The sequence below is a fragment of the Pseudomonas sp. FEMGT703P genome (assembly GCF_002786345.1).
Taxonomy (GTDB): Bacteria; Pseudomonadota; Gammaproteobacteria; order Pseudomonadales; family Pseudomonadaceae; genus Aquipseudomonas; species Aquipseudomonas peli.
Genome location: NZ_PGCM01000010.1, coordinates 278,029 through 335,699, shown reverse-complemented (window position 1 = coordinate 335,699; position 57,671 = coordinate 278,029). Strand labels below are relative to the sequence as shown.

Genomic DNA, 57,671 nt, shown 5'->3' with positions numbered 1-57,671 from the left:
CGGCTGATAAGTCTTCAGCCCCTGATAATCATCCACGCCCTGACCGTGGGGCCGACTGCCCTCCTCGTCCTGATCCTCACTGGCGCCGGCGGACAGCGGCAGATCACCGGGCAAGGGACGCGGATAAACCAGTACGCGCTGATCCAGATCGACCCAGCTCCAGGCCACCAGAATCCCCAGTGGGAAACGGCTCTCGACCCGCAGTCGACCGGGCCGTAGCCAACCGCGCTGCAACGCTGGCAGGTTTAGCTGGCTTTCACTTACGCCTTCGGCTGGCACATCCAGCGTCTGCAATTCGGCCGGTGGCCAACCCAGGCTGACGGCATGATGAGGCCGCTGACTGCTTGCCAGGCGCACGCGAAAACCGGCAGGCTCGCCAACAAATACTGCCGGCGCACTGCCAGCCTTGAGGATCAGCCCGGCCAGGTTGCGGTAGGTGTGCAGAATGGCGACTACAAACACCGAGGCCAGCAGGAAGGTCAGGCCATAGGCCAAGCTGTTCTGATAGTTGATCGCCGCCAGCAACATCAACAGCAGCGCCAGCATAAAGGCCGCGCCAACCCGGCTGGGGATGATAAAGATCCGCCGCTGGTTCAGGCGTACGCTGCTGGCTGCCGGAATGCGCCGAGCCAGCCAGCGGTTCCAGCGCGGTCGGAGCTGGGCGATCAAAGCGCCGGCACCTCTCGCAGCAACCACTGCACCAGGCTACCGGCACCATGCCCGGCCGGGTCCGCGCGCTCACGCAGGCGATGGCCGACCACTGACGGCAGCACGGCCTGCACATCTTCTGGAATCACGTAATCTCGCCCGGCGAGGAAGGCCCAGGCTTTCGCAGCCGCAAGCAGCGCCAGGCTGGCCCGAGGCGACAGGCCCCAGGCGAATTGCGGCTGGGTGCGGGTGGCATCGACCAGGCGCAACACGTAGTCGATCAATGCATCGCTGGCGCGCACTTTCGGTACTTCGGCCTGCAGCAGAGCCAGTTCAGCGTGATCCAGCAGTGCCGGCAGCGTCGGCAACAGCGAACGCCGTGAGTCGCCAAGCAGCAGGGCCTTTTCCGCCGCCTTGCCTGGGTAGCCAAGCGATAGACGCATCAAAAAGCGATCCAGCTGCGACTCAGGCAAGGCGAAAGTGCCACCCTGACTGACAGGGTTCTGCGTGGCAATTACAAAGAACGGCTCCGGCAGCGGCCGAGTCGCACCTTCGATAGTCACCTGACCCTCCTCCATGGCTTCAAGCAGCGCACTCTGGCTTTTCGGCGTGGCGCGGTTGATCTCATCGGCCAGCACCAGCTCGGCGAAAATCGGCCCCGGGTGGAAGATAAATTGCCCGGTGTCCTTGTCGAAAACTGAGGTGCCGAGGATGTCACCTGGCAGCAGGTCGGAGGTGAACTGTATGCGCTGAAAACTCAAGCCCAGTACCTTGGCCAGGGCATGGCTGAGGGTGGTTTTGCCCATGCCGGGCAAGTCCTCGATCAGCAGATGGCCCTGGGCCAACAGGCAGGTCAGCGCCAGACGCACCTGCGGTTCCTTGCCCAGAAGCACGTGATTGACCGTCTGCAGCACAGTTTCCAGTTTGGCGCGCATGTATCACTCCTTTAAGACCGGTTGACGATGCTACTGCGCCGCGTTGCCACGGCATAGCGGCTGGAAATCTTTACTGACGAACTTGTGAGCCATTCAATTGATCCAAGCTAACACCCACCTCGTTTGTGGTGTTTAGGCTAAAGACCCGAACAGCGCTGGAGCACATTGAATGCAAGCGCCATCAGGTCATGACTGGCACGCCCAGCCAGGGCAACAAAGCCTGCAGAACCTCAACAGCAGTGCCCAAGGTCTGGACAGTTCCGACGCCGCCCAACGCCTCAGCGAGCATGGTCCCAACCTGCTGACACAGCCACAGGCCAACGGGCCGTTTAAGCGCTTTGCGCTGCAGTTTCACAACCTGCTGATCTACGTCCTGCTCGGCGCTTGCCTGCTTACTCTCTTGCTGGGCGAATGGCTCGACAGTGCGGTGATCTTTGCCGTGGTGCTGATCAACGCCCTGGTCGGTTTTGTCCAGGAAGGCAAAGCCCAGCACGCCATGCTGGCGATTCAGCAGATGCTCAGCCTGGAAAGCCGGGTACGCCGTAACGGCCAGGTGCACAGCATTGCCGCCGAACAACTGGTGCCCGGCGACTGGGTGCTGCTGGAGGCCGGCGACCGCGTGCCTGCTGACCTGCGCCTGCTGGAGACCCGTGATCTGCGCATTGACGAGGCCGCGCTGACCGGTGAATCCCTACCCGTGGATAAACACCACGACGCCGTAGCCGCCTCGGCCAGCCTGGCCGACCGCCGCAGCATGGCCTATTCCGGCACACTGGTGAATGCCGGCAGCGCTGCGGGCGTGGTGGTGGCCACGGCCAAGCAGACCGAGCTGGGCAAGATCAGCCACATGCTGGAAAACGTGGTTAGCCTGCAAACTCCGCTGCTGGTCGATATGGCTAAGTTTGCTCGCCACCTGACCCTGGGCATTCTTGCCCTGGCGCTGCTGACCTTTGCCTTTGGCGTGCTGCTGCGGGGGTACAGCGCAGAGGACATGCTGCTGGCCGCAGTCAGCCTGGCGGTGGCTGCCATTCCGGAAGGCCTGCCGGCGGTGCTGACGATCATCCTCGCCCTCGGCGTGCAGCGCATGGCCAAGCGCCGGGCGATCATTCGCCATCTGCCAGCGGTGGAAAGCCTCGGTGCGGTCACGGTGATCTGCTCAGACAAAACCGGCACCCTGACGCGCAACGAGATGACCGTGCAGCAAGTATTTACCGCCGCACATCATTACCGCGTCGAGGGCGTCGGCTATGCCCCGCAGGGCAGCATTCACTGCGATGACGGCCAGCTGTGCCAACTGGACGCCGCTGACGACCTGCGCGAGCTGGCCCGTGCCGGCCTGCTGGCCAATAACGCCAGCCTGCGCAGCGGCGAGAACGGCTGGTGCATCACCGGCGACCCCACCGAAGCCGCCCTGCTGACCCTGGCCGGCAAAGTCGGCCTAGAGCTGCAGCATGAAGCGCGTAATCTGCCGCAGGTCGATGCCATCCCCTTCAGCTCCGAGCAACGCTGCACCGCCAGCCTGCACCATGATCATGCCCACCATGGCCTGATCTATATGATCGGCGCCCCGGAACGCCTGCTCGAAGCCTGCAACCGCCAATGGCGCGACGGCCATCCCGAACCGCTCGACCCACGCCACTGGCACCAGGCCCTAGACAGCGGCGCCCGCCAGGGGCTGCGCATGCTCGGCCTGGCCATTCGGCCGCTCGGCGAACCGCAGCAGAGTCTCGACTATCAGGACCTGGACGGCGATTACGTGCTGCTCGGTCTGGTCGGTATGCTCGATCCACCGCGCGAGGAAGCCATTGCTGCCATCGCCGACTGCCACAGCGCAGGTATCGCGGTAAAGATGATCACCGGCGACCATGCCGGCACCGCCAGCGCCATTGCCCAGCGCCTTGGCCTGGAGGATGGCAAACCGCTGACCGGGGCCGATCTCGACAGCCTCAGCGACAGCCAACTCGATCAGTTGCTACCCGCCACCAGCGTGTTCGCCCGCACCAACCCAGCGCACAAACTGCGCCTGGTTGAACGCCTGCAAGCCTGCGGTGCGCGGGTGGCCATGACCGGCGACGGGGTCAACGACGCGCCGGCCCTGAAACGCGCAGACATCGGCATCGCCATGGGCATCAAGGGCACTGAGGCGGCCAAGGAAGCCGCGCAAATGGTATTGGCCGACGACAACTTCGCCACCATCGCCCATGCGGTCGAGGAAGGCCGCACGGTCTATGACAACCTGAAGAAAACCATCCTGTTTATCCTGCCCACCAATGGCGGCGAAGCGATGATCCTGCTGGCGGCCATCGCCCTGGGCCTGACCTTGCCGATCACTCCGCTGCAGATTCTCTGGATCAATATGATCACCGCCGTGACCCTGGCGCTGGCCCTGGCGTTTGAGCCGGCAGAAGCCGACCTGATGCGCCGCCCGCCACGCGATCCCAAGGTCAATCTGCTCAGCCGCCATCTGCTCTGGCGCGTGCTGTTTATCGGAGCGTTGATGACCCTGGCCAGCCTGGGCCTATTCCTCTACACCCAGACTCTTGGCTGGAGCCTTGAAAGCAGCCGCACCCTGGCGGTCAACGCAGTGGTTGCCTGCGAAATCGGCTACCTATTCAGCAGCCGTCGCCTAGAAGGGTCGGCGAACTTCGGCCTACGCGATAATCCGATGATCTGGAGCATGGCCGGCCTGTTGCTCAGCCTGCAACTGCTGCTCACCTACTGGCCGGCGATGCAGCAGGTCTTCGCCACTGCTGCCCTGCCAGCATATGCCTGGGGTTGGTGCCTGCTGGTAGCGCTGGGGATATGCGTCTGTGTTGAAGCGGAGAAGTGGCTGTTGCGGCGGCAACGCCCCTAGGGGCGTTGCAACTCAAAGCGCTGCAAGGTGCGGGTATAACCACTACCGCCGAGACGTCCAATCAGGTCGAGCTGACTGCTGTCGATACGGCCCTGCTCGTTGAGCACCGCATCGTCGATATGCGCCAACAGCACTTCGGCGAAGATCAGATGGCAATTGGGCTTATCTGCTGGGTAGGCTTGGATCTGCGCCACCCGGCATTCAAAGGCCACTGCCGCGCCGGCTACCCGAGGCGGCGCCACCCGCTGCGAGGGCAGGCTGGCGATACCGCACTGCTCGAACTCGCTGATGCCATAGGGCAGCACCGCCGCACTGGCATTCATCGCCTCGGCCTGGGCGAAGGACACCAGCTGAATCACCAGCTCGCCGCTGGCCTGCACATTCAGCAGCGTGTCCTTGAGGCCGCCATCGGCGCGGTGATTAACGTTGACCATCAGGGTTGGCGGGTCATCGCTGATCACCTGAAAGAAGCTAAACGGCGCCAGGTTGCTGACCCCGTCGGCCGATACGCTGGAAACCCAGGCAATCGGTCGAGGCGTGATAGTCGAGGCCAACCAGCGGTAGCGTTCGAGCGGTTCAAGCGCGTTGAAATCCAGTTGCATCAGCGGCCAGCTCGCGACTCACGGATATAGAAACGGGCGCGCTCGGACTTCGCCGTACAGCCCTTGTAGCCCTCGAACTGCTGCTGAGTTTTCGCCGCAGTCAGCAGCGACACCGCCTTGGAATAACTCACCGTACCGGCAAACCCTTCGGCCTTGGCCAGATCCAACTCGCGCCAGGCGGCGTCCAGCTGATTGGCGCAGCTGGTGCGATAGGCCGTTTTTCCCGCACAACCGCTTAGCACCAACAGCAACATGGGCAACACGATCAACAGTTTCATCTGGTAACTCCTGCAAAGAGACATACGTTTCACCCGGTATAAAGACACATCGCCCGACTCATTGCGATGCATCAATACAGGCAGTAAGACGTGCAAAACAGACAAAAGTGCCAACGCCTCCAATTGCCGTCGCACTTAGGTCCGAATGCCGTGGATACTAGCAAATCACGCCTTGGCGGCGTGCGGCACGGCGCGTATGTTCGCTGCATTAATAGTTACGAGGAACATCAGGATGAGTAAGCGCATTGCGCTGGTACTGGGCTCCGGTGGTGCGCGTGGTTATGCGCACATCGGCGTGATCGAGGAGCTGGAAGCCCGTGGCTATGAAATCGCCTGTATCGCTGGTTGCTCCATGGGCGCGGTGGTGGGCGGCATCTACGCCGCCGGCAAACTCAATGAGTACCGCGAATGGACGCAGAGCCTGGATTATCTGGACGTGCTGCGCCTGCTCGATGTGAGCTTTCGTTTGGGGGCGATTCGCGGTGAAAAGGTCTTCGGCAAGATTCGCGAAATAGTCGGCGAGATCAATATCGAAGAGCTACCCATCCCCTTTACAGCCGTGGCCACCGACCTGACCAACCAACAGGAAATCTGGTTCCAGGAAGGCTGCCTGCACCAGGCCATGCGCGCCTCAGCGGCGATTCCTAGCCTGTTCACCCCAGTGGTACAGGGCAAGCGCATGCTGGTCGATGGCGGCCTGCTCAACCCGCTGCCCATCGTACCGGTGGTGTCCAGCCACTGCGATCTGATCATTGCGGTCAACCTCAACTCGACCAACCAGCAGCACTACGAACTGCCGATCATCGAACGCGCGCCGGCGCTCAAGGGCCGCTTTGATCTATTGATGAGCTCGCTCGGCTCACGCCTGCCCTCGTTCAAACGCAAACCCGGCGAAGACGATGAGCTGCTTCTGCTGGAGGACAACAGCAAACCGCTGCAGCCCGAAGCCATCAACCCCTGGCAGCAGAATGCCCGTGGCAACCTGGACAAACCCGCCGCACCGAAATCCGCCAGCGGCTCGCGGGTGGCCGACCTCAGCGGCCCGGCCTCACTGCTGGAACTGATCAACCAGAGCTTTGAGGTGATGCAGACATCCTTGGCCCAGTACAAGATCGCCGGCTACCCGCCGGACATCCTGATCAACGTGCCCAAGCGGGTATGCCGCTTCTTCGAATTCTACAAGGCGCCGGAGCTGATCATGCTTGGCCGGCAGATCGCCCGCGATACGCTGGATAAGTACGAACGCGGGGATAACTGAGGTCCAGGGTCAGAAGCGATAGGACAGGCTCAACGAGGTGCTCTCGTTGTTCTTGTCCTTGTCGACCTGGTTGGAGTCCTTTTCCTTGTGCTCATAACTGACGGCAACCAGCAGGTCCTTGGTCAGTTTATGGCCCAGTGTAAGGGCGTACTTGTCTTCATCCTCTTCTTTACCCTTGGGGTCATTGCCATAGTCGGTATGCCGACGGGTATAGGCGATGCCGGCAAAACTGTCCCAGGGTAATTTGCGTGCATACGCCACTTTCCAGCCGCCCTGATCCTTGTCTTTCTTTCGCTGGTCATTGTCCTCGACCTTGGGGGAATAACTTAGGTCGAAGCTGTCATGGCTTGTGGGTTTGAACTTGACGGAAAACTTGAGCGTATCGACTTCAACGTCTGGCGTGTTCTCGCTGTTGAGGTCACGGTTTTCGTAGTTGTAGCGCACCCCTAGCTCCAGCACGCGATTGAGCTTGTGGCTGACGCCCAATGACCAGATGGTACTGGAAACGTCATAGCGGTGATCTTTGTACAGCTGCAGGTAAGTAACCGATGGATTGACCTTCAAACGCCAGTCTGGCACCAGAAGAACTGGGCCAGTGGAAAGCGCAATCGTCTCTCGGTTCAGGGTGTCCTGGTCGTCCTGGCGGGCATGACTGAAATTGCCAGCCAGATTCCAGCGATCGCCGCGCTCATTCAGGCCATAGGAGTAACGTAACGCAGCAGACGCTTGACGACGATTGTCATGCACAGAACGCTTGGGTTTGGCAGTTACTTCAGTATCACCTGCGTCGTCATCCTCGTCGTCCAGATCCTCATCATCGTCGAGGTCGTCTTCGTCCAGGTCCACGTCTTCGAGCAGATCATCGTCAAAGTCGGCATCAGCAAAGTCGTCATCTTCGTCAAAATCGCCGTCTTCGTCGTCGAGGTCTTCATCGTCATCATCATTAAATGACGGTTCACTGACCGGGCTGCCGGCAGAGGCATTGGCCGTATCGGTGTCATGGACCAAGGCAAACTGCACTTTGCCACCGTAACTGTGCGCTTTGGTCTTGCTCGCTGCTTTGCGCTGCAGCTTGCGCGCCTGCTTGGCCTCTTCACTGTCAGGCGCGGTCGCGATCAGTTGCGCCAGTTCACTGCGGGCTGCGGGGTAATCAAAGCTGTCGAGATACAGGCGCGCCAGACGCAGGCGGGCCTGATTGTGCGATGCCTGTAGATCAGCGTTGGCCAGTACCTGGCGATACGCAGAGATGGCTGCAGCCAGCGAGCCCCAACGCGCTTTTTGCTCGGCCTGCCGACTGATTTCGGCATAATCGGACGCCTGTCCATACAGCGGCAAGCCCAAGGTTCCCAACAATGCGGCAACAGCGACACCCTTGCGATTCATGACAGCTCCTGAGACGCGTGCAGATCAATTTGCGGCGCAGTCTATGCAGGCTCCAGAAGGCCGTCTAGCGCGACGCCAGAATGCGAATGGCCGTTCACAATGCCTCACGCAGGCGATAGCCGACACCCGCCTCGGTAACGATAAAACGCGGCGCGGTGGGGTCGTCGCCGAGTTTCTGCCGTAGGTGGCCGACCACCACGCGCAGGTAGTGGCTGTCCTCGCCATGGGTCGGGCCCCAGATGTCTTTGAGCAGTTGCTGCTGAGTCACCACCCGGCCGATATGCCGCGCCAGTTGCGCCAGCACCGCGTATTCCTTACGGGTCAGGCTGACCTCGACGCCATCGAGGCTGACCCGGCGGTAGGCAAAATCCACCTGTAACGGGCCGCTGCTGACCGCCGCGCTGGCCTGCTCCACACCGCCGGCCAGGCGCAGCAACACGCGCACACGAGCGAGGAATTCCTGAATGCCAAAGGGTTTGGTCACGTAATCATTGGCGCCGCCATCCAGCGCGAGGACCTTTTCGCCCTCGCTGGCGCGCACCGACAACACCAGTACCGGCACATGCGACCACGCGCGCAGCTCACGCAGCACCTGTTGGCCGTCCATATCCGGCAGGCCGAGGTCGAGCACCACCAGGTCCGGTTTACCCAGCGCGGCCTGGGCCAGACCTTCCTGCCCCGTAGCGCCTTCCAGCACCTTGTAGCCCTGGGCCGTAAGGCTGATGCGCAGGAATTTGCGAATCTGCGCTTCGTCATCGATAACCAGAATGGTCGCGGGGTTTTGGCTCATCGGCTATCCATCACTGTTCTTCTTCCATCTGCGGCTGCGTGTGCAACGGCAGGTGCAGGGTCAGGCTTGCGCCCAGGCCATCCAGCCCTTCGCCCACAGTCACCCGACCGCCATGGGCGCCGAGCATGCCCTGACAGATCGCCAGGCCCAGACCAGTACCCTGCCCGCCGCGATCTCCCCGGGCGGCGGTGTAGAACATATCGAAAATTTTCGTGCGCTCATGCTCGGGAATACCCGGCCCCTGGTCACTGACACTAAAGCGCAGTTCTTCGGCATCCGCCTCGATTGCAACGCGCAAACGCCCCTGGGGCGGGGAAAAACGCGCGGCATTCTCCAGCACATTGACCAACGCCTGTTCGATCAGCGCGGCATGCACATAGAGCAGCGGCAGCTGTTGCGGCACCTGTATCTCCAGCTGCAAGGCGGACAACACCGGGCGCAGACGCTGGGTCGCACTGGCGACAATATCCGCCGGCGCCACCCAGTCACGCGCCAGTTTCAGCCCGCCGTGGCCCAGTCGGGTCATGTCCAGCAGGTTCTGGATATAGCGGTCGAGGCGCTCGGCCTCATCGCGGGTGCCTTCCAACAGCTCGCGGCGATCAGCCAGGGGAATCTGCTCGCCAAGCGCCAGCAGGCTGTCGATCGAGCCGCGCATGGCGGTCAGCGGCGTGCGCAGGTCATGGGAGACCGAGGCCAGAAGCGCGCTGCGCAGTTCCTCGGTCTGCCCGTGCAAACGCGCGGCCTCCAGATCCTCCGCCAATTGCGCGCGTTCAAGAGCCTGGGCCAAGGGCTGGCCCAACGCCGTAAGCAGACGCCGTCGCTCGGCAGGTAAGCTTCTGCCGTCCTTGGGGCTGATACCGAGCAACAACAACGGCCCCTCTTCGCCCGACAAAGGCAACCACCACCAGCGCCCGTCCGGCAAAGTACCGGTGCCCAGTCCGGCGGGCTGATCGTGCTGCCAGGACCAGTCCGCCGCCGCGCGTTCCAGATCAGTGAGCAGGCGCTGCGCCCCCGCCTCAACCTTCCAGAGTGCATCCGGGCTACGCGACAGCAAGCTAACCTCGACGTCCTGCCACAGCCCCAGCTGCTGCATGGCGGCCGCTAATACCGCCTGGCGGTCGGTGGCCGCCGTCAGCTTGCGTGACAACTCCAGCAGGGCGCTGGTTTCTCGCTGCGTCTCACGCAGGGCCTGCAATTGCTGACGCTGGCGGCTTGCCAGGTTACCGGTGAGGCCAGCCATCAGCAGAAAGAACAGCAGGGTCAGCACGTCTTGCTGACGGTCGATGGTCAGGGTCAGGGTCGGCGGAATAAACAGAAAGTTGTACGCCAGAAACGACAGCCCCGCGCATGCCATGGCCGGGCCCAGGCTGCTGCGCACCGCCACCACCAATACCGCCGCCAGCAGAATCAGCGAGATATTCGGCAACTCCAGTACACGGGATAAACCCAGCGCCACGGCAGAGGCCAGCAGCGTCGCCAGCAAGGCCAGCAGGTAGTCACGCCAGACTACAGGCTGGCGGCGCCGCGACAGGGCCGGGGCATTGCTCGCCTCGGTATCCAGCACGCTGATTTCCAGGCCCTGCCCCAGTTGCAGCAAACGCTCAGCCAGACCCCGGCCGAGGTGCCAGATACGTCGTAGACGTTGCCGACTGCGGCCGACCAGAATAAGGCTGGCGCGGCGCTCGCGGGCATGCTCGATCAGGGTTTTCGCCACCTCGCTGCCGCGCAGGCTGACCACCTCGCCGCCCAGGCGCTCGGCCAATTGCTGCGCACCCTGCAGGTAACTCAAACGGGTTTCATCACGCTCACCGCCGGTGTCCACATAGACCACCGACCAGGGCAGATGACGGCGCTCGGCCACCCGGCAGGCATGCCGCACCAGGCGCTCGGCCTGAGCATCGCCGTCAATGCCGACCAGCAAGCGGCCACGCAGCGCAGGCGCTTGCTGACCTTGCTGGCGGTAGCGTCGACTCAGGTCCGCATCGACCCGCGCAGCAGCCGTCTGCATCGCCAGTTCACGCAACGCGGTGAGGTTGGTCTGGCTGAAAAATGCATCGATGGCGGCGCGCGCCTGTTCCGGCACATACACCTTGCCTTCACGCAGGCGCTCCAGCAGCTCGCGCGGAGGCAGGTCGATCAGCAGAATTTCGTCGGCTTCCTGCAACACCCAATCCGGCAGGGTTTCACGCACTTGCACGCCGGTGATATCGCGCACCTGATCATTCAGTGCTTCGAGGTGCTGCACGTTGACCGTGGTGTACACGTCGATGCCGGCATCCAGCAGTTCCTGCACATCCTGCCAACGTTTGCTGTGGCGGCTACCGGGGGCATTGCTATGCGCCAGCTCATCGACAAGCAGCAGCTTTGGCGGCTTGGCCAGAATGCCGTCGAGGTCCATCTCGCTCAGCGCCACGCCACGGTATTCCAGACGCTGCTGCGGCTGTTGCGGCAAGCCGGTGAGCATGGCCTCGGTTTCCGCGCGGCCGTGGGTTTCCACCACGCCCACGCGCAGGTCGACGCCCTGGCGCAGTTGCGCCTGCGCCGCCTGCAGCATGGCGTAGGTCTTACCCACGCCGGGTGCCGCACCGAGAAAGACCTTTAGCCGGCCACGACCCTCTCGCGGCATCTCATCGAGCAGGGCATCGGCGCGTACGGCATCACTCATGCAAGTTACTCAGCTTTTGCGGGAGGCGAATTGTCGGCCAGCGCCAGGTTCAGCGCCAGCACATTGACCACTGCCGGCCCTACCAGTGGCTTTTCCACGTACTGTTCGATCAGTCGTTCCAGGCTGGCCGCTGGGATGCCACGTGCTGCGGCGATTCGGGCGATCTGAAACTGCGCCGCTACCGGCGACAGATGCGGATCGAGGCCACTGGCCGAGGTGGTCACCAGCTGCATGGGTACTGCGCCCTGACCTTCTGCCTGCAAGCGCTGGGCATCTGCGGCGATACGCTCGGCCAACGCCGGGTTGCTCGGTGCCAGGTTGCTCGCTCCACTGGCCACGGTGGCATAACCACCGGCTGAAAGGCGCGGCTGAAACCACTGCGCGCCCTCGAAGGGTTGCGCCAATAACGCACTGCCGAGCACGTCGCCTTGTTGATTGTGCAACAGGCTGCCATTGGCCTGCGCCGGGAACGCCAGTTGCGCCACACCGGTAACGGTCAGCGGATAAACCACACCGGTGACCAGGGTCATAAACGCCAGCACGCTAATGGCTGGGCGGATTTGTTTGAGCATGATGAATCTCCAGATTCTGTGTAGCCGGATGCAATCCGGGCCCGGAGTTCATCCGGGCTACGGATCGCAGTTGGTTAAACGAGGCCGACGGCCACCAACAGCAGATCAATCAGCTTGATCCCGACAAAGGGCGCCACCAGGCCGCCCAGGCCGTAGATCAACAGGTTGCGGCGCAGCAGGCTGGCAGCATCGGCGGCCTGCACGCGCACCCCACGCAGGGCCAGCGGAATCAACGCGACGATGATCAGCGCGTTGAACACAATCGCCGAGAGAATCGCGCTCTGCGGGCTGTGCAGCTGCATCAGGTTGAGCGCGCCAAGCTGCGGGTAGATGCCGGTAAACAGCGCCGGGAGGATGGCGAAGTACTTGGCCACATCGTTGGCCACCGAGAAGGTGGTCAGCGCGCCGCGGGTCACCAGCAACTCCTTGCCCACCTGCACAACGTCGAGCAGCTTGGTCGGGTCACTGTCGAGGTCAACCAGGTTGGCCGCCTCACGCGCCGCCTGAGTACCATCGTTCATCGCCAGGCCAACGTCAGCCTGGGCCAGCGCCGGTGCGTCGTTGGCACCGTCGCCGCACATCGCGACCATCTTGCCTTCGGCCTGCTCACTGCGGATGCGTTGCAGCTTCTTCTCCGGGGTGGCTTCGGCGATCACGTCATCGACACCCGCTTCTGCGGCGATGGCGGCTGCGGTCAACGGGTTGTCGCCGGTCACCATCACGGTGCGGATGCCCATGGCGCGCAGCTCGGCAAAGCGTTCACGAATACCCGGCTTGACCACGTCCTTGAGATGAATGGCGCCGAGCAACTGACCGTCACCGGCTACCAGCAAGGGAGTACCGCCACTCTGGGCGATTTTTTCGATTTCACGGGCCAATACCGGCGGCACGTCGCTGCGCTGGATGCCCAGATAAAGCAGCACCGCATCCACTGCACCCTTGCGGTAGCTGTGGCCGTTGTAGTCGGCGCCGGACAGGCGCGTCTCGGCACTGAAGGCAATCGATTTGATCGCACTGCGCTCAGGCTCAACCATGGTATTCAGCGCACGCAGGTATTCGACAATCGACTTGCCTTCTGCGGTGTCATCCGCCAGCGAAGCCAGCAACGCCGCATCGCTAAGCTGCTTGCCGGATACCCCCGGCGCTTTGTACAGCGCGCTGCAACGGCGGTTACCGAAGGTGATGGTGCCAGTCTTGTCGAGCAGCAGCACATGCACGTCCCCCGCCGCTTCCACCGCGCGGCCGGACTTAGCGATCACATTCAGACGCACCAGGCGGTCCATGCCAGCGATACCAATGGCCGAGAGCAGGCCGCCGATGGTGGTGGGAATCAGCGTCACCAGCAGCGCCACCAGGTACACCAGCGGCAGGTCGCCGTCGGCAAAACGAGCGAACGGCTGCAGCGTCGCCACCACCAGCAGGAAGATCAGGGTCAGGCCGATCAGCAGGATATCCAGCGCCACTTCGTTGGGCGTTTTCTGACGTTTTGCACCTTCGACCAGGGCGATCATCCGGTCAAGGGTCGACTCGCCTGGATTGGCAGTGATCTGCACCAGCAACCAGTCGGAGACCACTCGCGTGTTGCCGGTCACGGCCGAACGGTCGCCGCCGGACTCACGGATCACCGGCGCGGATTCGCCGGTAATCGCCGCTTCGTTGACTGCGGCGATGCCTTCGACGACTTCGCCGTCACCAGGGATCAATTCGCCGGCCTCGACGCGTACGATATCGCCACGGCGCAGGCTGCTGGCCGCCACGGTTTCAAACTTCTGACCATTCTTGCGCCGCGCATTCAGCCCCTGGCTGCCAGCCTTGAGGCTGTCGGCACGGGCCTTGCCACGACCCTCGGCGAGGGCCTCTGCAAAGTTGGCAAACAGCACGGTAAACCACAGCCACAAAGCAATCTGCACGGCCAGGCCGGTGGAGACCTGAGGGTTGGGTATAAAGCACAGCACGGTGGTGACCACAGCCGTCAGTTCAACCACCAGCATCACTGGCGAGCGCACCAACTGGCGTGGGTCTAGCTTGACGAAGGCCTGGCGCAGCGCCGGTTTCCACAACGCGGCGATCGAGGTTTTCGGGTGTTGCTGGGCGCTGTTCAGCGCCGGTTCAATACGGGCATTCATCATGGTTCTCCCTTAGAAGCCCTGGAACATGGTCATGTGCTCGGCAATCGGGCCCAAGGCCAGTGCCGGCAGGAAAGTCAGGCCACCGACCAACAGAATGGTCAGGGTTAGCAGGGTGACGAACAGCGGGCCGTGGGTCGGGAAGCTGTTGCTGCCCACCGGCGCGCGCTTCTTCGCCGCCAGGCTGCCGGCAATCGCCAGGATCGGCAGGATGTAGCCGAAGCGACCGAGCAGCATGGCCAGACCAATCATCAGGTTGTGGTACGGCGTATTGGCACCGAAGCCGCCAAAGGCCGAGCCGTTGTTGGCCGCACCGGAGGTGTAGTTGTAAAGAATCTGACTGAAGCCGTGGGCGCCTGGGTTACTTACAGAGGACGCTGGGCCCGGCAGGCTGGCCGCCAGGGCGCCGAGTACCAGTACGCCAACCGGCATTACCAGCAATGTGGCAACCAGCAAGCGCACTTCGCGGGCTTCAAGCTTCTTGCCGAGGTATTCCGGGGTGCGGCCGATCATCAGGCCGGCGAGAAATACCGCGATCAGCACAAACAACAACATGCCGTAGAGCCCCGCGCCAACACCGCCGAAGATCACTTCGCCGAGCATCATGTTGAACATCGGGATCATCCCGCCCAGCGCGCTGAAGCTATCGTGCATGGCGTTGACCGAGCCGTTGGAGGCGGCCGTGGTAGTCACCGCCCACAACGCCGAGGCCGTGGTGCCAAAGCGGCTCTCCTTGCCTTCCAGCGAACCGCTTTGCTCAATCGGCAATGCGGCCAACGCAGGGTTCGGCTGATGCTCGGCATACAGGGTGCCGCCCAGACCGACACTGAACAAAATCAGCATGCAGGCCAACAGCGCGCGGCTCTGGCGCAGGTCTTTGACGTAATGGCCAAAGGTGAACAGCAGCGCAGCGGGAATCAGGATGATCGAGGCCACCTCGAACAGGTTGCTCCAGGCCGTGGGGTTCTCGAACGGATGCGCTGAGTTGACGCCGAAGAAACCGCCGCCGTTGGTACCCAGCTGCTTGATGGCAATCTGGCTGGCTGCAGGCCCAAGTGGCACAACCTGATCGGTGCCGCCGATGGTGTGCGCAGTGACGTATTCAAGGAAGGTTTGTGGCACGCCCTGCCACACCAGAAACAGCGCCAGAACCAGGCAGAACGGCAGCAGGCCGTAGAGCGTGGCACGGGTCAGGTCGACCCAGAAGTTGCCGACGCTATTGCTCGAACGCCGGGCGATGCCGCGGCAGAACACCACCAGCACGGCCAGGCCGACCGCCGGACTGACGAAGTTCTGCACACCGAGGCCAACCATCTGGCTGAAGTAGCTGAGCGAGGCTTCACCGCTGTAGGCCTGCCAGTTGGTATTGGTGACGAAGCTCACTGCGGTGTTGAACGCCAGGGTCCATTCCAGACCCGGCAATTGCTGCGGGTTGAGCGGCAAGCCGCCTTGCAGCATAAGGATGGCGAACAGCGTCAACAGGCTGACCAGGGTGAAGGCCAGCAACGCCAGGCTGTAGGTTTTCCAGTCCTGCTCGCGGTTACTATCGACACCGGCAATCCGGTAGCACAGCCGCTCGACCGGCTGCAGCACGGGGCTGAGCCAGGTTTTCTCGCCTTCCATCACCCGGTACAGGTAACGCCCGATAAAGGGCGCCGGCAGCAGAACCAGGACGAAGAACGCCAGGATCAAAGTGAAATCGTAACTGTGCATATGCGCTCCTACGCCTGATCAGCGCGCAACAGCGCAACCAGCAAATAAATGAATAGTCCCAAGGCCAGGCCCAGGGACACCCCGTCGAGAATGCTCATGTGTTTGCTCCTTATTGCGGTGGCTACCGCTTAGGGCAAATTGTCGGCAACCAGGGCGTAAAGGAACGAGTGCGGGCGATGCTGCCCGGCATAAAGAAAGCGTAAAGATCGCAGGCCGTGGACAAACAAAAACGGCCAGGCGCCCTGCTTTACAGGTCGTCTGGCCGTATGTGGCGCTCGCTACGCCTAGGGCGTAGCGCTGAAGGCGTTACTGAATGGGGCTTTGAGCCTCGCTTTCGTCCAGCAGCATTTCCTCGGCCGGGGTTTCAGGGGCCATGCCCGCCAAACCACCGCCACTGCTCATGGCCAGCGCGACGAACTGCTCCACAGTCATCTGCTTGCCATTGAAGGTCACCTGATCGTTGGCGTAATGCAGGCTGGAGCTGATGTCCTGCCCCTGCACCACTGCCAGTTCGCTGGCCACCGCCATGCCACTGGCCATTTCACCGACCATCGCCGCCTGCTGGGCAATCGCTTCCTTGTCGGTTTCCCCGGCCAGAGTGGCCTGTACACCAATCACATCGGCAATCATCGCCTTGGACACCAGCAACTTGGCATCCAGTTGGGCAATCAACTGCTTGGCCAGTTCAGGCGCCGGCAGGTCGAAGGACACCGGCTTGTCCAGGTCCAAGCCAAAGCTGAAGCTGCTCTCGCCATTGGCAGTTTTGAACGCCAGTTTTTCCAGAGCCAGGCCCGGTTTGCCGGCCAGCAGTTTTTCCAGATCAGTCTTGAATTGCGCAGTCTGCGCGTCGGTCAGCTCCGGCATACCGCTTTCAGTGTCGACCTTGCCACTCTGCAGCAGTGTGCTATACAGCTCGATCATCGATTTCAGGGCGGCTGCATCAAGGTTTTTCACGGTCCAGAGCATCTGCGAAGAGCCAATGTCGGTACCTTGGTAGCTGACCATGCCGATGTCATAGCTGTAACGCGCGGACAGCTGCTGGTTGGCTTCGCTGGTTTCATCGCGCTGGACGAAATCCTTGAACAGGATGGGGGCGTTCTCGCCAACCTGCAGCTCGATCTGCTGCAAGCGCACCTCGTTCTGCCCCAGGTAGAAGTCGCTGACGCCCTTGCGGGAATTACTGGTGAGGTCCATGCCCTTGAACTCAAGGCGCATGCTCTCATCGGTGGACAGGGTTGAGGTGACCTTGAAGCTGTCCATCACGCCATTGGCACTGATTGCCTCGACATTCGCGCTGCTGTCGAAATCGATTTGCAAGCCACTGAAATCAATCTGGGTCTGCTCATCCAGCGCCATCTGCAAGGGTTGTACGCGCAGGTTGCCGCTCATCGAACGGTCATAACCAAGACTTACCTGGCCCTGCAACGGCGCTCCACCTTGGCTACTGGCGAACCATTTTTCCAGCTCCGGGCTGCGCTCCAGGGCGTAGTTGCTGGTGGCCATAACGGGTAGCAATTTGAGAGCTTGCAGCCGTGACAGCGGGAAAGGCCCGTGTTCAATGTGGTCAGTGACGAACCACTCGAAGTTGCTCGGCGACTCGCCATCCAGGCTGCCAGCAAACTGAATGCGGTAGCGCGCGTTACTGCTGAACAGCTGGCGTTCGAGAGAAACCAGCTCAATAGTGGCGCTAAGGCCCAGGGCCGGCAGGGTTTTACCCATGTCCTCGTTGGCCTGCTTGATCGAGGTTTCCAACACGGCGGGGAGCTGCTGACCGGTGTACCAGGCACCGGCGGTGCTCAGTACGCCTAGAACGACAACTGCGCCCAGGGCGCTGCCAACTATTTTCTTCATGGGGGATATCCTGCGTGTCCGTTATGGGGTGGGGCTTCCCTGCTACCGCGTCAATCACTGCACGGCAGTGTGGCGGTTTGAGGCGCGACGTCGGGCATGCGCACAACGCCTGGCTGCGCAAGCCAAGGCGTGGTCGCGAAGCGCCGCAAGGCTACCACCCCGGCTACAGGCGACCAAGGCGCCGCCGCGGAAATTTAGCGAAAATGCCAACCGGCTCGAACAGCTGTGCAGCCGTAATGAACAGTCAGCTGACGGGCTTCTCTGGCGATTCAACGCTGCTGACCGTGGTGTTGACGACAGGGCTACCGACCCAATCACTGAGCAGGCTGTAAGCCACGGCCAGCAATGTTGGGCCAAGGAACAGCCCCATAAAACCGAACGCCAGAATGCCGCCGAACACCCCGAGCAACACCACGATCAAGGGCAGGTTACCGCCACGGCTGATCAGGTACGGCTTAAGGATGTTGTCGACGCCGCTGATCACAAAGAAGCCCCAAACCAGCAGGAAGAATCCCATACCGACTTCGCCCTGCCAGAACAGCCAGGCCACGGCTGGCCCCCAGATCAACGGAGGAATCATGATCAGGCTGAAGCCGAAGGTCATGATGCCAAGCACCAACGCCCCAGGCACGCCAGCGATGGTGAAACCGATAAAGGCCAGGATGGCCTGCGCCGCGGCAGTACCGATCACCCCGTTGACCACCCGCTGCACGGTACCAGCCACCAGTTCCAGATAATGCTCAGCGCGATCACCGATCAAACGCTGTAACAGGCTTTCGGCAAACGCAGCCAGACGCGGCCCGTCACGGTAGAAAAAGAACACCAGAATCAGGCTCAGGGCCAGTTCCACCATACCGCCACCGATCTGCGCACTACGCGCCAGCAGCCAGTTACCGACCTGCCCCAGGTACGGCCGCACAGTGGCGAAAAACGCCGCGCCCTGCTGGTCGATGGTCATCCAGAAGCCCACCAAGCGCTCCCCCACCAGCGGCACGCCAGCCAACCAGGCGGGAGCTGGCGGCAGCCCTTCGACCTGGAAATCCTTGAGCAGCGCGGTGACATCCTTGATGTGATCCGCCAGGTTGAAGCCCAGCATGACTAAAGGCACGGCCACCACGACGGTCCAAGCCAGGGTCAGCAACCCCGCCGCCAATGCCTGACGACCATTGAGCAGGTGCGTCAGCACGCGCATCACCGGCCAGCTGGCAAACGACAACACCGCAGCCCAGAACAGCGCCGACCAAAACGGTGCCAACACCAACAGGCTGGCGCCCAGCAAGACCAACAGGAGTATCTGCACCAGCAAACGATCGTTATTGGCCATCCAAACAGCTCCCTGCACAACGCAAAAGGCTCTGCCTGGAAGGGCAGAGCCGGATCAATTCATAACGACAAGAGTACCGGGCGGAGCGTCTTAGCGCAGCACGTTGAGTTGTACGCCGCTCACATCTGCGTCACCCAGCTCCAGACGGCTGGCGCGCACCCGTTGCTCAACCAGGGCATCGCGCCAGGCTTCGGCTTGGGCGCCGCTGATCGTGACACGCAAGGTGCTGTCGAGTTTAAGGCTACGTGCCAGCAGTTCAATCCAGGCAGCGCTGGGTTCAACCTGCTTGGCCAGGCGCAGTTCACCGGTGCTTTTCAGCTGCCGCTGCAGGGTGGCTGGGGTCGGCAACACTTCGCCCAACGGCGCATTGGCCGTGAGCAACTCGGCATGCAGGTAGGCGCGCTTGTTACCACGGGTGATGCTGTACAGCGCCACCAAGCTGCCCTGACGTGGCTCAGCGAGACGCAGCAATGCGTACGTTTGCTGGTCATCCGAACCGGTCAGGGTAGCGTTATTGAATACCGCGTTAGCCCATAGACTGCTGGAACCGCATTCACGACCCACGCACCAGTAAAGCAACTCGGCGTCCTGGGCTTGTAAATCACCGCGGGCCTTGGCAAATGCCTCATTGGCCGTATGGGTGCGCGGCAGTTCATAAGTCACGGCGGTCAACTGGCCCTGTGCCGCCACTTCGCGCTCGTAACGCAGGGTGCCACTGATACGCCGAATCGCCCCTTGCGGGTAGATACGCTCCTGTTCGGCAACGTCCTTGAAGCTGACAATCTTGCTCCCGGCAAAACGCGGCAGCACGTCGAGGTCCTGACTACCTGCGACATCGGCCCGGACAACGGCAGTGGCCAGCAACAGGCTGATGCCGAGGCCATAAATACTGAGACGGCTCATTTGATCAACATCGACTGGGCCGCTTTGACGATTTTCGCGCCGTCCTCTTCGCGCTGCGGCACCAGCAAACCACGCTGTACGGCAGGACGCTCAGCCAGCTCAGCCATCCAGCGCTGCAGATGCTCAAGGCCGTCAACAGAGACGCCTGCCCAGTCATGAATACGCACCCATGGGTAGGTGGCAATGTCGGCAATACTGTAGTCATCGGCCAGGTACTGCGATTCGCTCAAGCGCGTATCAAGCACTTCATACAGACGACGGGTTTCGCGCTGGTATCGGTCAATAGGCCCCTGCAGCTTCTCCGGGAAATAGCGGAAGAACACGTTGGCCTGACCTTGCATCGGGCCAACACCCCCCATCTGGAACATCAGCCACTGGATCACCCGCGAGCGGCCCTTGGCGTCGCTGGGCAGCAGCTGGCCGGTTTTCTCGGCGAGATACAGCAGAATGGCGCCGGATTCGAACACGGCGAAATCATCATTAGCGCGGTCGACAATCGCCGGAATACGGCCATTGGGATTGATCTTGAGAAAGGCCGCAGTCTTCTGTTCCTGCTTATCGAAACTCAAAGCCTGCACGGTGTAGGGCAGCTGTAACTCTTCCAGTGCGATGGACGCTTTATGGCCGTTGGGGGTGGCGGCGGTATACAGGTCGATCATGCGAATCTCCGTGGGTATCACCCACACCTTTCCCCAGTTGCCTTTAGCAAGTCAAGGCGCGCCCAGGAAAGCTTTGAAACAGTCTGCTACCAAGCCCGCACCTACGTCGTCATCCAGGTGCAGGTGATGGCCGCCAGGCAGCTGCGCCACCTCGATGGCCAGGCCCTCGACCAGCTGAGTAATACTCGGCTGCGCGAGCAACATGCCTTGCTGCGCCATCACCAGTTTGGCCGGACACTGCAGACTACGTGCAAACGCTAGGGCATGGGCGTGGGTCAGACGCAGTGGCGACGGCAGCGTCAGGCGGCTGTCAGTGCGCCAGGTGTACCCGCCAGGCACCGGCATCAGGCCGCGCTGGGCGAGCAATTCTGCGGCCTCACGACTGACCGCCCCTACCCCGCGCATACGCGCTTCCACAGCCCGGTCAAACTCGGCATATACCGGCTTGCTCTTGCCGGCCAGGGCCAGCTGCGCCTTGAGCGCTTCGCCGAGTTTCTGCGGCGCCGTGTCCGGCTCACCGGTGTAGGGAATCAGCCCATCGATCAGTGCCAGACGCTCGATTCGCTCCGGCATCGCTCCGGCCAAAAGCACCGAGACAATTGCGCCCATGGAATGCCCGAGCAGGGAAAAGCGCTGCCAGCCGAACTGCTCGGCGACCTGCAGCACATCGTGGGCATAGTCCCAGATGGCGTAACTGCCGCCTGGCGGGCGGTGATCGGAATGACCGTGGCCGGCAAAATCCAGGGCCACAATACGCAACCCTGTCAACAGCGGAGCCAGGCGGGAAAAACTGGCGGCATTGTCCAACCACCCATGCAGGGCAATCACCGGTATACCGTCTTCCGGGCCATACAGATGGGCGGCCAGTTCGATATGCGGCAACCGTAGGCGGACTTCTTCGAAATGCAGGCTCATGCGTGTTGCTCACTGACAGGTTGACCGTCCCAACGCTGGAACAGCTTTTTTAGCAATTCGGCAGTGTCTTGCGGACGTTCCAGGGGAAACATATGCCCACCGGGCAGCGTCAGGTACTCACCATTGGGAACACGGCGAACCAAGTGGGCATGATGCGGCATCACCACCCGGCTATGCCGGCCGCGCACCATGGCCAGCGGCACCTTGAGCTGCTGCGGCCGCCCTGGGCTGGTATGCGGCACGCTGCGGTAGATACTGATTTCCGTGGCGGGATCAAACCGCAGGCGCAGGCTATTACCCGAGGCCTGCAGGCCATGCTGCACATAGGCGTCCAGGCACTCAGGGTCGAAGCGACGGAATAGCCCTTTGCCTGCGAAATATCCGCGAGCCTCGGCCAGGTCAATAAACTCTTCACGCCTCCCCAGGGTACGTCCGGCCGGGGTGATGCGGTCGATAAAGCCAAAGCGTTTGGCCGCGCGAATCACCATCTTGTCCGCCAGGGTCAGGACTGGCGAATCAAGCATCACCACTCCACGGTAAAGCTCGGGGCGTAGCAACGCGGCGTGATAATGCAGCACGCCGCCCAGCGAATGCCCCACACCCCAGACCGGCTGCTGGTTAGCCTCAAGGTGATGGATCAGCTCATCAACCAGATTGCTCCAGTTGTCATTCACCGGAAAACGCGGGTCATGCCCATGTTGCTCCAGGTGCTGCACCGAATAGTCAGGCGCTAGTGCGGCAAACAGCTTGCCGTAGGTAGCCGAGGGAAAGCCGTTGGCATGGGCGAAGAACACGGACTGGGTCATGGCGGCGGGCTTATCTGGAAAGTTGCCGATGATTGTCCGGCAGTGTTTGAGATGCAGCAATGACAAAACGGCCAGTGAATGACGGCACTATAGCCAAAGCTGATGGGAGGCCCGCCAGCCGGAGCGGCAGTGGCGGGCTTTACGGATTAACGCAGCGCAGGGCCATTCTCCCCAAGCGGCACAATGGCCATGGTCAGCCGGGAAATGCAGCTGGCCTTGCCATCCTCACCCGTCAAACGGATGTCCCAGACATGGGTGGTACGCCCTAGGTGAACCGGCCGAGCTACCGCGGTGACCCGACCGCTGCGCACGCCACGCAGGTGGTTGGCGTTCACTTCCAGACCGACGCAGTAAAACTTGCTGCTGTCGATGCACAGGTGGCTGGCGGTGGAACCGAGGGTTTCCGCCAGTACCACCGAGGCACCGCCATGCAACAGGCCGTAAGGTTGATGAGTACGTGCATCGACCACCATGCTGGCGGTCAACGACTCGTCATCGAAGGCATCGAAACGGATATCAAGTTGCTCACCAATGGTGTTCTTCAGAAAGCCATTGAGCTGAGCCAGGTTCGGAGTTTGCTGCCAGAGGGCCATAGTCAGTCCTTTAGGGTCGATTCAGCCAGAACGTGGCCGGCATGATGCATGCCGGCCACACACCTGATCACTCGTGCCAGAGCACCGCTTCACTGCGTTCGGTCCATTCACTGAAGCGCCCGCCATAGGTGCCTTCGACCACTGCGCGCTTGATCTTCAGAGTTGGCGTGAGAAAGCCGTTCTCAACCGCCCAGACCTCCTTGACCAACACCAGACGTTGCAGGCGCTCATGCTTGTCGAGGCTTTGGTTAACGTCCTCCAACAACTTCTTCAAGCTACTCTCCAACTCGCCACGCCCGCTGGAAGCCTCACTGCGCCCCACATCGGACAGTACGCAAAGTGCCATGGGTTGTGGCATGCCATCGCCTACCACGCACACCTGTTCAATGCGTGAGTGCTCGCCGAGCAGATTCTCAATCGGCGCTGGGGCAACGTACTTGCCTTTGCTGGTCTTGAAGATTTCCTTGATCCGACCGGTCAGGCGCAGATTGCCTTCGCTGTCCTGCTCGCCTTTGTCACCGGTGCGCAGAAAGCCATCGGACGTGATGGTTTCTGCGGTTTTCTCAGGATCTTTGTAGTAGCCCTGCATGGTCGCACCGCTGCGCACCTGCACTTCGCCATCCTCGGCGATGCGCACTTCGACGCCAGGGCTGTTCTGACCGATCCAGCCTTGTTTGAACTTGCCCGGCCGGCACACATGGGAGTAACCGCAGTTCTCGGTCATGCCGTACACCTCCAGCACATCCAAGCCCAGGCGCTTGTACCAGTTGAGCAACGCTTCGGGCACCGGCGCGGCGCCAGACAGGGCGTAGCGCACGGCATCCAAGCCCAGACCAACCAGCACTTTTTTGCCGATGATGCGGCCGATGATTGGCAGCTTGAGCAGGAAATCCAGCTTCTCGGCTGGCATCTTGCTGTAGACGCCCATCTGGAACTTGGTCCAGATACGCGGTACGCCAAACATCACCGTCGGCCGCGCGCGCTTGAGGTCTTCAAGGAAGGTTTCCAGGCTCTCGGCAAAGAAGATTGTCTGCCCAGCGTAAATGGATGCCAGCTCGACAAACATGCGCTCGGCCACATGGCACAGCGGCAAGTAAGAAAGCACTCGGTCATTCTCGCCAACGCCAAACAGCTCAGTGGCGTGGCTGGCGGCAAAGCCGAAATTGCTGAAGTGATGCATCACCCCTTTCGGCGTACCGGTGGTACCGGAGGTATAGATGATTGTGGCGAGCTGATCGGCAGCCGCCTTGGGGTTGTCCTGAATCGGCGTGCAGGCCTGCAGGTCATCCCAGGTAAAGCTGAACTCGCCCTGCGGACGCAATGGCAGGCCGATGGTTGGCACATCCTGCGGCACACCGGGAGCCATTGCTGGCCAATCATCCAGCTTGCCGACGAACACCAGCGCGGCCTCTGAGTGGCGCAGCACCTGGCCTACCGACTCGGCAGTGAGATTGGGGTAGAGCGGCACAGAGACGTGCCCAGCCATCCAGATCGCCAGATCGGTGACGATCCAGTGCGCACAGTTCTTGGAAATGATCGCAATGCGGCTGCCCTGCGGCAGTTCGCGGCTACGCAGCCAGTTGGCCGCACGGCGCGCCTGCTCGCCGACGTCGGCCCAGCTCAGTTCCTGCAGCTGACCGCCTGGCAGCGGCTGCACCATGTAGCGTTTATTCGGGTGCCGAGCCTCGCGCTCATAAAACACCTCAAGCGGCAAACGGATTGCATCAGCCACAGGGCTTCCTCCTTTGTTGTTTTTGTGGAGCCAACCAAGCAATTGCTTGGTTGGACTATTCCACGCACAAAGGCGGCCCGCAAGAGGAGAAATGTTTCGGTGTGTAGTGAGGCGTCAGGAACGACTTGGATGCTTGTGGGCAGACAATTCCATCAACCCTGCGGCCAGCTCATCACCTTCCAGCAACGCCAGACTGGCTGTGTTCATCGGCAGCGGTTGCTGGCGGTGGCCGTGAATCAGCAGGCCCGCCAAGGCGCCAACCAGCGGCTGATGGGTGACCAGCAACAGCTCGTCGAACGCATAACCGTCCAGTTCCCGCAGCGCTTGGCGCAGATCACTCTCCGGCGTTAGCCAGGGCACGGTCTGCCGGATACCGCTAAAGGCCAAGACTTCGCAGGCCAGGTCCGCAGTCTGCTGAGCGCGCACATAGGGGCTGACCAATACAGCCTGCAGCGGCCGCCCTAGCAACTGCGCAGCTGCCTCACGCACCTGCTGCCAACCATAGGCAGTCAGGTTGCGTTCGGCATCAGTGCGCGCAGTCGGTTCGGCTTCACCGTGGCGCAGTAGCCAGAGCTTCACAGGCTTGCCCCAATAAGCCGACGACTCAAAGCTTTGGCTCTTCGTCGCGCACCGGGTGGGCCGCCGGAGGAATGCTGTGCGGGGTCTCACCTTGTGGTGCTTGCGGGGTTGGCCAGTCAGCAAACGGCCAAGGCTTTTCATCAGTGTTGAAGGTGCCAAAGCGACCGATCTGCGCCAGGTACTGGCTCAGGCTGTCCCCAAAGCCCAGCAGGCCGGCATTCGGCGCACCGTAAAACAGGCGGTAACCCAGTTGCAGCAACACCACAGCGCCCAAGAGGATTTCCGCCAGTTGCCAAACGATGGTGAAAATCACCATCCAGAGGATGCGCAGCAGAATCGATTCGCGCTGCAGTTCCTGATTGCCATCACTCATGCTCATCTCCTTGCAGGGTCTAGTAAGGTGAATCTCAAAAACCGGTGGTGGGGATAAAATCAACGTCGGTCTTGGGCTCTGCATTCATCAGCGCACCGATTACCTGATTCAGCGTGCGCCCCTCGAACAGAATGGCATGCAAGCCCGCGACCAGGGGCATGTAGACCTGTAACTGTTCCGCCTTGGACTTCAGCACCTTGATGGTGTTCACCCCTTCCGCCACTTCGCCCAGGCGCGCCACTGCATCTTCCAGGCTTAAGCCCTCACCGAGGGCAAAGCCGACCTGGTAGTTGCGGCTTTTTGCCGAGGAGCAGGTGACGATCAGATCGCCTACACCGGCAAGCCCTAGGAAAGTCATGGGATTGGCGCCCAGCTTGACCGCAAAACGGGTCATTTCCGCCAGAGCGCGGGTAATCAGCATGCTCTTGGTGTTTTCGCCCATGCCCATCGCTGCGGCCATGCCGGCGATGATCGCGTAAACGTTCTTCAGCGCACCGCCCAACTCGACGCCAAAACGATCGGCACTGGCATACACACGGAACGTGCGGCCGTGCAACGCAGCTTGCACGTGCTGGCAGAGTTCTTCGTCCTCGCTGGCGACGACAGACGCGGTCAGCGCATGCTCGGCTACTTCACGCGCCAGGTTCGGCCCGGATAGCACGCCAATGCGCGCCTGCGGGGCGATGTCTTCGAGAATCTGGCTCATCAGCAGAAAGCTCTGCGCCTCGATGCCCTTTGTGGTGCTGACCAGCTGCTTGCCGCTGAGTAGCTCAGCCACCGGTTGCAGCGCCTGACGCAATGCACTGGAGGGCAAGGCGACGAAGATCAACTGACAGGCGTTCAACGTCGCCGCAAGGTCGGTGACAGGCTCAACGCCCAGATGAATTTTGATGCCTTTGAGGTAACGCGGGTTTTCACGGGTCAGCCGAATCGCCTGGGCCTGTTCGGGGTCGCGCATCCAGTGCAGGACATGCTGGCCGTTTTCGGCTAGCAAATTAGCAATCGCAGTGCCGAAGCTACCGCCGCCAAGCACGGCGATGGGGTGCTGATCAGTCATAACGTATCCGTGGTAAACCATTGAAAGTGGCGAATCGCTCGCATTATACGGCGGCGCCTCTATGCAACCAGCTTTTAGCAGGTTGCCTGGCACTGGCAAAGCCAAGCAGCTCAGTTAACATGCAGCCTTTAAAACGCAAACAAGGTTGTGGCGTGATCGACAGCACCCAAGCCCAGCTTCATCCTGAGACCGCGCAAAACCGGCCAGTTCTCCAACGCCCGAACATTTTTTGCAGCAGCGGAGTGTCGCGATGATCCTGCGTCGTGGCTGGAATATCCATACCCGCACCCAATTGATCAGTGTCGGCCCTGCCCTGCTGCTGACCCTGCTGCTCACCGGGTTCTTCACCTTTGCCCGTTTGCAGGACCTGCGCCAGGAGGTCAACCACTACGGTCAGTTGATCGCCAGCCAGTTAGCCCCGGCCAGTACTTATGGGGTCATTTCCGGCAACCTTGAGGTGCTCGAGGCACTGCTGCAAGCCACGCTGAAAAACCCGCATGTGCGCTTTCTGGAAGTGCGCGATCACACCGGTAAAATTCTCGTTTACGTTGAGCAAGCCCCAGGCAGCGGCCACGCAAGCAGCCAGGTCGATGTGTTTCAGGCGCCCATACACCTGCAACGTGCAGCGCTGAACAACCCTGATCAACAGGCATTGGCCGATGACTACCTGGGCTATGTCGTCGTCGGCATGTCTAACGACGCCTTCAATACACGCCAGCAGGAAATCCTCTTTAAAGCCACCCTGCTCGCACTGTTCGCCCTGGCCCTGACCTTTATTCTTGCACGCCGCCTGGCTCGCCACCTGTCGCAGCCGCTGAGCGCCATGGGTGAAGCCGTCAGCGCGATTCAGGCCGGCAACTACCAGACCACCCTGCCCGAAGTCGGTGAAGGTGAGTTGCAGGCGCTGGCGCGGCATATCAACAACCTCGCCCACGGCCTGGCCAGCGCCAGTGACGAACAACAACGTGCCATGGCCCTGCTGATTCAAGCACGCGAGCAGTCCGAGCTGGCCAACCGCGCCAAATCCGACTTCCTGGCGATGATGAGCCACGAGTTGCGCACCCCGATGAATGGCGTGCTGGGCATGCTGCAGTTGCTGGAAACCACTGAAATGACTCAGGAGCAGGCCGAATATGCCGCCCTGGCCACCGAGTCCACTGAACACCTGTTGAAAGTCATCAATGACATCCTCGATTTCTCGCGCATCGAACGCGGCGCACTGGAGCTCGAACGCATCCCCTTCTGCCTGCTCGACCTGCTGCAAAGTTCGATTCAGGTGTTCCAACACAGCGCCCAACAGCGTGGCCTGCAATTACTGCTGGAAACCGAAAGTGGCCTGGAGAACTTACAAGTACAAGGCGACCCCACGCGGATTCGGCAAATTCTGGTCAATCTCATCGGCAACGCATTGAAATTTACCGAAACCGGCAATATCCGTGTGCACAGCAGCTGGCAGGCGCTGGATAACCAGGTGCTGTGGTTCAGCTGTGCGGTGCATGACAGCGGCATCGGAATATCCCCTGAGCGGCTTGAACATATGTTCGATGCCTTCCAGCAGGCCGACACTTCTATTTCAAGACGTTACGGCGGCACCGGGTTGGGTTTGCCGATTGCCCGCACCCTTGCCGAACGCATGGGCGGCACCCTGCGCGCAGTCAGTCAGGAAGGTCAGGGCTCGGTATTTACCCTGGAAGTGCCACTGCCGTTTTCCCAGCACGTCGCACCCGCTATCAGCGACACGCCACTGCCAGCTGACCAGGGGAACGGCCAACCGGTGCTGCTGGTCGAAGATAACCCGGTCAACCAGACCGTGATTGAAGCCATGCTGCGCAGCCTGGGCTATCGGGTCAGCCTGGTTGGAGATGGCGCACAGGCCGTGCATCAGGTCAGCCAGCAGCGTTATTCAGCGATTCTGATGGATTGCCGTCTGCCAATTATGGACGGCTACGAGGCTACTCGGCAGATCCGTCGCCTGCCCGGCTGCAGCGAACTGCCTATCATCGCGCTGACCGCCAACGCCTTGCAGGGCGACCGCGAGGCCTGCTTACAATCGGGTATGAATGACTACCTGGCAAAACCCTTTAAACGGGCCGATTTGCAGCGAATCCTGCAGCGCTGGCTACCCCCTCGACCATCGACGGGTAGTCAAGAAGGCTCAACTGCTGCAGGCTAATGAGCATGGGCGCTATGACAGGCCAACAGGAGCGGAGTACAACTGTACTCACAAGGCTGTGACTTTCACCACAACGCAACAGTCTATGACTAGGCTGTTGGCAGGCGCAGCAGACTGTGCCGCCAGCCAGGACGATTCGCCCAGCCTTGGCGCATGGGACATATTGAGGAGCTCGCATGACCAAACAAAACGCCTTCACCCGGGAAGAACTGCTCGCTTGCGGTCGCGGCGAACTATTCGGCCCAGGTAATGCGCAACTGCCCGCGCCGAACATGCTGATGATCGATCGCATCACTCATATCAGCGACACCGGCGGCAAGTACGGCAAGGGCGAAATAGTCGCCGAGCTCGATATCACTCCTGATCTGTGGTTTTTCGCCTGCCATTTCGAAGGCGACCCGGTGATGCCAGGCTGCCTGGGCCTCGATGCCATGTGGCAGCTCGTGGGCTTTCACCTTGGCTGGCAGGGCAACCCAGGCCGTGGCCGTGCCCTGGGTTCGGGCGAAGTGAAGTTCTTCGGTCAGGTGCTGCCGACCGCCAAGAAAGTCACTTACAACATCCATATCAAACGCACCATCGCACGCTCCTTGGTTCTGGCTATTGCCGATGGCAGCGTCAGCGTTGATGGTCGCGAGATTTACAGCGCCGAAGGCCTGCGCGTTGGTCTGTTTACCTCTACCGACAATTTTTAAAGGACTCTCTGCATGCGTCGCGTCGTGATTACCGGCCTGGGCATCGTTTCCTGCCTGGGCAATGACAAAGCCACCGTCTCTGCCAACCTGCGTGCTGGCAAGTCAGGCATCCGCTTCAACCCTGCCTATGCCGAAATGGGCCTGCGCAGCCAGGTGTCTGGCTCGGTTGACCTCAACCTGGAAGAGCTGATCGACCGCAAGGTCTATCGTTTCATGGGGGATGCTGCGGCCTTCGCTTACCTCTCAATGGAGCAGGCGATCAAGGACTCGGGCCTCAGCGCAGAAGAAATCTCCAACCCACGCGTAGGCTTGATCGCAGGCTCCGGCGGCGCGTCGACCTTCAACCAGATGGAGGCCATGGACATCCTTCGCGAGAAAGGCGTAAAGCGTGTTGGCCCCTATCGCGTACCGCGCACAATGGGCAGCACCGTGTCCGCCTGCCTGGCCACGCCGTTCAAGATCAAGGGCGTTAACTACTCGATCTCCTCGGCCTGCGCCACCAGCGCCCATTGCATCGGTAATGCCATGGAGCAGATCCAGCTGGGCAAGCAGGACGTAGTGTTTGCCGGCGGTGGTGAAGAAGAACATTGGAGCCAGAGCTTCCTGTTCGACGCCATGGGCGCCCTCTCCACTCAGTACAACGAAACTCCAGAAAAAGCCTCGCGTGCTTACGACGCCAAGCGTGACGGTTTCGTTATCGCCGGCGGTGGCGGCATGGTGGTGGTCGAAGAGCTGGAGCATGCCCTTGCTCGCGGCGCCAAGATCTACGCCGAAATCGTCGGCTACGGCGCGACATCCGACGGCTACGACATGGTCGCCCCAAGCGGCGAAGGCGCAGTGCGCTGCATGCAGCAGGCTCTGGCTACCGTCGATAGCCCAATCGACTACCTGAACACCCACGGCACCTCGACTCCGGTCGGCGACGTTGCGGAAAGCCGCGCAGTACGCGAAGTGTTCGGTGCCAAGGCGCCCGCCATCAGCTCGACCAAGAGCCTGTCGGGTCACTCCCTGGGCGCCGCCGGCGTACAGGAAGCGATCTACTGCATGCTGATGATGGAAGGCAACTTCATCGCCGGTTCGGTCAACATCGACGAAGTCGACCCGGAAATCGCCGACCTGCCGATCCAGCGCAGCACCGTTGAGAACGCCAAGCTCGACACCGTGATGAGCAACAGCTTCGGCTTCGGTGGCACCAACGCCACTCTGGTACTCAAGCGCTGGGCAGGCAAATAAGCCTAACCCGATGTTTGCAGCATAAAAAAGGCCATCCCTCGGGATGGCCTTTTTTATTGTGGCTTGCGCCAGGCTTACTCAGATAGAAAAGCGCGCTACCAGTGCATTTAGGTCCACCGCCAGGCGTGACAACTCCTGACTGGCCGCACTGGTCTGGTTGGCACCGGCTGAAGACTGCATCGACAGATCTCGGATATTCACCAGGTTGCGATCCACTTCGCGGGCCACCTGAGCCTGTTCTTCCGAAGCGCTGGCGATCACCAGATTGCGCTCATTGATCTGCGAAATAGCGGCCGCAATCTCATCCAGCGCTTGGCCGGCCGCCTTGGCCACATCCAGGGTTGAACGGGCACGGCTGTTGCTGTTCTGCATGGCGTTAACCGCTTTATCGGTACCCTGCTGGATGCCGCTGACCATTTGCTCGATTTCACGGGTCGACTGCTGCGTACGGTGCGCCAGGGCACGTACTTCGTCGGCCACCACGGCAAAACCGCGTCCGGCCTCACCCGCACGCGCGGCTTCAATCGCAGCGTTCAGTGCCAGCAGGTTGGTCTGCTCGGCAATCGAACGGATCACATCCAGTACCTTGCTGATATCGCGCACCTGCCCGGCCAGCTGCTCCACTTCGGAAGCGGTATGGGTCACGTCGTCCGCCAGATGACTGATCGACTCGACAGTCTGGCGCACCTGCTCGCGGCCATGTTGCGCCGTACGATTGGACTCGCTGGACGCTTCGGAGGTGCTGACGGCATTGCGCGCAACTTCTTCCACCGCGCTGGTCATTTCATTGACCGCGGTAGCCGCCTGCTCGATTTCATTGTTCTGCTGATGCAAACCACGGGTGGAGTCTTCAGTGACCGCACTGAGCTCTTCCGAGGCTGAGGCCAGTTGCGTAGAGGAGTCCGAGATATTTTGGATAGTGTTACGCAGGCTTTGCTGCATAGTCTTCAGCGCACTCAGCAAACGTGCTGGTTCATCACTGCCCTGCACCTCAATTGATTGGGTCAGGTTGCCGCCTGCCACAACTTCAGCCACCCGTACCGCATCGGTCAGCGGCGCGACGATGCTACGGGTCAGCAGCAACGCCAAAATCACCGTCAGACCAAGTGCAGCCAGCATCATCACAATGACCCATGTACGGGCGCTGGAAAATACTTGATCAGCCTTTTCAGCCGCTGCGGAGGCCCCCACACGATTCAGCTCGGACAAATCAGCGAGGGCTTTGGCCATACTGTCCGCATGCCCATTCAGCTGACCATTGGCAACCGCCAGTGCAGCATCAAGATCATTTTGACGGACAGCGGCCACGATCTTCGACTGCTCCTGCAGATAGCTGCTTTCAGCCTGTTTGAAACGCTCATACATCGTACGTTCTTCAGGGCTCGCAATTAATTTTTCATAGCTGTTCTGAGCCGTGTGCAACTGGTTTTTAAACTCCTCAACGCGGGCAATATTCTGCTGCGTCGCACTCTCATCGCTATTAAGCATCAAGCGCAGTGTCAGAGCTCGCAGCCTTAAAATGTCTTGGCTCATCTCGCCCAGGCTCAGCACGCTGGGCAGCCAGTTATCATTTACATCAGCTGACTGCTTGTTCATCTCTGACATTTGCAACAGGGAGAAGCTGCCCAGCAGCAGCACAAGAAGTGCGACTAAGCCAAAGCCAAGTGACGCTCTGGGAGCGATGTTTATATTTCTTAGGGTCATCACGGCCGTCCTTTACGGTTCTGAAGCAGCTTGCTCGATAGCATATGGCCATTATCCTTATGAGGACCTTAAGACCTTCAGCCAATATCTACAGATTCCGTATCGACTCTAGCACTAGATTCTTGACCCCTCGCACATAAAAAACCCGAGCCAAGGCTCGGGTTTAGCATTACGACTTCACTTAACTTCAACGCACGATAAAGCGCTGCTCCAGCAATTTGCGGTCGTCCTGAAACACCATAAAGTGCCACTCACCCGGGACCACTTCATGCGCTTCGGTGAACTCGAAGGCCATCACGTCCTGCACGGCACCGCGTGCCTGCTTCTGCATCACGACAAACTTGTCGTGCCGGGTACCGGTCGGGGTCACCACTCCAGGAGTGAGGTAGAGCAAGGTCAGCGGCGCATCATCGGCCACCTTGCCCACCAGGGTGTAACGCATGCCGAACTTGGTGCCGAGCTTGGCGGGGATCACGTCGCCTTGCTCGATCTGCTGGTTACTGCGGGTCAACACCCGCTCACCTTCCTGAAAGTCCTGATAGTCACTGGCGAAAACGCCGTATTCGATCGGACCTTCAACACGCACTTCGGCGTGCGCCAGGCTGCTGATCAACACAAGTGCGGCCAAGCCACTGAAACGGGTGTATTGCATGTCGCGCTCCTTATTTAGATGGCGCGAGCCTATGACACCCGTGTGACAGGGCTATGACAGCTCTATTCAGTCATCTCGGCTTGCACCTTACGTGGCAATACCGCGAGGAAATTGTCGAGCGCCACCTGATGGGCAACCTTCTCCGGCAAGGCATCGAGAAACGGCTTAAAGCCTTTCATGTAGTCCGGCAAACTTGAGAAACGCCCGACCACATCAGAGCCCAGCATAAAGCGCGCGGGATAGCTGCTGACCAACTTTACCCAGGCCGGATCAGGTTGCCCCTCGGCATCAAGCAGGTAGGGGCGAAGCATGGTCCAGGACAGATCGATATACAGATTGGGGTACTGTTTAAGCATCCGCTCCAGGGTGGGCAGGAGGAACTCCAGCTTTTCCTGATGCCGGTGAATTTCCATGCTGGTACCGGCATGCGCCCAGATAAACCGCACATGTGGATGGTTACGCAGTGGGTCCTCGATTTCCTGCAGGTACAGCGGATTGCGTTCGCGCTTGGAGGTGATATTGGAATGCAGCATCACTGGCAGGTCGTACTCGGCAGCCAGGTGAAAGACCCGCGCCAGGGCTTCGTTGTTGGCCCGTGGCGCATCACCATGGATCAGCGCGGTGAGGTCGTCATGTCGAGTGAAAACCTCACCAATGCCCTGCCACAGCCCTGGGTCGAGTTCGAGCATGCGGCGGATATGTGCATCGGCATTCTTGTCGTTCGGATTAAAGCCCGAGAGAAACGGGTGCAGACGTTTGCGCTGTTCAGCGGGCACCTGTTTGTAGGCATGTGCCACCAACACATCGGTGGCGCTGTACCAATAGGCATTGGCATCATCACCCGCATAATAACGAGGGCGCTTGGGCTCATCCTCATGCCATTTCTTCGCCACCGGAATGCCTGAGAGCATCACATGCTCGATATTGCCGGCCGCCATCTGCTCGAACAACTCAGTCATGCCCGCGCTTTCTTGAAAGAAATCCACGTAATGCAGATGGGCATCGCTGTAGCGATAGTCGCGGGCCTGGGCCATTGCACTCAGCAGGCCGAGCAACAGGGCAACACTCAAACGCGATACAGGCAAGGGCATATCCTCCAGACAGTCAGAGCAGCATAGACCCCAGGCGTCAGACGCAAGTTCAGGCGCAGAGCGGCGAGTAGCGAGCAAACAGCACCACAGAGGCCCAAACCACAACCTGCAGCACCAGAACAGGGCGGCCACAGCGACTGTTTTCCAGCGCCAGCAGCATGACGCGGCCTGTCAGTGATGGCACTTGGCTTGCAATACAACAGCCAGACCCTAGAAGGAATTCGCCATGCTTCAGCTATTGCGCTCGACCCCACGCAAGAACACGGACGACATTGCGCTCGATACGCTGTTCAACCAGCACGACCTCACCGCCCGCCTGAGCGATAACTATCGCTGGATGTCGCGCCTGAATGACTTCAGTGCAGGCCTGCACCAACGCATCCGCACCAGCCTGGGCGCAGCAGTCGGCATTGCTTCGCATGCCCCACAACTGGCACGTATCGCCGCCGCCAACCAGCAGAGCGGGCAAACGTTGGCGCAGTCCTCGGAACTGATCGCCAGCGCCAGCGAACAGGTCACCACCACCCTCGACGCCGAGTTGGTGCCCGGCGCCGCCGAAGTCGCGCAGCTGTCCGCTGAGGTCACCGCAACATTGCATGGTTGCCAACAGAGCGGCCAGGCGGTGTTGCAACAGGTTGAGGTGATCGGCAAGAGCGAACAGCAACTGGAGCTGGTGATTCAACAACTGACTAGCCAGCTTGAAGAGGTCAGCAAAGTGATCGGGGTGATCGCCAGCATTTCCCAGCAGACCAACCTGCTCGCGCTGAATGCAGCCATCGAAGCTGCCCGCGCAGGCGAGCATGGCCGTGGCTTTGCCGTGGTGGCCGAGGAAGTGCGACGCCTGGCCGGGCATACCACCGACGCCACCACGCAGGTCAGTGACATCATCGAGCGTTTTCGCAGCGGCATGCAGCAACTCACCGAAGCAGGCAGCCACATGCACCAGGCCGTGGCCGATGGCCGCGATGGCATGCTCGCCGTGGGCGGTGGTCTGGACAGCACCCGCCAGGCCATGGATCGCCTGGACAGCCGCGTGGGCCAGATCGCCGCAGGCACCGAGCAGATCGGCCAAGCCGTGCGCTCAATCAACGGTGACGTGCAGAACATCGCCCGGGTCGCCGGCGAATTGCTCGGCAAGGCTAGCCAAGTGCTGCACCACAGCCAGGCGGTGCGCGAAGATGGCGACCGTCTGCTGGCGGGGCTGGGTGATTTCCGCCTGGAGATTCACCACGCCGTGCAGGCCAGTGTCGAGCAGCTGGCTAGCCAACCCGGCATGAGCGCGGATATGGCCACCGCCGAACGCCTGCTCGGCGACACCCTCAACCGTGATGCGCGGTTTGAGCTGTTCTACCTGGTCGACAACCGCGGCGTGCAGCTCTCCGAAAACATCTTTGCCGCCGATGTGAACCACAGCGAAAGCAGCAGCTGCAAAGGCCGCAATTGGCAGCAACGTCCGTGGTTTCGTGCCGCTGCCGATAGCCTGTGCAGTCATATCACCCAGGTCTATCGGTCATCGGCAACCGACGACTTCTGTTTCACCGTTTCGGTACCGATCCTCGATGCCCGTGGCCAATTGCTGCGCGTACTAGGGGCCGACGTGCGGCTGTCTGCACTGGTCTGAGGCCGACACCATGGGCTAGGCTCATCACTCACTCAGCCCATGGCGTTGGAGTTCACATGATCAGCATCAGCAACGAAAAAGGCCTGTTGCAGCGCATCAGAATCGGCCCACACACCCTGCACAGCGACGTTTCGGTGGAGCTGGGCGGCGAAGGCGCTGGCCCCGAACCCCATGACCTGTTCGACGCTGCGCTGGGCGCGTGCAAGGCGCTGACCCTGGCGCTGTATGCCAAGCAGCGTGGTTTGCCGCTGGAAGGTCTCGACGTGAAGCTCAACCGCGATGACAGCCAGGAGCGCCAAGGCATCTACCGTCTGGATGTCGAACTGACCCTGCACGGCGCGCTGGATGACGCGCAACGCCAGCAGCTGCTGCGCATCGCTGATAAATGCCCGGTCCACAAGCTGATGATCAGCAGCGAGGTTCAGGTCAGCACTCAGCTAAGCGAGGGCATGGAATGAGCGACCTTCTGCTGATCCAGCCGCGCCCGGAAAACCTCGGCGGGCAACCTATCCTGCGTCCCCTGCCCTCGGCCAAGTGTCGCAGCGTCGGGCCGTTCGTGTTCTTCGACCATATTCTGGAAAACACCTACCCGGCTGGCAGCGGCATGAATATCAACCAGCACCCGCATATCGGCCTGTCCACCCTCACCTACCTGTTCAAGGGGCAATTGCAGCACAAGGACAGCCTCGGCTCGAATCAACTGGTCAGCCCCGGAGAGGTCAGCTGGATGACCGCAGGCCGTGCCGTCGCCCATGTCGAGCGCACCCCACAGACGCTGTGGGAAAGCGGCTCGCACATGCATGGCCTGCAGGTCTGGCTGGCCATGCCCGCCGCCGATGAGCAAGGCGAACCCCACTACAGCCATCACCCCGCAGACAGCCTGCCGCGCAGTAGCAGCATGGGCGTGGACATCTGCCTGATTGCCGGGGCAGGCTTCTGCCTGCAATCGCCAGTACCGGTGCTGTCGCCCACTATCTATGCCGAGATCAAGCTGGCCACAGGCAGCGCACTGCAAATCCCCGCCGAGCATGCCGAACGCGCGCTGTACTTAATTGAGGGTGAGGCCACTCTAGATGACCAGCAACTACCACTGCATGGCCTGTTGGTACTGCCTGAAGGCGAGACTTATACCCTCAGCGCCTGCAGCGAGAGCCACCTGGTGCTGATTGGCGGCGAGCCGATTGGCCCCCGCCGGATTAACTGGAACTTCGTTGCCAGCGATCCGGCACTGATCGACCAGGCACGCCAACGCTGGGCCGCGCAGGACTGGCCAACCGTGCCAGGGGAAACCGATCGCATCGAGCTGCCCCGCTGACGGAGAAAATTTGTTGCACTCCCGAGACATCCAAAGCGCAGGTGCTCGGGTATAACCCTTGGCACGCTCACACATTCAGGAACCCTGTGCATGGCGCAGCCGCTGTTTGATTACGAAAGCCATCTGGAAGCCTGTGCTCAGCAGGATAAACGCGCATTCCAGGCGCTCTACCAACAGGAGGCCGCGCAGATGCTCGGGTTGGCCATTACCCTGCTCGGCCGTCGTGATCAGGCTGAAGACTGTGTGCACGATGCCTTTGTGCAAGTCTGGCGCAACGCCCAGCGCTTTCAGCGGGCACTGGGCAGCGGCCGCGCCTGGATCTACAGCATCCTGCGCTACCGCGCGCTGAATCAGCTGCGCAGCCGTGGTCGTACGGTGGAGATGGATGACGACTTTATCGAGCGCGCGGCCGACGACACCCCACAGGCGGCAGAGTTGTTGGAGCAGCAAGGTGAACACCAACAACTGCGTCGCTGCCTGCAAGGCATCGAACGCAATCGCCGCCACCCGATCCTGCTGGCCTTTTACCGCGGCCTGACCCATGAACAAATCGCCAACCGCCTGACCACCCCGCTGGGCACCATCAAAGGCCGTATTCGCGCAGGTTTACGCGCCCTGCAGGAGTGTTTGCAAGCATGATTCCGCAGCAACCTGCCGAACGCCGCGCCTTGATCGGCGAATATGTCCTGGGCCTACTTGATGAGGCCGAAGCCGCTGAAGTGCGCGAGTTGATCGAGCGCGACAGCGAAGCCGCGCAAATGGCTCTGCAGTGGCAACAGCACTTTCTCGAACTGAGCGATCAGCTGCCGCCGCAAACACCGTCTACACAATTGTGGCAACGCCTGCAGGACAGCCTCAGCCTGACCCCAACCGTCAGCCGGGTGAATGTCTGGCTGACGTGGTGGCAGAGCCTGGCCACCTGGCGCCTCACCAGTGCTGCACTGGCGCTTGCCTTGATCGTCGCGCTGATGCCTAACCTGTGGCGCACAGACATGCCTGGCAACAGCTACACCGTGGTGCTGCAAGCCCCTGGTGAAGCCGCCAAACCCGGCTGGGTAGTACATGTGGACGGCACAGGCGGCCTGCGTTTGCAGCCGTTGCTGAACGATCAAATCCCAGCCGACCGCTCGGTACAATTCTGGACGTTGATCGACCCAGCCATTGGCCCACGCTCCCTAGGCCTGGTCGAACCGGGTAAGCCGCTGCAACTGTCTGCCGAACAGATTGGCGCAGTGCAACCCGGCCAGCTGTTCGAACTTACCCTGGAACCGGCCGGCGGCTCGCCGAAGGATCGGCCTACCGGCAAGGTGCTGTATATCGGTCGCGCGGTGATGGCTTCGATCAACTGAAGCCATCGGCAAAAAAAACTGAATTTATTTTCAGGCAGCGACATCCAGATGCGTTCTCGTGGGTATAGCTATCAGGTGTTTCATCGAGGCACCTGCAAGGCAGGCCTAAGCCGGCCTTGCATCGATGCTGGATAACCACAGATGAGAGAACGCATATGAACAGCTTCAATACCCTGCTGACCGCTGCCGTTACCACTGCCACCCTCAGCCTCGCCGCCGGCACTGCCAGCGCAGCGACCCTACTGGCCCTGGGCGCCGACGGTCAGCTGTTCAAGATTGACAGCAACAGCCAGAAAGTCACCGCCACGATGGCAACCAACAGCCCAAGCCCGTTGCGCGGCATTGATGTGCGCCCGGCAAATGGGATGCTCTATGCCTTGAGCAATGACCATCAGCTCCATACCCTGGACCTGGCCACTGGCGCAGCCAGCAAGGTCGCCAGCCTGAACAAGCAACTGCCTGGCAGCGGCCAGGCGGTCATCGACTTCAACCCGGTCGCCGACAAACTGCGCATGCTCGCCGCCGACGGCACCAGCTTTCGCGTCAATGTCGAAACCGGTGAAGTGGTGGTAGACGGTTCAGTGGCTTACGCCGCCGAAGGCCCTTATGCCGGTAAAAGCGCCAAGGTAGTCGCCGGTGCGTATACCAACGCCTACGCCGGCACTCAGGCGACCGCGCTGTACACCGTGGACCTGGCCAGCAGCAATCTGATGCTGCAAAACCCGCCAAACGATGGCATCCAGCAAGCCGTGGGCAAAATCGTTGATGGCTTGCAGAATGCGGCGCTGGACATCGCCAGCGACGGCAAAGGCGGCAACACCGCGTACCTGCTGACAGGCACCACGCTGCACACCCTCGACCTGGCCACGGGCAAGCCGACCACGCTGGGCGACATCGCCGGTCTGCCGGGCAATATTATTGATATCGCCGTACTGCCAGGCATGTAGAACCTATATCGAGTCTGCTGCGCGTCGGCGATACGGCGTTAAAAATGGCCTCGGAATGCTCATTTACAGCTAGTAAACTCCGCTCCTCGGCCATTTTTGCCTTGTCTCGCTCTAGCTCGCGAGACTCGAAACAGGTTCTAAGCAAGGATGCGGGAAGGCCACCCGGCCTTCCCGCTCACGCCTTACTCGGCGAAAGTTTCCGCAAAAAGATCATCCATGGCCTTGAACGCTCGCGCGGCCACTACCGGATGGTACTCATTGCGCCCCGGCACATTGGCCACCGGGTTGGTAAAGGAATGTACTGCACCACCGTAGCTGACTAGCTGCCAGTCGGCTTTCGCCGCTTTCATTTCTGCAATAAAGCCATCGACCTGCGCCTGAGGCACTGCCGGGTCATCTGCGCCATGCAGCACCAGGACCGGTGCCTTGATGTTCTGCGCATCACTTGGGTTGGGCGTATCCAGGTTGCCGTGGAACGAGACAAAGCCTTTCAAATCAGCGCCGGAACGCGCCAGCTCCAACACCGCACCGCCACCGAAGCAGAAACCGATCGCCCCCAGTTTGCTGACATCCAGTGCCACCTGCGCAGTTTGTGCCTTGAGCACTTCAACGGCTGCTTGCGCACGTTTGCGCATCAGTGGTCGGTCGCCGCGTACCCGCGTCGCGGCAGCCTTGGCCTCGTCGGCATTGGTCGGACGCACCGCCTTACCGTACATATCGGCCATAAACACCACGTATTTGTCACTAGCAGCACGTGCGGCCTTCTTTGCCGAGTCATCGGTGACGCCTAACCAGTTGGGTACCATCAGCAGGCCTGGACGCGGCGTGGTGACCGTATCGTCGTAGATCAACAACCCTTCGAAGGCTTCGCCATCGATCTCATAGGGCACGGGCTTGAAGACCACTGCAGCTTCAGCAAAACCGATCATGCCGGCGCACAGCAGGGGCAACAGAGACTTGGTGGACATGGCGAGGCTCCTCAGGCGAGTTAAACGCAGCGCTCACCATAGACCGCTGCCACGGGATGACCAAGCACCGGAATCCCCGGCAGCATGCCCAAAGGTTTCAGTCTGTTTCCGCCTCAGCCCTGCTCTGCCCAGCGTTCCTTGATTTCCAGAATCGCCGGCAGCTGCTGGATAAAAAGCTCGACCAGTTGCGGGTCAAAATGCCGGCCACTCTCTTCACGCAGCAAACCGACCGCGGCCTCAACCGTCCAGGCCGCCTTGTAGGGCCGCACGCTGGTCAAGGCGTCGAACACATCGGCAATCGCCACGATGCGTCCTTCCAGCGGAATCTCCTCGCCGCTGAGGCCATTGGGGTAACCGCTGCCGTCCCATTTTTCGTGGTGGGTCAGGGCAATGCGCTGTGCGGTGCGCAGCAGGCCCGAGGCATGCTCACCAATAATCCGCGCGCCAATTTCGACATGCTGGCGCATCACCGCCCACTCCTGCTCATCGAGCTTACCGGGTTTGCGCAGCACCGCATCAGGAATGCCGATTTTGCCGATATCGTGCATGGGCGCAGCATTGAGGAGCTCCTCGGCAGCCGCCTCGCTAAAGCCCGCTGCCAAGGCGAGGACCTTGGAGAAATGGCTCATGCGGATGACATGCAAGCCGGTCTCATTATCTTTGTACTCCGCGGCCATGCCGAGGCGCTGAACAACCTGCAAGCGGGTCTGGCGCAGCTCATCCATACGCACCAGCGACAAATGCGTGCGCACGCGTGCGCGCACGATCGGCGGACTGACGGGCTTGGTGATGTAGTCGACGGCACCTACAGCAAAACCACGGGCTTCATCCTCAACATCAGCCAGCGCGGTGACAAATATCACCGGAATGGCCTCCAGCTCAGGTTGTGCTTTGAGTGCCTGGCACACCTCATAGCCCGTCATGCCCGGCATCATCACATCCAACAGGATCAGATTCGGCCGCTCACGCTCAGCCATTTCCAGGGCCTTGGCACCATCTTTGGCAAACAGCAGGCGGTAATCGTCCTGCAGGATGTGCCGCAGCACTTGTAGGTTCGTGGCTTCATCGTCGACCAACAGGAGCAGCGGACGAGCATCGGCTGGCGTGATCATGGTGTCTGGCTGTCCTCATCGTGCAGCTGATGCAGCAGTTCGTTCAGCGATTGCTGCGCCAGCTCAAAGTCAAAATCATCCAGCGCCTGGCGGATATGGTCCAGGGCCTTTTTCTGCTGCGCGCCTTGCAGCCCTTCATTTAGGCAGCTCAGCGCCTGATCATCCAGGCCGCCACGACTGATCGCCTGCTGCAAACGCAGCAGTGCATCACGCAATTGCTCACGACCAACCGTCTGGGTCTTTTCAAGCGGCTTCGGCACCTGTGGCAGCGCCTCAGCAACCGCCGCTAAGGCACGGGATAGCTCCTGCAGCAAGCTGCGCAGATGCAGGCCTTCACGCTGATTGAACGCCTGCTCAATCGCTTGGCCAAGCCCCGCCAGGTGGGTCAGCGCCAGATTGCCGGCTGCCCCTCGGAAACGATGCGCCAGGCTGCGCCCCGTATCCCAGTCATTCTTTTCCAGCATGCAGGTGAGGTGTTCAACCAGTGCATCCTGCTCACTGAGGAAACGCTGAATCGCCTGGCTCATTTGCACCGGCCCGCCCCACAGGCTGGCGCCGCGCTGCCAGTCGAACATGCCGCCACTTGCCGTAACAGGCTGTTGTGGTTCGCCGCCCTGCTGAGCAGTGCCCAGCAGCCTGGCCATTTCGGCCAACAGGCCGGGCAGGTCGAGTGGTTTGGAGGCGAAACCATTCATCCCGGCATCCAGAGCCGCCTGACGATCCTGATCCAGCACGCTGGCGGTCAAGGCAATGATCGGCAGGGGCACGCGCTGCCCGGCTGCTTCCAGCGCGCGAATACGGCGGGATGCTTCCAGGCCATCGACCAGCGGCATTTGCACATCCATCAGAATCAGGTCAAAGGTGCCGTGGGTAAACGCTTCAACAGCGGCCTGGCCATCCGCCACACAGGTCACCTGATGCCCTAGCCGCTGCAAGTTGAGCTGCAGCAATTCCAGGTTTTGCGGCACATCGTCAGCGGCGAGAATGTGCAATGCTGCAAGTTGTGGCAGCGACTGACGCACCTGCGGCGCCAGCCGTTGCCCCGCACGCAGGGGCAACTCGACAATAAAACGACTGCCCTCACCCAGTGTGCTTTCCACCCGCAAACGGCCGCCCATCAGCTCGACCAGCTGGCGCGAGATGGTGGTGCCCAAGCCTGTACCGCCGAACCGCCGACTCATCGACGCATCGGCTTGGGCAAACGGCTCGAAAATCTTCTCAAGACGGTCAGCCGCAATGCCGATGCCGCTGTCTTCGACGATCAAGCGGATCGCGCCGGGTTCACCCTGCACATGCAGGCACACTCGGCCTTCACTGGTGAACTTCACCGCATTGCCCAGCAGGTTGGTCAGCACCTGCTGCAGGCGTAAAGCATCGCCCCGGTAGAACTCCAGTAACTGCGCCGGGTAATCGAGCTGCAAGGTAAGACCTTTGTTCTCTGCGCTCAGACGTTGCGTGGCGCACACCTGTTCGCACAGTTCGCGCAAGGAAAAATCCAGGTCTTCCAGTTCAATCGCGCCCCGGTCCAACTTAGCGGTATCAAGGATGTCATTGAGCAAGCTGAGTAACGAGCGCGAAGCCTGCTGCACAGTCTGTAGATGACGGCGTTGATCGTCGGCCAATGGCGTGCCAATCAGCAGCTCAGTGAAGCCAATAATGGCATTCATCGGTGTGCGGATTTCATGGCTCATATTCGCCAGGAAGCTACTGCGCGCAGCGGCAGCGGCTTCAGCACGGTCGCGAGCGGCGCGGGTTTCCTGCTCCATGAGCCGGCGCGGCGTCAAATCGGTGGCCAGTTTCACCACTTTGAAGGGTTTGCCATCCGTGTTGAAAATGGGGTTGTACGTGGCCTGAATCCAGACTTCACGGCCGCCGTTACCAATGCGCCGGTACTCCCCGGCAGAGAACAGACCTTTGGCCAGGTCGACCCAGAATTGCCGGTAATCCTCGCTGTCGACATACAAAGGGTCACAGAACAGGCTGTGGTGCTGGCCCAGCACGTCTTCACGCTGGTAGCCAAACAGGTCCAGGGCGTTGTCATTGATCGCCAGCACATGGCCTTGCAGATCAAACTCAATCAGCGCCATGGCTTTGCTGATGGCGTTGACCTTGCCTTCGTACTCGGCGTTACGCAACTTGGTCTCAGTTTGATCAAGCAGTACGCCGTCAATCCAACGCGGGATACCCTGTTCGTCGAACACGGCGCTGCCACTCTCCCAGATCCAGTGCTCTTCACCATTGCGATCAAACAGACGGTACTCAACGGTGTAGTTACGCCGCCCCTCGATTGCGGTCATGACCTCATCGGCCACCGGCTGCAGGTCATCCGGGTGGTACAGGCTAGCGATGGTCTTGCGCTTGCTGATGAAGTCATCTGCGCTCCAGCCCGTAAGAGCTTGCACTGCATCGCTGATGAAAATCATGGTCCAGTCGGCATCGAGCAGGCAACGAAATGACACACCCGGGATGTTGCTGATCAACGAGCGATACTGCTGCTCGCGCTCACGCAACGCCTGCTCCATTTCAATCCGCTCACTGATGTCCGTGACGAACACCACGAACAAGGGATGCAGGCCGGAACGGGTCACCCCGATACTGATGCGTACCGGTTTTTCCTGGCCGCTTCGAATAACGCACAGCAACTGCTGCTCAGCTTTCGGAAGGCTGACCTGACCGGTTTTCACATACGTGTGTATGTGCTGCTCAAAAATGCGGGCCTCGGCAGGGTTAAGCAGTCTGGCCATCGGCATGCCGACCAGCTCATCCACTGACCAGCCAAACAGGCGCGCGGCGGCGCGGTTGACCGAACGGATCGTGCCGGTGTGGTCAATGGTCAGAATGGAGTCCAGCGCGGTATCGAAGATCGACCGCAGGTGATGCTCGTTGGCACGCAGTTGCTGGCTCAGGTAGCGATAGCGCAGCAGTGCATTGGCAGCTACCACGAACACGGTCAGGGCGACCGTGATCAGTGAAATCGCACTGCCCAGGTACAGGCTATCGACCATGGCAAACGGCTGCGCCGACTCTGCCACTCCAACAAAGCGGGCAGCCGCCATACCGGTGTAATGCATGCCGCTGATGGCCAGCCCCATGACCACGGCACTCAACAACAGCGCCATGAGCGATGGCAGACGATTCTCCAAACCAAAACGCACCCACAAGGCAAGAATCGCCAGGGCAACCGCCACCAGAATCGACAGGGCAAACATCCAGGGGTCATAACGCAGCAATGGCGCCATCTGCATCGCGGCCATGCCGCTGTAATGCATCGCACCGATGCCCGCCCCTACTAATAACCCACCCACGCAGAGCTGCAACACGCTCAGATTTCGCCGCGCCAGAACGGTCAGCGCAACCCAGGATGCGCCCAGGCTTGGCAGCATCGACAACAGGGTTACGCCCAGGTCAAAACGTACTTCGGCACACAGCTGGAATGCCAGCATGCCAATAAAATGCATTGCCCAAATACCGGCTCCCAATGCCAGCGAACCGGTGGCGATCGTGACCTGTCGCCACCAGGCTGAATCACTGTCACGGGCTACGCCGGCCAGTTGCAGAGCCATGCCCGACGTGAACACAGCAATGCACAACGACATGAGTACTAAGAGCGGATCATGATTGCTGAGGACCAGGACACTGGGGTCGGCGTTGACGATAAACAACTGATCAAAAAACGACATATCACCCCAGACTGCATTGGATGCGCACACACCACTGGCGCAATGACAGCATCACAAACGAGCCTGCCCGGCCTGTCAATCAAGCACCGACAAAAAAGCCCGCCAATGGCGGGCTTTTTTATATCCGCTTGGATTAGGCGGAGAGTTCAACCAGTAGCTTGTTCAACCGCTGCACATAAGCGGCTGGATCTTTCAGGTTGTCGCCTGCTGCCAATGCCGCTTGGTCGAAGAGGATGTGGCTAAGGTCGGCAAAGCGATCTTCATCGGCCTCACCATCGAGCTTCTCGATCAGCGGGTGGCTTGGGTTGAATTCGAAGATCGGCTTGGAGTCCGGCACCTTCTGCCCGCTGGCTTCAAGGATCTGGCGCATCTGCAAGCCCAGGTCCTGCTCGCCAATAGCCAAGATCGCTGGCGAGTCGGTCAGGCGATGCGATACGCGCACCTCGGCAACCTGCTCACCCAGCGCAGTTTTCAGACGCTCGACCAGGCCTTCTTTGGCCTTGGCGACTTCTTCCTGGGCCTTCTTGTCTTCTTCCGAATCCAGCTTGCCGAGGTCCAGATCACCACGCGCCACGTCGACGAACTGCTTGCCGTCGAACTCGGTCAGGTAGCTCATCAGCCACTCGTCGATACGGTCGGTGAGTAGCAGCACTTCGATGCCTTTCTTGCGGAACACTTCCAGGTGCGGGCTGTTCTTCACCTGAGCGTAGGATTCGCCAGTCAGGTAGTAGACCTTGTCCTGACCTTCGGCCATGCGCGCGATGTACTCGCCCAGGCCAACGCTCTGCTCGCCATCTTCGGTGCGGGTGGAGGCAAAACGCAGCAGACCGGCGATCTTCTCCTTGTTAGCGAAGTCTTCCGCCGGGCCTTCCTTGAGCACCTGGCCGAAGTTCTTCCAGAAGCTCTTGTAGTGCTCAGGCTCGTTCTTCGCCAGTTTTTCCAGCATGTCCAGCACGCGCTTGGTCAGCGCCGATTTCATCGAGTCGATGATCGGGTCTTTCTGCAGGATCTCGCGGGAGACGTTTAGCGAGAGATCGTTGGAGTCGACCACACCCTTGATAAAGCGCAGGTACAGCGGCAAGAAGGACTCAGCCTGGTCCATAACGAATACGCGCTGCACGTAGAGTTTCAGACCACGCGGTGCTTCACGCTGATACAGATCGAACGGCGCACGCGCCGGGGTATACAGCAGCGAGGTGTATTCCAGCTTGCCTTCGACCTTGTTGTGGCTCCAGCTCAGCGGGTTCTCGAAATCGTGGCCGATGTGCTTGTAGAACTCCTGGTATTCCTCGTCCTTGATCTCGGTACGTGGACGGGTCCACAGGGCACTGGCGCGGTTGACGGTTTCCCACTCAACTTCGGCAGGCTTGTCCTTCTCTTCCCCGTGGAACTCCTTCGGCAGCTCGATCGGCAAGGCGATATGGTCGGAGTACTTCTTGATGATATTGCGCAGACGCCAGCCATCGGCGAACTCGTCTTCAGCCGCTTTCAGGTGCAACACGATACGGGTACCGCGCACGGCTTTTTCAACGGTGGCAACTTCGAACTCGCCCTCGCCCTTGCTCGACCAATGCACACCTTCGCTGGCCGGGCTGCCGGCGCGACGGCTGAACACTTCAACCTTGTCGGCAACGATAAAGGCCGAGTAGAAGCCCACACCGAACTGACCGATCAGGTGCGAGTCCTTCTTTTGGTCGCCGGAGAGGTTCTTCATAAAGTCGGCGGTGCCCGACTTGGCGATGGTGCCCAAGTGGGTGATCGCGTCTTCACGGCTCATGCCGATGCCGTTGTCTTCGAGGGTGACGGTCTTGGCGTCTTTGTCGAAGCTGACGCGAATTTTCAGCTCAGCGCCGCCTTCGAGCAGCTCAGGCTTGGCCAGCGCTTCGAAACGCAGCTTGTCGGTGGCATCCGATGCGTTGGAAATCAGCTCACGAAGGAAGATTTCCTTGTTCGAATACAGCGAATGGATCATCAGGTGAAGCAGTTGCTTCACCTCGGTCTGGAAGCCCAGGGTTTCTTTTTGAGTTTCCACACTCATGCTCTCTTACTCCACGTTGTTGACGAAGCCGCAGTGCGGCGGATGTCATACAGGTGGGGGCATGTTGTGGGATTTCAAGTGCTTGCTGCAGAACCTGTTTAGGATCTAGCGAGCTAGAGACCTGCAAGGCGCTACGCTAGTAACAGCCTCCGGCTGGTCAAAGCGGCAAAGAAGCGGACTGGGCTCGCACACGAGTGTACTGTTGTACATGAGCATTACTCGCTTCACTCGCCCTTCGGGTCGCGCTAAAGCGCGTTAGCCGCAAGCGGCTTCTGAGGCTGTTTTTAACGCCGCAGGGCCGACGCGCAGCAGAGCGTAAATAGGTTCTCAGGGCTCAAGCAACTCGATACGGGTAATCTCTTCCGGCTGCAGGCTGAAACTGACTTCACCCTGCCCGCTCATGCGCTGGCGCAAAGTGATCCGACCGTCCTGATCGATACCCTGAAAGCGACCCTCGGCACTGTTACCGCGCTCAGTGGTGGCTCGCATGCTGAGGTTTTCATAGCGATTGGGGTTGCGCAGCAAGCCATCAAGGCTGAAACGTACACGCCGATCCAGAGGCCGACTGACGCGCTCCGGAACGACTGCGACCACTGCAACCGGTTTGGCCTCGACAACCGGCGGTGCAACGGCGCTAGGTAACGGCGGAAAACTATCGGCTGCAACCTGCCAGCCGCGCTTGTCCTGCTTCTGCAGCAGGATCGGCAACTGCTGCAGCTCACCGTTGATCCGCGCCTGGACGTTCAGATCAACCCTCTGCAGTGGAAAGTTCAGGTTACCGATTGGCAGCAATTCCACCCGGCGAGTGGCAAAGCGGCGCTCCAAGTAGTCCTGAATCACATGGCTGACGGTATCCACCGAGTCGAACTGGCGATCGACTTTGTCGCCCTGATAACGCAGGCCATTGCGGAACAGCTCAAGCTTGCCGCTCAGGGTGGTTTTGAACTGCGGCGGTAGTACCAGATGGAAATCACCGGCCAGCTTGTTCGGCGGCACCGGCTGCAAGTCCAGATGCAAGGTGTAGCCTCGGCTCAAACGCCGCGCTTCAGGCAACTCCTGCTCAGGCAATAACCAGCTGATTTCCACTTCCGGCAGTATGCCTTCATCGGCCGGCAACACATCGAACCGCACCGGGCCCGAAGCGACGCTGGGTAGACGAATTACCAGTTCGCTTTGGGCAAAGAAATCCTGCCCCTCACGCAAACTCAACACGCCATCAATCAGCTCAGCCTGTTGCGGCGAAAAGGGGCGGCCATTCAACTGGCCACTCAGCACAATCGCTAATTCGGCGGGTGCTTGCACTTCAGGCTGAAGCCACTTGAGGCTGAAGATGGCTTCCAGACGTTGCGCATCATGGCTGGCCAGCAAGGTCAGGCCGACCACCAGCGGAATAATCCCCAAACTGGCCAAGGCCAGCGCTGGCCGCGCCGAACGCCAATGGCGTAACACATACAGCAAGGTGAATGGCGGCAGGAAACTGGCCCAGCCCCACAGCAGGCCGGTAGCAAAGGCGCGCATCACCAGCCAGACCAACCCGGCGAGTATCAGCAGCAAGCCACCCAGAATCAGCAGCGCATCCATTCAGTAATCCTTAGCGATGGTTAAACGAGGGGTTATCCGCCTGGCCGGCATCCCTCAAGGTTCATCGACCTTAAAGTGCGCCCGCGCCGTAGCAATCGGCTCGGTCTGGTTGGTTTGCCAGGCGGTGATGGCCACGTTGGCGACCCGGCGACCTTGACGCCAAACCTGGCATTGCACGAAGGTGTCACGATAATGGCCGGCACGAAGGTAATCTATCGAGAAGTCGATGATTTTCGGCAAATGTGGAATACCCATAAACATCAGCAGATGAAGCATTGCCGAATGCTCCATAAAACCGGCGATCACCCCGCCATGCAATGCGGGCAAGGTCGGATTACCGATATTGTCCTGGTTGGCCGGCAAGCGAAACACCATGTCATCCCCCAGGCGCAGACACTCGATGCCAAGCAATTTGGCGTAGGGAATCAGGCTGATCAACGAGTCATAGTTATTCTGCTCGTGGGCTTCGCGCACCAGCTGGTTGAGGTTTAGCGTGCTCATTGGCCAGCTCCCTTGGCAGTGCGTTGCAGATCAGCAGGTTTACCCATGCGCATGAAGGCGCCGACCACATGGGCAATCGGCTCATCGGGATTGTCCTGATAGGCATAGCCGCGGGTGAAGATGATGTTCTCGGTTACTCGGTAGCATTCAGCGAAACCAAATACATCCTTGTTCGGCTCAGCCGGGCGCATGTAATCAATGCGCAGGTCGAGGGTTGGGCAGATTTCGAACTCTGGCAGCACACACACAGTGGAAATACCGCAGGTGGTGTCCATCAGCGTGGTGATCGCACCACCGTGGATCACGCCGGTTTCTGGGTTACCAACGATCTGTGGGCTGTAGGGCAAGCGCAGGATCAGTCCCTGCGCATCAGCGCTGTGCACACTGATTCCGAGCACTTGGCAATGACGCAGGACCGACAGAAAACGCTGCGCCCGCGCAACAATAGGAGAATCGCTCATGACTTCAGACTCAGGACAACCGTACAAAGGGTGAGCATAATACTCGCAGACACCAGGCCCGGCACCACGGAGCCGACCTGCTGACGAGAACTGCCAGTAAATTAATAGGGAACTTCGGCGAAACGGCGTTGTTTAATGGCTATGCCCGGGTGACCCGGCATTGATTTCTACACTACAAGGAGTACTAACCGTGCAAAAGCCATTCACCTATGCCCTGCTTCTCGCCGCCATGCTCGGCCTGGCAGCTTGCGAGAAAACCCCGGAAGACAAAGTAGAGTCAGCCAAGGAGTCCGCTGCTGAAGCCATCGAATCCATGGGTGATGCCGTTGAAGAAACCGGCGAAGCCATCGAGCAGAAAGCTGATGAAGTGATGGGCACCGAGCCAACCACTGGCGAGAAAATCGAAGACGCTGCCAATGATGCAGCTGACGCTATCGAAGATGCTGGCGATGAAGTCAAAGATACTGTTGACGGCCAATAAGCCTTCCAGCTGAAACAAACAGGCCCGCTTAATGCGGGCCTGTTTGTTTATGGCGCAATCAAAGCGCCGGGGTAAGCATGAGCAGCAGGCTGCACAGCAGCCCAACCACCCAGACCAGACTGCGCTGCCAGTGCAGGTCGGCCCAGTAGAAAAGCAGATAAAGCACCCGCGCTACAACGAAGGTCACGGCCAAGACATCCACCAGAACGCCGTGGTTATTGGTCACATGGGCCATCAGCACGCCGACGGCAAACAGCGGAAACGCTTCGAAGCTATTCAAGTGCGCCGCCAAAGCACGCGCGCCAAAACCGGTCAGACGCGCTTGCTGGGCGCGCGGATGGTGGTTGTCGTAATGACCGTCACCCTCCTTCGCCATGGCCTTGGCCACCGGGGCCTTGGCAATAAAGATCAGTAATGCGCTGATAAAAATGCACCAGAATGGAATGCTCATTCGCTTTTCTCCTTGGGCGATTCGAATGCCGGGGTCTGGGTGTAGACCATCACTTCCAGCACATCGGAGTGAAACTCGCGGCGGTACAACACCAATACCACACCTGCGCTGACCAGCATGAAAAACCATGGGTTGATAAACCAGGCCAGGGTTGCCATACCGAAGTAATAGGCACGCAACCCCTGGTTGAACTGGTTGGCGGCCATCGAGATCACCCGCGCGGTGCGTTCGGCGAAGGCTTTGCGCTCCTGCTCAGTGACATGTCGCTCCCCCACCATCGGCGCAGAACCCACCAGTACGGCGGCGAAGTTGTACTGGCGCATGCACCAGCTGAAGGTAAAGAAGGCGTAGACGAACACCACTCCCAGACACAGCAGTTTGACTTCGGACAGCTCGCGGCTAGCGGCCTGGACAAACGGCAGATCGGCCAGCAGCGATACTGCGCGATCAGAGGCGCCGAGCACGGTCAGAATACCGGCGAGAATGATCAACGTACTGGAAGCAAAGAACGAAGCGTTACGCTCCAGGTTGCCGATCACGTTGGCATCGGCGATGCGGTTGTCGCGTAGCAGCATGCGGCGCATCCAGTCTTCGCGGTACAGGTGCAGCACGCTGGCCAGGCATGGCGTGGTGCGGCCCTTGGCCTGGGCATAGCGGGTATAACCGGCCCAGCAGACGACGAACCAAAGAGCGGCAAGCAGGTGCGGTAGGTAGTAGTCACTGATTGGCATGCAAACTCCTTGTTAACCTGCGCCGATTATAGACAGGCCTAGCTTTCAGCTGGCCAACAAAAAGGCCGCTCAGTGAGCGGCCTTTTGTAACCAACAGAACTTAGGCTACAGCGGTCTTCGGCGCACCTAGCGCGCGATCCACCACAACAGCCAGGACCAGGGTCAGCAGCACCGGCAACAGCCAGCCGAGGCTCTGGTCCGCCAAAGGCAGTTGGCTGAAGAAGTTCGGGATCAGCGCCTTGCCGCCGGCTGCGGCAATCCCGTCAACCAGGCCAAACACCAAGGTGACCGCCATCACCGGACGGAACACACGCGCCGGTGAACACCACAGGTCATCCAGCAGGCTCAGCGCCACCAACACGATGGCCAGTGGATACAAGCCGACCAATACCGGAATCGAGAAGCTGATCAGCTGGGTCAAGCCCTGATTAGCCACCAGCAGGCTGAACACGCCAAACGCGATCACCACCGTGCGATAGGAAACCGGCAACAGGCCGCTGAAGAACTCGCCACACGCCGTCAATAAACCCACAGCTGTGGTCAGGCAGGCCAGGGTAATCACTACGGCCAGCAGCAAGCTGCCTGCAGTACCGAAGGTGTGCTGCACATAGGCGGTAAGAATCTGCACGCCATTCTGCGCTTCACCGGCAATGCCCTGGCTAGTCGCACCGAGGTAGAACAGCGCCAGATATACCAGCGAGAGGCCGACTGCAGCGATCAGGCCGGCAATCACCGAGTAGCGGGTAATCAGCTGGCCGTCGGTCACGCCATGGTCGCGAATCGCGGTGGCAATCACGATGCCGAATACCAGTGCGCCGAGGGTATCCATGGTCAGGTAGCCCTGCAGAAAACCCTGCACAAAGGGCGCACTCTGGTAATCCGCCGATACCTGGCCGATCTCCCCCGCCGGGATCAGCAGCGCAGCACCGCCCAACACCAGCAATGCTGCCAGCAGCACCGGGGTGATGTACTTGCCGATGCGATCCACCAGCTGCCCAGGATTGAGGGACAGGAACAGCACCGCAGTAAAGTAGGCCAAGGTATAGAGCAATAGCGCAGAACTACTATTGCCGCTGAACGGCGCGACGCCCATCTCGAACGACACCACCGCAGTGCGCGGCGTAGCGAATAACGGGCCAATGGCCAGATACACCGCGACCGCAAACATTACGCCTGCACGCTTGCCTAGCGGCGCGGTGAGCAGCGCCATACCACCACCGACGCGCGCCAAGGCAACGATGGTCAGCAGCGGCAAGCCGACACCAGTGAGTAGAAAGCCCAGCGCTGCCAGGCCGATGTTCTCGCCCGCCGCCATACCGGCGCTGGGCGGAAAGATAATGTTGCCGGCGCCCAGGAACAGCGCAAACGTCATAAAGCCAAGGGCCAGGAGATCCGAGCCTTTCAAACGAGTCATAGAAGGGAATACCACAGGCAGAAGGTTAAAAGTTCCGAGGGTTTCCCGATGGATCGGGGGAAACGTCACCCAGCCGGTTAAGCGGGGCCACTGCAGCACCCTGAGCCGCTTGTGGCGGAGCAGGCGCTAATCGTTGCAAGCCTAACGAAATTGGCACGCCAGCGGCACTGGCACAGGTCAGGCTGTCGGACTGGTGAAAAAAGCTGTCGCATCGACAACAGTTCATCCCTGGCTGCAATAAAAAAGGCCACCCAAAGGTGGCCTTTTCTCAGATCAAAAAGCCTTAGGCTTTTTTCACTTCCCAACCGGTCAGCTCGGCCAGGGCCTTGCCGATGTCAGCCAGGGAACGCACGGTTTTCACACCAGCGTCTTGCAGGGCTGCGAACTTCTCGTCTGCAGTACCCTTGCCGCCGGAGATGATTGCGCCGGCGTGGCCCATACGCTTGCCCGCCGGAGCGGTTACACCAGCGATGTAGGACACTACTGGCTTGGTCACGTTGGCCTTGATGTAAGCAGCAGCTTCTTCTTCAGCCGAACCGCCGATCTCACCGATCATCACGATCGCTTCGGTCTTCGGGTCTTCCTGGAACAGCTTCAGGATGTCGATGAAGTTGGAGCCTGGGATCGGGTCACCACCGATGCCGACGCAGGTGGACTGACCGAAACCGGCGTCAGTGGTCTGCTTAACAGCTTCGTAAGTCAGGGTGCCGGAACGCGACACGATGCCTACTTTGCCTGGCAAGTGGATGTGGCCCGGCATGATGCCGATTTTGCACTCGCCCGGAGTGATCACGCCTGGGCAGTTCGGGCCGATCAGGACCACGCCCAGCTCGTCGCACTTGACCTTGGCTTCGAGCATGTCGATGGTCGCGATGCCTTCGGTGATGCAGACGATCAGCTTGATGCCGCCCATGGCCGCTTCAAGGATCGAGTCCTTGCAGAACGGAGCCGGAACGTAGATCACGCTGGCGGTGGCGCCAGTCTGCTCAACTGCTTCACGCACGGTGTTGAACACCGGCAGATTCAGGTGAGTGGTGCCGCCTTTACCCGGAGTCACGCCGCCAACCATCTTGGTGCCGTAGGCGATGGCTTGTTCGGAGTGGAAAGTGCCCTGCGAGCCGGTGAAGCCCTGGCAGATAACTTTGGTGTCTTTATTAATCAGGACGCTCATTACTTGCCCTCCGCAGCTTTGACGACTTGCTGAGCAGCGTCGGTCAGGCTGGTTGCCGCGATGATGTTCAGGCCGCTTTCTGCCAGGACTTTAGCGCCCAGCTCAGCGTTGTTGCCTTCCAGACGAACGACAACCGGGATTTTCACGCCGACTTCTTTCACTGCGCCGATGATGCCTTCGGCAATCATGTCGCAACGAACGATACCGCCGAAGATGTTTACCAGTACGGCAGCAACGTTGCTGTCGGACAGGATGATCTTGAAGGCTTCGGTCACGCGCTCTTTGGTTGCGCCGCCACCTACGTCGAGGAAGTTGGCTGGCTTGCCGCCGTGCAGGTTGACGATGTCCATGGTACCCATGGCCAGGCCAGCACCGTTGACCATGCAACCGATGTTGCCTTCCAGCGCTACATAGTTCAGTTCGAACTTGGCAGCGTGGGCTTCACGCGGATCGTCCTGGGACGGATCGTGCATGGCGCGCAGCTTCGGCTGACGGTACATGGCGTTGCTGTCGATGTTGATCTTGGCGTCGAGGCAATGCAGATTGCCGTCAGCCTTGATTACCAGCGGGTTCACTTCCAGCAGAGCCAGGTCATAGTCCTGGAACAGCTTGGCCAGGCCAACGAAGATCTGAGTGAACTGCTTGATCTGATCACCTTCCAGGCCCAGCTGGAATGCCAGCTCGCGGCCCTGGAACGGCTGAGCGCCTACCAGCGGGTCGATGGTCGCCTTGAGGATCTTCTCAGGGGTATCGTGGGCTACTTTCTCGATGTCCACGCCACCTTCGGTGGAAGCCATGAACACGATGCGACGGCTGGAACGGTCAACGACCGCGCCCAGGTAGAGTTCCTTGGCGATGTCGGTGCAGGACTCGACCAGGATCTTGGCCACTGGCTGACCGTTGGCATCTGTCTGGTAAGTCACCAGACGCTTGCCCAGCCAGTTGGCGGCGAAGGCTTTGGCGTCTTCTTTGTTCTTAACCAGCTTCACGCCGCCCGCTTTACCGCGGCCACCAGCGTGGACTTGAGCCTTGACGACCCACTCGGTGCCACCGATTTTTTCGCAAGCTGCTGCGGCTTCTTCCGGGGTGTCTACCGCGAAGCCCTTGGATACGGGCAGGCCGTATTCAGCGAACAGCTGCTTACCCTGATACTCGTGGAGATTCATGCTTGTCTACCGTCTTCGTTTAGGTATTGCGCATACGGTGCTGCACTTGTGATGCCGCACCACCTGTGACTGCTTCTGGAGCAATCCGGCTGACGTTCCGCGCAGAACCTGAGGTGTACGCGGGCAGTCGGCCGTGGTTCTTCCTGTTGAGCTGCACCTTCACCGGTACACAACACCGGTGAAGGCATCCGCTCAAACAAACAACGACTTAACGCTTCTTGCGGTTGGCGATGTGGATGGCGTGGCCATTCACTGCCAGAGCAGCTTCATGCAGCGCCTCGGACAGCGTCGGGTGGGAGAACACCATCATCCCCAGATCCTCGGCGCTGGTGCCGAATTCCATACCAATTGCACCCTGCTGAACCAGTTCGGCAGCGCTTGGGCCAATCACGTGTACACCCAGAACGCGGTCGGTGTTGGCATCGGCGATCACCTTAACCATACCGCCGGTGTCGTTGGCCGCCATGGCGCGACCGCTGGCAGCGAACGGGAAGGTGCCGACGTTAACGGCAACGCCTTCGGTCTTCAGCTGCTGCTCGGTTTTACCAACCCATGCGATTTCCGGGTGGGTGTAGATAACCGACGGGATCAGGTCGTAGTTCATCTGGGCTTTGTGGCCGGCGATGCGCTCGGCAACCATGATGCCCTCTTCCGAGGCTTTGTGGGCCAGCATCGCGCCGCGCACCACGTCACCAATGGCGTAAACGCCCGGTACGCTGGTGGCGCACTGGTCGTCAACGAAGATGAAACCACGCTCGTCCATGTCAACGCCGCTGTCGGCAGCCAACAGGTCGGTGGTCACCGGACGACGGCCAACAGCCACGATCAGCTTGTCGAATACGATCTTCTGCTCGCCTTCGGCGTCGGTGAAGTTGACAGTTACCTGCTTCTTCTTCACTTCCGACCCAGTAACGCGAGCGCCCAGACGGATGCTCAGGCCTTGCTTGGTGAAGGTTTTCAGCGCTTCCTTGGCGATCTGCTCATCGGCAGCCGGGAGGAACTTGTCCAGTGCTTCCAGCACGGTCACTTCAGCGCCCAGACGCGCCCACACCGAACCCAGTTCCAGACCGATTACGCCAGCGCCGATCACGCCCAGCTTCTTCGGCACGCTCTGGAATTCCAGGGCGCCAGTGGAATCAACGATCACGTCCTGATCAACCGGAGCTGGCGGGATGTCGATCGGCTTGGAGCCGGAGGCCAGAATCACGTTCTCGGCTTCGACGATCTGCGTCTTGCCGTCGGAGCCAGTGACTTCAACCTGCTTGTTCGCCAGCAGCTTGCCGTGACCTTCGAGCAGGGTCACACCATTGGCTTTGAACAGCGTGGCAACGCCGCCAGTGAGGTTTTTCACGATATTGGCCTTACGACCGATCATCGCAGGCACGTCGATGGTCACGCCCTTGGCTTCAATACCGTGAATCGCGAAGTGATCCTTCGCCTCATAGTATTTCCAGGAGCTGTCCAGCAGCGCTTTGGACGGAATGCAACCGACGTTCAGGCACGTACCACCGAGTGCAACCTTGCCCTCTTTATCCTGGTACTTCTCGATGCAGGCAGTCTTTAAGCCGAGCTGCGCTGCTTTGATGGCCGCTACATAGCCACCAGGGCCGGCACCGATGACTACCACGTCGAATTTCTGGGTCATAACGTATTCCTTCTCGAATAAACCGGACGGCCCTGGTTAGAGAGCCGCCGAGGGAGAAACTGGCTTTTAGATGTCCAGCAGCAGACGCGCCGGGTCTTCCAGCAAGTTCTTGATGGTCACCAGGAAGGTCACGGCTTCCTTACCATCAATCAGGCGGTGATCGTAGGACAACGCCAGGTACATCATTGGACGGATTACCACCTGGCCATTCACGGCCATCGGACGCTGGATAATGTTGTGCATACCCAGAATCGCGGCTTGCGGCGGGTTGACGATCGGCGTCGACATCATCGAACCGAAGGTGCCGCCGTTAGTGATGGTGAAGGTGCCGCCAGTCATTTCTTCGATCGACAGCTTGCCGTCTTTGGCTTTCTTACCAAAAGTGGCAATGCCGTTCTCGATTTCAGCCAGGCTCATCAGCTCGGCGTTACGCAGCACCGGAACAACCAGACCACGGTCGCTGGACACGGCAACACCGATGTCGGCGTAGCCGTGGTAAACGATGTCGGTGCCATCGATCGAGGCGTTGACTGCTGGGAAACGCTTCAGCGCTTCAGTGGCAGCCTTAACAAAGAACGACATAAAGCCCAGGCGCACGCCATTGTGGCTCTTCTCGAACAGGTCTTTGTACTTCGAACGCAGCGCCATGACTTCGGTCATGTCGACTTCGTTGAAGGTGGTCAGCATGGCCATGGAGGACTGAGCCTCAACCAGACGCTCGGCGATCTTGGCGCGCAGACGGGTCATCGGCACACGCTTCTCGGTGCGGTCGCCGGTGGCGAATACCGGTGCGGCAGCAGCAGGCGCGGCAGGCTTGGCGGCAGGTGTAGCAGCCGGCGCGTTCTTCTTCGCTTCAACGGCAGCCACCACGTCTTCCT

General features: G+C 60.2%; 51 protein-coding genes and 1 pseudogene (2 of these 52 only partly in view). 13 read left to right on the top strand and 39 right to left on the bottom strand.

Translation table 11 applies throughout. The features are described from left to right. Positions 1-669 carry the 5' portion of a DUF58 domain-containing protein gene (locus tag CUR33_RS15150; RefSeq protein ID WP_289240183.1) on the bottom strand. 288 nt of this gene lie to the left of the window's left edge, so the window shows 669 of its 957 coding nt (coding positions 1-669); its start codon is at positions 667-669; its stop codon lies beyond the left edge, outside the window. After that, positions 666-1,583 carry an AAA family ATPase gene (locus CUR33_RS15145; protein ID WP_090253419.1) on the bottom strand — a complete coding sequence of 306 codons (918 nt, stop codon included), beginning with the start codon at positions 1,581-1,583 and terminating at the stop codon, positions 666-668. The genes CUR33_RS15150 and CUR33_RS15145 overlap by 4 nt, the downstream gene beginning before the upstream one ends. A 169-nt stretch (positions 1,584-1,752) precedes the next feature. Here CUR33_RS15145 and CUR33_RS15140 point away from each other — a divergent pair, with 169 nt between their 5' ends. Then, a complete protein-coding gene (locus tag CUR33_RS15140; RefSeq protein WP_289240182.1) occupies positions 1,753-4,437 on the top strand; it encodes a cation-transporting P-type ATPase in 2,685 nt (894 codons plus the stop codon). Here CUR33_RS15140 and CUR33_RS15135 read toward each other — a convergent pair. Both CUR33_RS15135 and CUR33_RS15130 read right to left on the bottom strand, forming a co-directional pair. Continuing rightward, on the bottom strand, positions 4,434-5,039 hold the full coding sequence (locus tag CUR33_RS15135) for a flavin reductase family protein (protein WP_289240181.1): 606 nt from the start codon (positions 5,037-5,039) through the stop codon (positions 4,434-4,436). The two genes, CUR33_RS15140 and CUR33_RS15135, sit on opposite strands and share 4 nt — an antisense overlap. After that, a complete protein-coding gene (locus CUR33_RS15130) occupies positions 5,039-5,317 on the bottom strand; it encodes a hypothetical protein (RefSeq protein ID WP_090253413.1) in 279 nt (92 codons plus the stop codon). Before CUR33_RS15130 ends, CUR33_RS15135 begins: the two co-directional genes overlap by 1 nt. A gap of 232 nt (positions 5,318-5,549) precedes the next feature. Here CUR33_RS15130 and CUR33_RS15125 point away from each other — a divergent pair, with 232 nt between their 5' ends. After that, the gene (locus CUR33_RS15125; RefSeq protein ID WP_289240180.1) at positions 5,550-6,575 is read left to right on the top strand and encodes a patatin-like phospholipase family protein; all 1,026 of its coding nucleotides are present in this window, start codon (positions 5,550-5,552) and stop codon (positions 6,573-6,575) included. Between the two features lie 9 nt (positions 6,576-6,584). On the opposite strand, the gene CUR33_RS15120 is transcribed toward CUR33_RS15125, so the two are convergent. The 18 genes from CUR33_RS15120 to CUR33_RS15035 all read right to left on the bottom strand — a co-directional run bounded on the left by CUR33_RS15120 (position 6,585) and on the right by CUR33_RS15035 (position 26,616). Further along, positions 6,585-7,958, bottom strand: a complete 1,374-nt coding sequence (locus CUR33_RS15120; RefSeq protein WP_289240179.1) for a tetratricopeptide repeat protein — start codon at positions 7,956-7,958, stop codon at positions 6,585-6,587. Between the two features lie 94 nt (positions 7,959-8,052). After that, positions 8,053-8,748, bottom strand: a complete 696-nt coding sequence (locus tag CUR33_RS15115) for a response regulator (RefSeq protein ID WP_289240178.1) — start codon at positions 8,746-8,748, stop codon at positions 8,053-8,055. Positions 8,749-8,758: 10 nt separating this feature from the next. Further along, the gene (locus CUR33_RS15110) at positions 8,759-11,413 is read right to left on the bottom strand and encodes a sensor histidine kinase (protein WP_289240177.1); all 2,655 of its coding nucleotides are present in this window, start codon (positions 11,411-11,413) and stop codon (positions 8,759-8,761) included. Between the two features lie 5 nt (positions 11,414-11,418). Further along, complete coding sequence (gene kdpC / locus CUR33_RS15105) at positions 11,419-11,985, bottom strand: potassium-transporting ATPase subunit KdpC (protein ID WP_289240176.1); 567 nt, start codon at positions 11,983-11,985, stop codon at positions 11,419-11,421. Between the two features lie 74 nt (positions 11,986-12,059). Beyond that, positions 12,060-14,111 (bottom strand): potassium-transporting ATPase subunit KdpB, encoded by a 2,052-nt coding sequence (gene kdpB, locus CUR33_RS15100; RefSeq protein WP_289240175.1) that lies wholly within the window; start codon positions 14,109-14,111, stop codon positions 12,060-12,062. A 12-nt stretch (positions 14,112-14,123) separates the two neighbouring features. Continuing rightward, entirely contained in the window at positions 14,124-15,824 is a 1,701-nt protein-coding gene (gene kdpA, locus CUR33_RS15095; protein WP_289240174.1) for a potassium-transporting ATPase subunit KdpA, read from the bottom strand. Between the two features lie 8 nt (positions 15,825-15,832). Beyond that, complete coding sequence (gene kdpF, locus CUR33_RS15090) at positions 15,833-15,922, bottom strand: K(+)-transporting ATPase subunit F (protein WP_090253391.1); 90 nt, start codon at positions 15,920-15,922, stop codon at positions 15,833-15,835. Positions 15,923-16,130: 208 nt separating this feature from the next. After that, positions 16,131-17,675 (bottom strand): YdgA family protein, encoded by a 1,545-nt coding sequence (locus tag CUR33_RS15085; protein WP_289240173.1) that lies wholly within the window; start codon positions 17,673-17,675, stop codon positions 16,131-16,133. A 244-nt stretch (positions 17,676-17,919) separates the two neighbouring features. Continuing rightward, positions 17,920-18,999 (bottom strand): AI-2E family transporter, encoded by a 1,080-nt coding sequence (locus CUR33_RS15080; protein WP_289240172.1) that lies wholly within the window; start codon positions 18,997-18,999, stop codon positions 17,920-17,922. 90 nt (positions 19,000-19,089) lie between these two features. Then, entirely contained in the window at positions 19,090-19,902 is an 813-nt protein-coding gene (locus CUR33_RS15075; protein WP_289240171.1) for a DUF4892 domain-containing protein, read from the bottom strand. Continuing rightward, complete coding sequence (locus CUR33_RS15070) at positions 19,899-20,561, bottom strand: glutathione S-transferase family protein (protein WP_090253376.1); 663 nt, start codon at positions 20,559-20,561, stop codon at positions 19,899-19,901. Before CUR33_RS15070 ends, CUR33_RS15075 begins: the two co-directional genes overlap by 4 nt. A 51-nt stretch (positions 20,562-20,612) precedes the next feature. Then, complete coding sequence (locus CUR33_RS15065) at positions 20,613-21,476, bottom strand: alpha/beta fold hydrolase (protein WP_289240170.1); 864 nt, start codon at positions 21,474-21,476, stop codon at positions 20,613-20,615. Then, positions 21,473-22,282, bottom strand: a complete 810-nt coding sequence (locus tag CUR33_RS15060; RefSeq protein WP_167144736.1) for an alpha/beta fold hydrolase — start codon at positions 22,280-22,282, stop codon at positions 21,473-21,475. Before CUR33_RS15060 ends, CUR33_RS15065 begins: the two co-directional genes overlap by 4 nt. Before the next feature lie 146 nt (positions 22,283-22,428). After that, positions 22,429-22,875 (bottom strand): hotdog fold thioesterase, encoded by a 447-nt coding sequence (locus CUR33_RS15055; RefSeq protein WP_167144737.1) that lies wholly within the window; start codon positions 22,873-22,875, stop codon positions 22,429-22,431. Positions 22,876-22,942: 67 nt separating this feature from the next. Next, entirely contained in the window at positions 22,943-24,607 is a 1,665-nt protein-coding gene (locus CUR33_RS15050) for an AMP-binding protein (RefSeq protein WP_289240169.1), read from the bottom strand. A gap of 114 nt (positions 24,608-24,721) precedes the next feature. Next, positions 24,722-25,186 carry a phosphohistidine phosphatase SixA gene (sixA, locus tag CUR33_RS15045; protein ID WP_289240168.1) on the bottom strand — a complete coding sequence of 155 codons (465 nt, stop codon included), beginning with the start codon at positions 25,184-25,186 and terminating at the stop codon, positions 24,722-24,724. A gap of 25 nt (positions 25,187-25,211) precedes the next feature. Further along, positions 25,212-25,559, bottom strand: coding sequence for a DUF4389 domain-containing protein (locus tag CUR33_RS15040; RefSeq protein ID WP_090253357.1), 348 nt, complete (start codon positions 25,557-25,559; stop codon positions 25,212-25,214). Positions 25,560-25,593: 34 nt separating this feature from the next. After that, positions 25,594-26,616, bottom strand: a complete 1,023-nt coding sequence (locus CUR33_RS15035) for an NAD(P)H-dependent glycerol-3-phosphate dehydrogenase (protein ID WP_170048819.1) — start codon at positions 26,614-26,616, stop codon at positions 25,594-25,596. Between the two features lie 250 nt (positions 26,617-26,866). Between CUR33_RS15035 and CUR33_RS15030 the strand changes: the two genes are divergently transcribed. The 3 genes from CUR33_RS15030 (at position 26,867) to fabB (ending at position 30,714) form a co-directional block, all read left to right on the top strand. After that, a complete protein-coding gene (locus CUR33_RS15030; RefSeq protein ID WP_289240167.1) occupies positions 26,867-28,789 on the top strand; it encodes a response regulator in 1,923 nt (640 codons plus the stop codon). Positions 28,790-28,965: 176 nt separating this feature from the next. After that, the gene (fabA, locus tag CUR33_RS15025) at positions 28,966-29,481 is read left to right on the top strand and encodes a 3-hydroxyacyl-[acyl-carrier-protein] dehydratase FabA (RefSeq protein ID WP_090253349.1); all 516 of its coding nucleotides are present in this window, start codon (positions 28,966-28,968) and stop codon (positions 29,479-29,481) included. 12 nt (positions 29,482-29,493) lie between these two features. Then, positions 29,494-30,714 carry a beta-ketoacyl-ACP synthase I gene (gene fabB, locus CUR33_RS15020; RefSeq protein WP_289240166.1) on the top strand — a complete coding sequence of 407 codons (1,221 nt, stop codon included), beginning with the start codon at positions 29,494-29,496 and terminating at the stop codon, positions 30,712-30,714. Between the two features lie 78 nt (positions 30,715-30,792). Here fabB and CUR33_RS15015 read toward each other — a convergent pair whose 3' ends face one another. The 3 genes from CUR33_RS15015 to CUR33_RS15005 all read right to left on the bottom strand — a co-directional run bounded on the left by CUR33_RS15015 (position 30,793) and on the right by CUR33_RS15005 (position 34,104). Further along, positions 30,793-32,418 (bottom strand): methyl-accepting chemotaxis protein, encoded by a 1,626-nt coding sequence (locus CUR33_RS15015; RefSeq protein ID WP_289240165.1) that lies wholly within the window; start codon positions 32,416-32,418, stop codon positions 30,793-30,795. A 187-nt stretch (positions 32,419-32,605) separates the two neighbouring features. After that, complete coding sequence (locus CUR33_RS15010; RefSeq protein WP_289240164.1) at positions 32,606-33,070, bottom strand: DUF3859 domain-containing protein; 465 nt, start codon at positions 33,068-33,070, stop codon at positions 32,606-32,608. 62 nt (positions 33,071-33,132) lie between these two features. After that, positions 33,133-34,104 (bottom strand): amidohydrolase family protein, encoded by a 972-nt coding sequence (locus CUR33_RS15005; RefSeq protein WP_446730789.1) that lies wholly within the window; start codon positions 34,102-34,104, stop codon positions 33,133-33,135. Positions 34,105-34,387: 283 nt separating this feature from the next. Between CUR33_RS15005 and CUR33_RS20760 the strand changes: the two are divergent. The 7 genes and pseudogenes from CUR33_RS20760 to CUR33_RS14975 form a co-directional block, all read left to right on the top strand. After that, positions 34,388-35,218, top strand: a pseudogene (locus CUR33_RS20760) (methyl-accepting chemotaxis protein); the annotation flags it as partial. Positions 35,219-35,434: 216 nt separating this feature from the next. Then, positions 35,435-35,782, top strand: coding sequence for a PDC sensor domain-containing protein (locus tag CUR33_RS20755; RefSeq protein WP_448703175.1), 348 nt, complete (start codon positions 35,435-35,437; stop codon positions 35,780-35,782). Between the two features lie 56 nt (positions 35,783-35,838). Next, the gene (locus CUR33_RS14995) at positions 35,839-36,240 is read left to right on the top strand and encodes an OsmC family protein (RefSeq protein WP_289240162.1); all 402 of its coding nucleotides are present in this window, start codon (positions 35,839-35,841) and stop codon (positions 36,238-36,240) included. Further along, on the top strand, positions 36,237-37,097 hold the full coding sequence (locus CUR33_RS14990) for a pirin family protein (protein ID WP_282876101.1): 861 nt from the start codon (positions 36,237-36,239) through the stop codon (positions 37,095-37,097). Before CUR33_RS14995 ends, CUR33_RS14990 begins: the two co-directional genes overlap by 4 nt. 90 nt (positions 37,098-37,187) lie before the next feature. After that, entirely contained in the window at positions 37,188-37,736 is a 549-nt protein-coding gene (locus CUR33_RS14985; protein ID WP_170048813.1) for a sigma-70 family RNA polymerase sigma factor, read from the top strand. Further along, positions 37,733-38,446, top strand: coding sequence for an anti-sigma factor (locus CUR33_RS14980; protein ID WP_289240161.1), 714 nt, complete (start codon positions 37,733-37,735; stop codon positions 38,444-38,446). Before CUR33_RS14985 ends, CUR33_RS14980 begins: the two co-directional genes overlap by 4 nt. Positions 38,447-38,601: 155 nt before the next feature. Next, positions 38,602-39,393, top strand: coding sequence for a DUF4394 domain-containing protein (locus CUR33_RS14975; RefSeq protein ID WP_289240160.1), 792 nt, complete (start codon positions 38,602-38,604; stop codon positions 39,391-39,393). Positions 39,394-39,575: 182 nt separating this feature from the next. On the opposite strand, the gene CUR33_RS14970 is transcribed toward CUR33_RS14975, so the two are convergent. The 7 genes from CUR33_RS14970 to CUR33_RS14940 form a co-directional block, all read right to left on the bottom strand. Next, complete coding sequence (locus CUR33_RS14970) at positions 39,576-40,361, bottom strand: dienelactone hydrolase family protein (RefSeq protein WP_289240159.1); 786 nt, start codon at positions 40,359-40,361, stop codon at positions 39,576-39,578. A 113-nt stretch (positions 40,362-40,474) separates the two neighbouring features. After that, positions 40,475-41,473: a response regulator gene (locus tag CUR33_RS14965; RefSeq protein ID WP_289240158.1), complete on the bottom strand. Its 999-nt coding sequence runs from the start codon at positions 41,471-41,473 to the stop codon at positions 40,475-40,477. After that, positions 41,470-45,153, bottom strand: coding sequence for a PAS domain S-box protein (locus CUR33_RS14960; protein ID WP_289240157.1), 3,684 nt, complete (start codon positions 45,151-45,153; stop codon positions 41,470-41,472). Before CUR33_RS14960 ends, CUR33_RS14965 begins: the two co-directional genes overlap by 4 nt. A gap of 133 nt (positions 45,154-45,286) precedes the next feature. Continuing rightward, complete coding sequence (htpG, locus tag CUR33_RS14955; protein WP_289240156.1) at positions 45,287-47,191, bottom strand: molecular chaperone HtpG; 1,905 nt, start codon at positions 47,189-47,191, stop codon at positions 45,287-45,289. A 327-nt stretch (positions 47,192-47,518) separates the two neighbouring features. Next, a complete protein-coding gene (locus CUR33_RS14950; RefSeq protein ID WP_289240155.1) occupies positions 47,519-48,772 on the bottom strand; it encodes an MFS transporter in 1,254 nt (417 codons plus the stop codon). Positions 48,773-48,826: 54 nt separating this feature from the next. Continuing rightward, positions 48,827-49,273 carry a PaaI family thioesterase gene (locus CUR33_RS14945; RefSeq protein ID WP_090253305.1) on the bottom strand — a complete coding sequence of 149 codons (447 nt, stop codon included), beginning with the start codon at positions 49,271-49,273 and terminating at the stop codon, positions 48,827-48,829. Further along, positions 49,270-49,734 carry a PaaI family thioesterase gene (locus CUR33_RS14940; protein ID WP_090253302.1) on the bottom strand — a complete coding sequence of 155 codons (465 nt, stop codon included), beginning with the start codon at positions 49,732-49,734 and terminating at the stop codon, positions 49,270-49,272. Before CUR33_RS14940 ends, CUR33_RS14945 begins: the two co-directional genes overlap by 4 nt. A 190-nt stretch (positions 49,735-49,924) precedes the next feature. Between CUR33_RS14940 and CUR33_RS14935 the strand changes: the two genes are divergently transcribed. Beyond that, positions 49,925-50,215, top strand: a complete 291-nt coding sequence (locus tag CUR33_RS14935; RefSeq protein ID WP_090253300.1) for a hypothetical protein — start codon at positions 49,925-49,927, stop codon at positions 50,213-50,215. A 58-nt stretch (positions 50,216-50,273) separates the two neighbouring features. On the opposite strand, the gene CUR33_RS14930 is transcribed toward CUR33_RS14935, so the two are convergent. The 7 genes from CUR33_RS14930 to odhB all read right to left on the bottom strand — a co-directional run. After that, entirely contained in the window at positions 50,274-50,666 is a 393-nt protein-coding gene (locus tag CUR33_RS14930; RefSeq protein WP_160087238.1) for an MAPEG family protein, read from the bottom strand. Beyond that, on the bottom strand, positions 50,663-51,397 hold the full coding sequence (locus CUR33_RS14925) for a DUF599 domain-containing protein (RefSeq protein ID WP_289240154.1): 735 nt from the start codon (positions 51,395-51,397) through the stop codon (positions 50,663-50,665). Before CUR33_RS14925 ends, CUR33_RS14930 begins: the two co-directional genes overlap by 4 nt. Positions 51,398-51,497: 100 nt before the next feature. Further along, on the bottom strand, positions 51,498-52,811 hold the full coding sequence (gene brnQ, locus CUR33_RS14920) for a branched-chain amino acid transport system II carrier protein (RefSeq protein WP_289240153.1): 1,314 nt from the start codon (positions 52,809-52,811) through the stop codon (positions 51,498-51,500). Positions 52,812-53,094: 283 nt separating this feature from the next. Next, positions 53,095-53,982, bottom strand: a complete 888-nt coding sequence (gene sucD, locus CUR33_RS14915) for a succinate--CoA ligase subunit alpha (protein WP_090242057.1) — start codon at positions 53,980-53,982, stop codon at positions 53,095-53,097. Beyond that, positions 53,982-55,148, bottom strand: coding sequence for an ADP-forming succinate--CoA ligase subunit beta (gene sucC, locus CUR33_RS14910; RefSeq protein ID WP_289240152.1), 1,167 nt, complete (start codon positions 55,146-55,148; stop codon positions 53,982-53,984). The genes sucD and sucC overlap by 1 nt, the downstream gene beginning before the upstream one ends. 208 nt (positions 55,149-55,356) lie before the next feature. Continuing rightward, a complete protein-coding gene (gene lpdA / locus CUR33_RS14905; RefSeq protein ID WP_167144756.1) occupies positions 55,357-56,793 on the bottom strand; it encodes a dihydrolipoyl dehydrogenase in 1,437 nt (478 codons plus the stop codon). A gap of 66 nt (positions 56,794-56,859) precedes the next feature. Then, on the bottom strand, positions 56,860-57,671 hold the 3' portion of the coding sequence (gene odhB, locus CUR33_RS14900) for a 2-oxoglutarate dehydrogenase complex dihydrolipoyllysine-residue succinyltransferase (RefSeq protein ID WP_289240151.1). The gene runs 415 nt beyond the window's last position; only the last 812 of its 1,227 coding nucleotides appear in the window; its start codon lies beyond the right edge, outside the window — the gene reads right to left on this strand; it ends in the stop codon at positions 56,860-56,862.

Bases quoted from the DNA above. Each gene is read 5' to 3' on its own strand.
- CUR33_RS15145 (WP_090253419.1), bottom strand. From the start codon at position 1,583: ATGCGCGCCAAACTGGAAACTGTGCTGCAGACGGTCAATCACGTGCTT.
- CUR33_RS15140 (WP_289240182.1), top strand. From the start codon at position 1,753: ATGCAAGCGCCATCAGGTCATGACTGGCACGCCCAGCCAGGGCAACAA.
- CUR33_RS15135 (WP_289240181.1), bottom strand. From the start codon at position 5,039: ATGCAACTGGATTTCAACGCGCTTGAACCGCTCGAACGCTACCGCTGG.
- CUR33_RS15130 (WP_090253413.1), bottom strand. From the start codon at position 5,317: ATGAAACTGTTGATCGTGTTGCCCATGTTGCTGTTGGTGCTAAGCGGT.
- CUR33_RS15125 (WP_289240180.1), top strand. From the start codon at position 5,550: ATGAGTAAGCGCATTGCGCTGGTACTGGGCTCCGGTGGTGCGCGTGGT.
- CUR33_RS15120 (WP_289240179.1), bottom strand. From the start codon at position 7,958: ATGAATCGCAAGGGTGTCGCTGTTGCCGCATTGTTGGGAACCTTGGGC.
- CUR33_RS15115 (WP_289240178.1), bottom strand. From the start codon at position 8,748: ATGAGCCAAAACCCCGCGACCATTCTGGTTATCGATGACGAAGCGCAG.
- CUR33_RS15110 (WP_289240177.1), bottom strand. From the start codon at position 11,413: ATGAGTGATGCCGTACGCGCCGATGCCCTGCTCGATGAGATGCCGCGA.
- kdpC (WP_289240176.1), bottom strand. From the start codon at position 11,985: ATGCTCAAACAAATCCGCCCAGCCATTAGCGTGCTGGCGTTTATGACC.
- kdpB (WP_289240175.1), bottom strand. From the start codon at position 14,111: ATGAATGCCCGTATTGAACCGGCGCTGAACAGCGCCCAGCAACACCCG.
- kdpA (WP_289240174.1), bottom strand. From the start codon at position 15,824: ATGCACAGTTACGATTTCACTTTGATCCTGGCGTTCTTCGTCCTGGTT.
- kdpF (WP_090253391.1), bottom strand. From the start codon at position 15,922: ATGAGCATTCTCGACGGGGTGTCCCTGGGCCTGGCCTTGGGACTATTC.
- CUR33_RS15085 (WP_289240173.1), bottom strand. From the start codon at position 17,675: ATGAAGAAAATAGTTGGCAGCGCCCTGGGCGCAGTTGTCGTTCTAGGC.
- CUR33_RS15080 (WP_289240172.1), bottom strand. From the start codon at position 18,999: ATGGCCAATAACGATCGTTTGCTGGTGCAGATACTCCTGTTGGTCTTG.
- CUR33_RS15075 (WP_289240171.1), bottom strand. From the start codon at position 19,902: ATGAGCCGTCTCAGTATTTATGGCCTCGGCATCAGCCTGTTGCTGGCC.
- CUR33_RS15070 (WP_090253376.1), bottom strand. From the start codon at position 20,561: ATGATCGACCTGTATACCGCCGCCACCCCCAACGGCCATAAAGCGTCC.
- CUR33_RS15065 (WP_289240170.1), bottom strand. From the start codon at position 21,476: ATGAGCCTGCATTTCGAAGAAGTCCGCCTACGGTTGCCGCATATCGAA.
- CUR33_RS15060 (WP_167144736.1), bottom strand. From the start codon at position 22,282: ATGACCCAGTCCGTGTTCTTCGCCCATGCCAACGGCTTTCCCTCGGCT.
- CUR33_RS15055 (WP_167144737.1), bottom strand. From the start codon at position 22,875: ATGGCCCTCTGGCAGCAAACTCCGAACCTGGCTCAGCTCAATGGCTTT.
- CUR33_RS15040 (WP_090253357.1), bottom strand. From the start codon at position 25,559: ATGAGTGATGGCAATCAGGAACTGCAGCGCGAATCGATTCTGCTGCGC.
- CUR33_RS15035 (WP_170048819.1), bottom strand. From the start codon at position 26,616: ATGACTGATCAGCACCCCATCGCCGTGCTTGGCGGCGGTAGCTTCGGC.
- CUR33_RS15030 (WP_289240167.1), top strand. From the start codon at position 26,867: ATGATCCTGCGTCGTGGCTGGAATATCCATACCCGCACCCAATTGATC.
- fabA (WP_090253349.1), top strand. From the start codon at position 28,966: ATGACCAAACAAAACGCCTTCACCCGGGAAGAACTGCTCGCTTGCGGT.
- fabB (WP_289240166.1), top strand. From the start codon at position 29,494: ATGCGTCGCGTCGTGATTACCGGCCTGGGCATCGTTTCCTGCCTGGGC.
- CUR33_RS15015 (WP_289240165.1), bottom strand. From the start codon at position 32,418: ATGACCCTAAGAAATATAAACATCGCTCCCAGAGCGTCACTTGGCTTT.
- CUR33_RS15010 (WP_289240164.1), bottom strand. From the start codon at position 33,070: ATGCAATACACCCGTTTCAGTGGCTTGGCCGCACTTGTGTTGATCAGC.
- CUR33_RS15005 (WP_446730789.1), bottom strand. From the start codon at position 34,104: ATGGCCCAGGCCCGCGACTATCGCTACAGCGATGCCCATCTGCATTAC.
- CUR33_RS20755 (WP_448703175.1), top strand. From the start codon at position 35,435: ATGAGCGCGGATATGGCCACCGCCGAACGCCTGCTCGGCGACACCCTC.
- CUR33_RS14995 (WP_289240162.1), top strand. From the start codon at position 35,839: ATGATCAGCATCAGCAACGAAAAAGGCCTGTTGCAGCGCATCAGAATC.
- CUR33_RS14990 (WP_282876101.1), top strand. From the start codon at position 36,237: ATGAGCGACCTTCTGCTGATCCAGCCGCGCCCGGAAAACCTCGGCGGG.
- CUR33_RS14985 (WP_170048813.1), top strand. From the start codon at position 37,188: ATGGCGCAGCCGCTGTTTGATTACGAAAGCCATCTGGAAGCCTGTGCT.
- CUR33_RS14980 (WP_289240161.1), top strand. From the start codon at position 37,733: ATGATTCCGCAGCAACCTGCCGAACGCCGCGCCTTGATCGGCGAATAT.
- CUR33_RS14975 (WP_289240160.1), top strand. From the start codon at position 38,602: ATGAACAGCTTCAATACCCTGCTGACCGCTGCCGTTACCACTGCCACC.
- CUR33_RS14970 (WP_289240159.1), bottom strand. From the start codon at position 40,361: ATGTCCACCAAGTCTCTGTTGCCCCTGCTGTGCGCCGGCATGATCGGT.
- CUR33_RS14965 (WP_289240158.1), bottom strand. From the start codon at position 41,473: ATGATCACGCCAGCCGATGCTCGTCCGCTGCTCCTGTTGGTCGACGAT.
- CUR33_RS14960 (WP_289240157.1), bottom strand. From the start codon at position 45,153: ATGTCGTTTTTTGATCAGTTGTTTATCGTCAACGCCGACCCCAGTGTC.
- htpG (WP_289240156.1), bottom strand. From the start codon at position 47,191: ATGAGTGTGGAAACTCAAAAAGAAACCCTGGGCTTCCAGACCGAGGTG.
- CUR33_RS14950 (WP_289240155.1), bottom strand. From the start codon at position 48,772: ATGGATGCGCTGCTGATTCTGGGTGGCTTGCTGCTGATACTCGCCGGG.
- CUR33_RS14945 (WP_090253305.1), bottom strand. From the start codon at position 49,273: ATGAGCACGCTAAACCTCAACCAGCTGGTGCGCGAAGCCCACGAGCAG.
- CUR33_RS14940 (WP_090253302.1), bottom strand. From the start codon at position 49,734: ATGAGCGATTCTCCTATTGTTGCGCGGGCGCAGCGTTTTCTGTCGGTC.
- CUR33_RS14930 (WP_160087238.1), bottom strand. From the start codon at position 50,666: ATGAGCATTCCATTCTGGTGCATTTTTATCAGCGCATTACTGATCTTT.
- CUR33_RS14925 (WP_289240154.1), bottom strand. From the start codon at position 51,397: ATGCCAATCAGTGACTACTACCTACCGCACCTGCTTGCCGCTCTTTGG.
- brnQ (WP_289240153.1), bottom strand. From the start codon at position 52,811: ATGACTCGTTTGAAAGGCTCGGATCTCCTGGCCCTTGGCTTTATGACG.
- sucD (WP_090242057.1), bottom strand. From the start codon at position 53,982: ATGAGCGTCCTGATTAATAAAGACACCAAAGTTATCTGCCAGGGCTTC.
- sucC (WP_289240152.1), bottom strand. From the start codon at position 55,148: ATGAATCTCCACGAGTATCAGGGTAAGCAGCTGTTCGCTGAATACGGC.
- lpdA (WP_167144756.1), bottom strand. From the start codon at position 56,793: ATGACCCAGAAATTCGACGTGGTAGTCATCGGTGCCGGCCCTGGTGGC.